Here is a 54,757-nt window from a genome sequence, read left to right as displayed (position 1 = left end):
CAGTGCCGCTCAAGCCGACGAGGTGCAGGTAGCCGTCGCTGCCAACTTCACTGCGCCGATACAGGCCATCGCCGCCGATTTCGAAAAAGACACCGGCCACAAACTGATAGCCGCCTATGGCGCGACCGGGCAGTTTTATACGCAGATCCAGAATGGTGCGCCCTTCGAAGTCTTCCTCGCCGCCGACGACACCACCCCGGCCAGGCTCGAAAGCGAAGGCGCTACCGTCAAGGGCTCGCGCTTCACCTACGCCATCGGCACGTTGGCGCTGTGGTCGGCCAAGGACAACTACGTCGACAACCGGGGCCAGGTCCTGCGCGACAATGCATTCACGCACCTGTCCATCGCCAACCCCAAAACCGCGCCGTATGGCCTGGCCGCGACCCAGGTCCTGGAAAAACTCGGGCTGTCCGCGCCGGTGAAGAACAAGCTCGTCGAAGGCCAGAACATCACCCAGGCCTATCAGTTCGTTTCCACCGGCAACGCCGAACTGGGCTTCGTCGCCCTGTCCCAGGTGTACAAGGACGGCAAGCTGGCAAGCGGTTCGGCATGGATCGTCCCGGCCGAGCTGCATGATCCGATCAAACAGGACGCGGTGATTCTCGCTAAAGGCCGGGACAACCCTGCCGCCCTGGCCTTGATGGAATACCTCAAGGGCCCGCAAGCCGCCGCCATCATCCAGTCCTTCGGTTATCAACGCTGATGCCGCTGACCGGCGCCGATTACGCGGCCATCTGGTTGACGCTGAAACTGGCGTCGCTGACCACGGTGATCCTGCTGCTCATCGGCACACCCATCGCCCTGTGGCTGTCGCGCACCCGATCCTGGCTGCGCGGGCCGGTGGGCGCGGTGGTGGCCCTGCCGCTGGTGTTGCCGCCCACCGTGATTGGCTTTTATCTGTTGCTGGCATTGGGTCCGAACGGCTGGATCGGCCAGTTCACCCAGGCTCTCGGCCTGGGCACCCTCACCTTCAGCTTTACCGGGTTGGTGATCGGCTCGGTAATCTATTCCATGCCGTTTGTTGTCCAGCCCTTGCAGAACGCGTTTTCCGGCATCGGCAATCGTCCATTGGAAGTCGCCGCCACGCTGCGAGCAGGCCCGTGGGACACTTTTTTCCACGTTATCCTACCCTTGGCCCGACCCGGTTTTATCACCGCGGCGATTCTCGGTTTCGCCCACACGGTCGGTGAATTCGGCGTGGTGCTGATGATCGGCGGCAACATCCCGGAAAAGACCCGGGTGGTGTCGGTGCAGATCTACGACCATGTCGAAGCCCTCGAATATGCCCAGGCCCATTGGCTGGCGGCGGCGATGCTGGGGTTTTCCTTCCTGGTGCTGCTGGCGCTGTACTCCAGCCGCCGAACCCGTGCCGGCTGGAGCTGAGCGATGATCCAGGCAAGATTTCAACTCGACCACGGCGACTTTTTCCTCGACCTGGACGTGCAATTGCCTGGCCGTGGGGTGACGGCGCTGTACGGCGAATCCGGCTCTGGCAAGACCACCTGCCTGCGCTGCATCGCCGGCCTGGAGCGACCCTCACAGGGCTTCATCGAGGTCAATGGTGAGGTCTGGCAAGACAGTGAGCGCGGCGTATTCGTGCCACCTCATCAGCGCGCGCTGGGCTATGTTTTCCAGGAGGCGAGCCTGTTTGACCACCTGTCGGTACGCGACAATCTGGCGTTCGGCCTCAAACGCGTAGCACCGGCGCAACGGCGCGTGGACATGAACCACGCGACGGAACTGCTCGGCATCGGTCACCTTCTCGACAGGCAACCCCATAACCTCTCCGGCGGCGAACGCCAGCGCGTCGGCATCGCCCGCGCCTTGCTGACCAGCCCGCGACTGCTGTTGATGGACGAGCCACTGGCGGCCCTCGATACGCGGCGCAAAAACGAAATCCTGCCTTACCTGCAACGACTCCACGATGAACTGGACATCCCGGTGCTGTACGTCAGCCATTCCCAGGACGAAGTCGCGCGCCTGGCTGATCACATCGTGCTGCTCGATGCCGGGCGCGCCCTGGCCAGCGGGCCGATCGCCGAGACCCTGGCGCGACTCGACCTGCCATTGGCCCAGGGCGATGACGCGGGCGTGGTGATCCAGGGCAAAGTCAGCGCCCATGACCCGCAATACCAGCTACTCACCCTGACCCTGCCCGACAGCCAGCTGCAAGTGCGTGTCGCCCATCAGCCGATGGCTGTCGGCCGGCCGTTGCGGTTCAAGGTACAGGCGCGGGATGTCAGCCTGAGCCTGGCGAACGATGCACAGACCAGCATTCTCAATCGCCTGCCGGTGACGGTCGTCAGCGAACTGGCGGGCGACAACGCGGCTCATGTACTGATCCGGCTGGAGGCCGCTGGCACGCCGTTGCTGGCGCGGATTACCCGGTATTCCCGGGATCAGTTGAAGCTGCATCCGGGGCAGATGCTGTGGGCGCAGATCAAGGCGGTGGCGGTGTTGGCGTAGGTATCGACACAGCCCCTGTGGGAGCGAGCTTGCTCGCGATGGGGCCGGTACATCCAACATCCCCGTGTCAGACAAACCGCTATCGCGAGCAAGCTCGCTCCCACAGGGGACTGGACTGTGCCGACGTGAGAATCTCGGCACGACCGCAACGGGCGGCGGTCAATCAATTCAGAGGCCATTCGAATTCATCGCCAAGGATCAAACATGCCCGACACCCTGCCGCCCGATGCACTCCCGGCTGATCTGCACTACGTCGACGACACCGCCCCGGGCATCACCCGCCGCAAACTGCGGGGCAAGTTCTGTTACTTCGACCCGTCGGGCCAGCGCATTACCGATCCCGCCGAAATCCAGCGGATCAACGCCCTGGCCGTTCCGCCGGCCTACACCGATGTGTGGATCTGTACCGACCCGCGCGGCCACCTCCAGGCCACCGGACGCGACGCCCGAGGACGCAAGCAGTACCGCTACCATTCGCGCTGGCGCGAAGTGCGCGATGCGGACAAGTACTCACGCATGCTCGAATTCGGCCGCACCCTGCCGCGACTGCGCAAACGCCTCGAGGAAATCCTCGCCACGCCCGGTTTCAGCCGCGATAAAGTCCTCGCAACGGTCATCACGCTGCTCGACGTCACGCTGATCCGCGTCGGCAATAGCCAATACGCCCGGGACAACCGTTCCTACGGCCTGACCACGCTGCGCAACAAGCATGTCGCGGTCAACGGCAGCGCCATCGCTTTCCAGTTCCGTGGCAAGAGCGGCGTTGAACACCAGATCACCGTGAAGGACCGACGCCTGGCACGGATCATCAAGCGCTGCCAGGAAATTCCCGGGCAGAACCTGTTCCAGTACCTGGACGAACACAGCGAGCGCCACGCCGTCACCTCTTCGGACATCAACGCCTACCTCAAGACACTCACCGGCGCCGATTTCACCGCCAAGGACTATCGCACCTGGGCAGGCAGCGCGGCGGCGCTGGACGGGCTGCGCACATTGCAGTGGGAAACCGAGACCGAAGCCAAGCGACACGCTGCCGAAATGGTCAGGCAGGTCGCCCGGCAGTTGGGCAATACGCCTGCCGTCTGTCGCAAATGCTACATCCACCCCGCCGTGCTGGAAGGCTTCATGGGCGGTGTGCTGAGCGACCTGCCCAAACCTCGCGAACGCAAGGGACTCAGTGCGCAAGAAGCCGCATTGACAATGTTCCTGCAGCGTATGGCCCAAGCCGTCGAAGCCTGTTGAGCGAAGCGGCGGCTGATTGCCGGACCTGAACAAGCGCATGACGGAAGTGGAACATCCGACAGCCGGTGGACTCCCAACTGTACAGAGCCGCTGATCCGCAGACTCGTCAACGCGTGAAGTCGAGAGGAGTTTCAGATGTCCGAACACATCGTCCATTTCCATTGCCAGATCGACCAGGGGACCACCGAGCGCTTCCGGGACAATTGCCTGGAAGCCATTGAAAAAGGCGCCGACTCGCTGATGCTCAACCTCTCTACCGTCGGTGGCAGCACCAATTTCGGTTTCACCCTCTATACCTTTATCAAATCCCTTCCGGTGCCCGTGCGCGCGGTGAATGCCGGCAATATCGAGTCGATGGGCATCGTCATGTACCTGGCCGCCAGCGACCGCACCACCACCCCGCATTCACGCTTCCTGATACACCCGATGAATTGGTATTTCGGCCAGAAATCAGTGGATCACTCGCGCTTGCGTGAATACCTCTCGAGCCTGGACAACGACGTGGCGCGGTACGTGGAAATCTACGTCAAGGAAACCGCCGGCGCCGCCACGCAACTGGATATCTTCAAATGCCTGTGCGCCGAGGAGCGAGTGATACCGGCGGAAAATTCGTTGGCTTTCGGCATTGCACACCGGGTGGAACAAGTGGTGTTTGCGCCCGAGGCGAAACATTGGAAAGTCAGCGGCGGCGAGGACTGAATCACACCTTCGATGATGAATAAATACAATTTGCCGCCGCTTGCCTTATTAATTAAATCGATGCTGTACAAGTTCAAGCGAGACGGCTGTATAAGTTACCAGGCGTTAATTCTTTAGTTGATACCGTTCGTCGCCAGCGAAACGTTTTTTTTAAACTTCCATCCGCAGATTTCTTTCACAGTACTGCGAGGCACGTTTTACTCGCTTAACCAAAATGAGGATTCTCGAAATGGCTAATAGCGGAAACAAAAACCCAGGTAACTTCGCAAACGACCGAGAGAAAGCATCCGAAGCCGGCAAGAAAGGCGGACATGCTTCCGGCGGAAACTTTGCCAACGACCGGGAAAAAGCCTCTGAAGCCGGTAAGAAAGGTGGCGAACGCAGCCATGGCGGCGGCAGAAAATCGTAACCCGGAAAAACCGTTGGGGCGTAGCGTTGCTGCGCCCTGGCGCTTAAACCTGTCGAGGTCACGAATGAGCCAGGACCGATTCATTGTGAGTTTCATTGCCGACGGCCAGCCCGATAACCGGGTGCTGGCGGCTGACACCGAGACCCTGAGCACCGAAGAAGCCGAGGCACTCTTGAGAGTGACCTTCACCGAATTGAAAAGCGTCGGAATAAGCGACGTCCAAGTTCAGAAAAGAACCAAACCAAACGAAACGGAACATGATGTTCCAGGGCACTTCAAACAGCCGTAATTAATTTATCCCTGCCCCCCGTGGCGAGGGAGCTTGCTCCCGCTGGGCTGCACAGCAGCCCCTGATAATTATCCAATTAAACACAGTATCCGAGTTGATTGCCTTGGGCTGCTACGCAACCCAGCGGGAGCAAGCTCCCTCGCCACAAAAGCATATTCGGCAAATTCGCGTTTAATGAGCATGCCCCGTCGGGTCCTTGATCTGCCACACCTGCCCCTTCTGCCAAGCATCCGCACCGGGATCGATTGTCAGCGCTTCGATTGCCGCGCGGGCGCGTTTTTTCTCTTCGCTGGAGACGCCCATCCGGCTGTCGCGCTCACGCACCAACTGCGGGTCGATCTGGCCGTCGGCGGTAAAGCCCATCATCAGTTGCGGAACACCGTAAGGCAGCGCGTTGCCCTGTTCGGTGTGCCAGGTGTGCCAGGTCTTGCCGTAGGTGCTGACGAGGTTTTTCATCAAGCGGGTTTCCGCCACCTCGGGGATCCCTGGCGCGACCAGTTGCCCGGACTTCACCTCATGCACATGGCTGTGCCACAACTGTTTCTCGCCGGCCGGCAAGCCTTCGAACAAGCGCTTGCTGATGATGTACTCCACGCCCATGAGCTTGGCGTTCGCGGTGTTGGCATCAAAGATGGCGCACTGGAACACTTCTTCGTTCAGTGCCGTGCAGTAGTGATGCGCTTCCATTTGCCCGGACATCCGCCCGTTATAGAAATGGAAGCCATCCAGGTAGGTGTCCAGCGCTTGCAACGGGGGTTTGTTCTGCATGAGCCCCGCCCCGGCTTCCAGCGTCGCGGTGGTCGGGCTCTTCGCGGCTCCTGGCGCGTCCACCGGTGAATGGCTGTCGCCGCCCGCGCAGCCTGCCAACCCCACCGTTGCCACGCAAAGCATGGCCCAGGTTCCTTGAGTGATTTTTCCAGGCATCTCGACTCTCCTTTTCATGACTGTTCATGAGAAAGGCGCCCGTTCACCCGGGTTTGATTTTTTCACCTGAGCAACCGACGAGCGGCCGCTAATCGCGGGCTTTATAGGCCTGTTTCACGGTATCGATCCAGGCCGGGTCAAGGCGCGACTGCTCGGGGTCAAGACCGCGCGCCTGCATGTTCTGCAGATGTTCATCGGCCTCGCGACTCAACGAGGCCTGGTCGCTGGAGTTGGCATCCAGCAGGTGCATCTGGGCCAGGCCCAAGTGATAGAAGCGCAGCAGCTTCATCGCCGCCGGATCCTGGGCCTGCACCCCAGCCTTCACCTGGTGCATCACGTTGGTAACGCTCATCAGGCTGCGCTTGAGCTGCCAGCCGTACACCGCCGCGGTCATCCACGGCTGTTGCCAGAAATACCCGCGCATGAGCGCGGCCATCAGCAGCACGGCGGCGAAAACCCCGCCCACGTTGAAGCGAAAATTATCGCCCCCGGGTGTGCCGAACAGCATCACCGCCAGGCTCGATAGCAGCATCGCCAAGGCCAGGAATACCACGGCGAGGATGAGCGTGCTGCGGCGGGTCTGCTGCCGGTAGGTCACGGCGTCCCACGGTTTGATCTCGAACATCGCGTCGCATTTTCCTTGTGTGGCGTGAAAAGACTCGCGCATTATCGCCTCCCCGGTCGATTTGGCTATGCTGGGGCTCATTTGTGTTGCACCGACCCGAAGGACCCGGATCAAAGTCCATGGCGATACCGCAAGGATCGTGCGATCTTCCTGCGTGGACGTTTTTTCAAAGATGCCGCCGTCGTGCGCGCGGCATCGTTTTCAAGGAAAGCTGAATGACTCAAAGACATGTAATCAACGCCTCGGTAAGCCCCAAGGGCAGCCTGGAGACCTTGTCCCAGCGCGAAGTCCAGCAACTGAGCGAAGCCGGTTCCGGCAGCATCTACGATCTTTTCCGCCAGTGCGCCCTGGCTATCCTCAACACCGGCGCCCATGTCGACAATGCCAAGACCATCCTCGAAGCCTACAAGGATTTCGAGATCCGCATTCACCAGCAGGACCGGGGCGTGCGCCTGGAGCTGCTGAACGCGCCGGCCGATGCGTTCGTCGACGGCGAGATGATCGCCAGCACCCGGGAAATGCTCTTCAGCGCCCTGCGCGACATCGTCTACACCGAGAACGAACTGGACAGCCAGCGCATCGACCTGAGTTCGTCCCAGGGCATCAGTGACTACGTCTTCCACCTGCTGCGCAACGCCCGCACCCTGCGTCCCGGCGTGGAACCGAAAATCGTCGTGTGCTGGGGCGGTCATTCGATCAACACCGAAGAATACAAATACACCAAGAAAGTCGGCCATGAACTCGGCTTGCGCAGCCTGGACATCTGCACCGGCTGCGGCCCCGGCGTGATGAAAGGCCCGATGAAAGGCGCGACCATTGCCCACGCCAAGCAGCGTATCCATGGCGGGCGTTACCTGGGCCTGACGGAGCCGGGCATCATCGCCGCCGAGGCGCCGAACCCGATCGTCAACGAGCTGGTAATCCTGCCGGACATCGAGAAGCGCCTGGAAGCCTTCGTGCGCGTCGGCCACGGCATCATCATCTTCCCGGGCGGCGCCGGTACGGCGGAAGAGTTCCTCTACCTGCTGGGGATCCTCATGCACCCGGCCAACCAGGACCTACCCTTCCCGGTCGTGCTCACCGGACCGAAAAGCGCCGCGCCGTACCTGGACCAGTTGCACGCGTTTGTCGGCGCGACCCTGGGCGAAGCCGCGCAGAAGCACTACCAGATCATCATCGACGATCCGGCCGAAGTGGCGCGGCAGATGACCCAAGGCCTGAAAGAAGTGAAGCAGTTCCGCCGCGAGCGCAACGACGCGTTCCACTTCAACTGGCTGCTGAAGATCGACGAAGGTTTCCAGCGCCCGTTCGACCCGACCCACGCCAACATGGCCAGCCTCGGCCTGAGCCGCGACCTGCCGCCCCACGAACTGGCCGCCAACCTGCGCCGGGCGTTTTCGGGAATCGTCGCCGGTAACGTCAAGGACAAGGGCATCCGTCTGATCGAGGAGCACGGCCCGTACGAGATCCACGGCGACTCCGCCATCATGGAACCGCTTGATCGGCTGCTGCAGGCCTTCGTCGCCCAGCACCGGATGAAACTGCCGGGCGGCGCGGCGTATGTGCCGTGCTATCGCGTGGTGACCTGACCTGATCGAATCACCGCAGATCCAATGTGGGAGCGAGCTTGCTCGCGATGGCGGTGGTCCATCCAGCATCAGTGCTGGCTGAACGAACGCTATCGTCGGATCGCCGCCCGGAGCAAGCTCGCTCCCACAGGGGTTTAGCGGTGGTTTGGAAGGTGTATTAATCCGCCCTCCACCGTGGCGCTCAGCCCACGGTAATCCTCGATCTGCGAGTGCAACGTCACCACCGGATGCGTGTGCGTGGCCGTCACCACCATCACGTCCGCGCCCGCCGCCTCGCCGGCCTTGATCCCGGCTTCGGCATCCTCGAACACCAGGCATTCCTGCGGTTTCACCTGCAAGCGCTGCGCCGCGAGTAGATAGCAATCGGGGTTTGGCTTGCCGGCGCTCACGTCTTCAGCAGTCACCATCACCGCCGGACGCACAATCCCGGCTGCTTCCATGCGGCGCAAAGCCAAGGCCATGGGCGCCGAGGTGACGATTGCCCATTGCGTCGGCGGCAGGCTTTTGAGAAAGGCCAGCGCACCGGGCACCTCGACCACTCCCTCCACGTCCTCGATTTCTTCGACGGTGAGCTGCGCGGCCTCGGCCTGGGCATCCACGCCCGGCAGGTTCTGGCGGGCGACGGTGTCGACAGCGCGCACGCCATGGATGGTCGGCAGGAATTTCGCCACGTCCAGGCCATGGCGCATGGCCCAGCGTGTCCAGATCCGCTCGGTGGCGGCGACAGAGTTGAGCAGCGTGCCGTCCATGTCGAAGAGGAAGGCGCGGTAGGCGACGGAGCTGGGGAGACTGACAGGCATCGGATCCTCAATGATGAAGGGTGGATAACGGCCACTGTAACATCGTCGTGCCCCGAACCTGTGGGAGCGAGCTTGCTCGCGATGGCGGTGGATCAGCCTGCATCGATGCTGAATGTGCCGACGCTATCGCGAGCAAGCTCGCTCCCACAGGGGCTTAGTGGCGGGCGATTACACCAACCGCTCGATCCGCTGATGCTGCCAGACCCGTTTGTAATACACCGCCTGCAAGATCAGCATGCTCAGGTAAGCCACCGGAAACGCCATCCACACCCCTTGCAGGCCGAAGTGCGCGTCCAGCAGGTAGGCCGCCGGCACTTGCACGCCGATGATGCAGAAGATCGAGATGGCCACCGGCACCAGCACCGTGCCGCTGGCGCGCATGATGCCGCCGATGATGGCCTGGAAGCCGAACACCAGCAGGCTCCAGAGCATGATGTGCAGCAGGTGCTCGGCCTGGACCCGCGCCGCCGGGTCGGTGATGAACAGCCCCAGCAGCCAGTGGGACAACAGATACCCCAGCAGCACCAGGCCACCGGTCAGCCAGACGTTGATCAACAGCCCCGTGCGCAGGATCGGCCCGAGACGTTCCAGGTGTCCGGCGCCGATGGCCTGGGCGCCGAGGATCGAGGCGGTGATGGCGATCGACAGCGCCGGAAATTGCACGTAATTGACGATCTGCGTCACCGCCCCGTAGGCGGCCGTGGCCTGGGAGCCGTGGTGATTGACCAACGCCAGGACGACCAGCTCCGACAACGAAATCACCACCATCTGCAACCCTGTCGGCAAGCCGATGCGCAGCACCTTGGCGAGAATATCCCGGTCCAGGCGCATCGCGGCGAACAGCGCGCGGTCCGGCGCCAAGGCATGCGCCCGCCGGTTGAGGCGCCACGCCAGCATGGCCATGGCCGATGCGGTGCCCACCAATCCCGCCCACGCCGCGCTCTGGATACCCATCTGTGGCAATCCCAGCCAGCCGCGGATCAGCACCGGCGTCAGCAGCATCCCGACGCTGGTGGATACCAGCAACGCCAGCAGCGGCGAGACGGTATCACTCACACCGCGCAGCAGCTGGGTGAAGAGCACGAACACCAGTAGCATCGGCAGGATCCACATCATCACCCGCGCGTAAGAAATGGCATCTTCGAGCACATCGTCGGGCGTGCCGAGCCCTTGCAGGGCCTCGCGAGCAAAGACGCTGCCCAACACCGCGGCCACCAACCCGATGATCGCCCCCAACAGCAACGTCGAGCCGGCGATCGCCTTCACCGTTCCGGTCTCGCCGGCGCCATAGGCCTGCCCGATCAACACGCCCGCCCCCGCGCCCAGTCCAATCACCAGGGCGATGAAGAAAAACACGATGGGGAACATTCCCGACACCGCCGCCAAAGCCTGGGTGCCGAGCATCTGGCCGATGTAGATGCTGTTGAGCGTACCGGACATCGACTGGAGGAAATTGGACAGGACCATGGGGGCCAGGAACAGCAGGTAGGTTTTCCAGAGCGGCTGGGCAGGCATGGGGGCTCGATGGCAGGTTCGAAATCAATGCCGGGTAATTTAGCTCAATCCTCTCGTTCTGTTGCAGAGATGTCGCCTTTGTGGCGAGGGAGCTTGCTCCCGCTGGACTGCGCAGCAGGCCCAAAATCCATAAGGCTGATTACTTCTGGCTAAACCCGATTAAAACGGGGCCGTTGCTCGGCCCAGCGGGAGCAAGCTCCCTCGCCACGGGTTATCCGCAGGGCAGGCCTCCTCGACAATTCATGGATTTCGTCTATCCTTAGATAGCAATGTGCCATTATTTTTGTCGAAACCGGACGACTGGTCCTCAAGACCGCGTCGGCTTTGCAGATAACCAGTCATCAGCAAATATCCTGTCAGCAACACTGTTCAAGGACCGAACCATGACGTCGTATTCCCACGACCACTCCCCCGCCAAAACCCAACCACGCATTCTCTGGCACGCCTTGATCGTGGCCATCGCCGCAAGCGTTGGCGTGCTGGCACTTAACGGTGCGAGCACACAGAACATCGGTTTGAGCATCGTGCTGGTGGTTCTTGGCGTGGCCGTCGGCATCTGGGGCGCGCGTTCACAACGTCTTCAACTCGACGAGGCGACGGCCGCGGCCATCACCCGCCACGAGTTGCAAGCCGCCGGTCATGTTTCCCATAAAGCCACCGCGCAGCTCAACGAAGTGATCCTCGGCGCGATGCCGATCTGGGCCAAGCAAGTTGAAAGTTCACGCCAGCAGACTGAAACCGCAATCGTCTCGCTGACCAGCCGCTTCACCGGCATCTCTTCGCGCCTCGAAGAGACCGTGCAAGCCTCGCAACAGGCCGCCGGCGAGTTGGCCGGCAGCGGCGGTGGCGGTGCCGTCCAGGTACTGGCGCAGAGCGAAGGTGAACTGGTCAAGGTCATCGACTCGCTGAAAACCACCCAGGCCAGCCGTGATGAAACCCTGACCCAGGTCCGCAACCTGACCGCCTACACCGGCGAACTGCGGACCATGGCCGCCGATGTCGCGGCGATTGCCGCCCAGACCAACCTGCTGGCCCTGAACGCCGCCATCGAGGCCGCCCGGGCGGGCGAAGCCGGGCGCGGTTTTGCGGTGGTGGCCGATGCGGTGCGCGCACTGTCGAGCAAATCCAGCGAGACCGGCCAACAGATGTCGGCCAAGGTCGACGTCATCAATACCGCCATCACCCAACTGGTCCAGGCCGCCTCCAGCGGCGCCGACCAGGACAGCCAGTCCGTGGCCGTGTCCGAAGGCAGCATTCAGCGCGTGCTGGAACGCTTCAAAAGCGTCACTGAGCGTCTCGCCGATTCGGCCGACATGCTGCAACGGGAAAGCTTCGGCATTCGCGACGAGCTCACCGAAGTGCTGGTCAATCTCCAATTCCAGGATCGGGTCAGCCAGATCCTCAGCCACGTGCGCGACAACATCGAGGACCTGCATGTGCATATGCAGCAGGCCAGCCAGTCGCCGGACCACGCTGCCTCCATCGACGCCCGCCAATGGCTGGCGCGCATGGAAACCACCTACGCCACCGACGAGCAACGCCGCAATCATCATGGCGACTCGGCCGCGCAACAGACTTCACAGGAAATAACCTTCTTTTAGGAGAGCCGTTCATGGCTAAAAGTGTATTGGTTGTCGACGACTCCGCGAGCGTTCGGCAGGTAGTCGGCATCGCGTTGAAAAGTGCCGGCTACGACGTGATCGAAGCCAGCGATGGCAAGGACGCATTGGGCAAGCTCACCGGGCAGAAAGTGCACCTGATCATCAGCGACGTGAACATGCCGAACATGGACGGCATCACCTTCGTCAAGGAGGTCAAGAAGCTCGCCAGCTACAAGTTCACGCCGATCATCATGCTCACCACCGAATCCCAGGAATCGAAGAAGCAGGAAGGCCAGGCCGCAGGCGCCAAGGCCTGGGTGGTCAAGCCGTTCCAACCGGCGCAGATGCTGGCGGCGGTATCCAAGCTGATTCTTCCTTGATGGCCGGAGGCTTCGATGCCGTTGCTGTACGAAACAGAAGATGACACCGCGCAGGTGCAGATCGACGGCGAGCTGACGATCTACACCGCCGCCGACCTGGCCGCACAATTGCTGCCACGGCTGGGGGCCACGCCGAACATGGCACTGGACCTGTCGCAGATCACCGAGATGGACGGCGCCGGCCTGCAACTGCTGCTGATGATTCAGCGCGAAGCACCCAAGGCCGGGACCCAACTGACGGTGACCGGCCAGAGCAAAGCCGTTACGGAGACACTCGCCCTGTGCAACCTCGTTGCCTAGAGGCCCTGCGACACGTCGGACACGACAAAGGATATGAGCGTGAGCATCAATCTCGATCAGGCACAACAAACGTTTATCGTCGAGGCACGAGAGCAGCTGCAGGCGATGGAAGAATCGCTGCTGCAGCTGGAAAACGACCCCGCCGACGATGACGCCATTGGCGCAATTTTCCGCGCGGCCCACACCATCAAGGGCTCGGCCGGGCTGTTCGGCCTGGAGCCGATCGTCAGCTTCACCCACATCGTCGAAGACGTGCTCGACCGCTTGCGTGAAGGCAGCGTCGCGGTGGACCCGGGCCTGATCGCGGTGCTGCTCAAGTCCGGCGATCACATGCTCGAACTGATCGACGTGGTCGCCAACCAGGGCTCGACGTTGCAGCCCCCTGCCCTGGCTCGGGAAATGGAGTTGTGCCAGATCCTCCAGGAATACCAGGCGCCCCCGACCGCGCCCGAAACCACTACCGCAGAGGCAACTGAAACGAGCGAGTCAACCGACGCGCGCCTCTGGCACATCAGCCTGCGCTTTGGCCAGGAAGTGTTCCGCAATGGCATGGACCCGCTGTCGTTCCTGCGCTATCTGCAGACCCTCGGTGAGATCGTCGAGATCACCACGCTGACCGAAGCGATGCCGGCTATCGAAGCCTGGGATGCCGAATCCTGCTACCTGGGTTTTGATATCGGGTTTCGCTCCGCCGCCGGTCATGCCGCGATCAACGAAGTCTTCGATTTTGTTCGCGAAGATTGCGTGATCGAGATCGTTGCCGCGCCAGAGGCAGAGTCCCAGGCGAGCACCGATTTGGTCACCACCGCCCAGACAGCCAGCGAAGAAAGCACCGCCATGGTCACCACCGGCGAGCTGTTGCCAGACCAGCGCAAGACCCCGCGCATGCCGGCCCAGGTCGCGCCCGACAAACAGGCCGTGGCCAGCGACGGCAAAAGCAGGGACGGCACGTACGTCCGGGTCAACGCCGACAAACTCGACGAACTGATCAACCTGGTCGGCGAGCTGGTGATCGCCAGTGCCGGCGCCAGCCTGCTGGCCCGCACGTGCCAGAACGACCCGTTGCAGGAAGCCACCTCATCGGTGTCCGGGCTGGTGGAAGAGATTCTCGACGGCGCCCTGCGCCTGCGGATGATCCCCATCGGCGAAACCTTCAACCGCTTTCGCCGGGTGGTGCGCGACGTCAGCCAGGAACTGGGCAAGGACATCGACCTGATCATCAGCGGCGCGGAAACCGAGCTGGACAAGACCGTCGTGGAAAAGATCGGCGACCCGCTCATGCACCTGCTGCGCAACGCCATGGACCACGGCATCGAAACCGCCGAGGCGCGGATGGCCGCCGGCAAACCGGCCAAGGGTCACCTGCACCTCAACGCCTACCACGACTCGGGCAGCATCGTGCTGGAAATCGCCGACGATGGCGCCGGCCTGAACCGCGACCGCATCCTGGAAAAAGCCCACGAGCGCGGCCTGATCGCCGCCGGCGCGAACCTGAGCGACCAGGAAATCTACAACCTGATTTTCGAACCCGGCTTCTCCACCGCCCAGGCCGTCACCAACCTGTCCGGGCGCGGTGTGGGCATGGACGTGGTCAAGCGCAACATCACACTGCTGCGCGGCACCGTCGACCTCGACAGCCAACCGGGCAAGGGCACCGTGGTGCGCATCCGCCTGCCGCTGACGCTGGCGATCATCAATGGCTTCCTCGTCGGCATCGGCCAGTCCACCTATGTGATTCCGTTGGACATGGTCCAGGAATGCATCGAACTGAGTGAAGACGATGGCGTCGCCAGTCGCGAACAGGGCTACCTCGACCTGCGCGGCGAAGTGCTGCCGCTGGTGTACCTGCGCGATCACTTCCATCACGAAGGCCCGGCCTCGCGCCGGCAGAACGTGGTGGTGGTGCGCTACGCCGAACTCAAGGCCGGGCTGGTGGTGGATGACCTGCTGGGTGAATTCCAGACCGTGATCAAACCCTTGGGCAAGCTGTTCGGCGCACTGCGCGGCATCAGCGGCTCGACCATTCTGGGCAGCGGTGCGGTGGCGTTGATTCTCGACGTACCTGCCCTGCTCACCCAGATCGCACAAACAGAAAACCGCTACAACCCGACCCCATTACAACAAGCCAACGCTCGCTGACGCTTCAACACTCCATGGAGAGGTATTCCCCAATGAAATGGTTCTACGACCTTAGAATCGCCACCAAACTGATCACCTCGTTCCTCGTGGTGTTGGCGCTGACCGCCGTCATGGGCGTGTTTTCGATCCACCAGCTGGGCCAGGTGAACGGCACCACCACCGAGATCCGCGAGAACTGGATGCCGTCCATGCGCGCCGCCTCGGGCATGCGCTTCTACGCAGCGAGCTTTCGCCTCAAGGAAAACCGTCATATTTCCGCCGACTCCGAGCAAGAACGCGTAACGCTGGAGCAGGAAGCCGACGAAGCGAAAAAGGCCTTCGAAACCCGTCTCGGCACCTATGAAAAACTGCTCTCCACCGCCGAAGACCGTCAACTGTTCGAAACCACCCGCAACGACTGGGCCGCTTACCTGGTGGTCAGCAAGGACCTGTTCGCGCTGTCCCGGCAGAACCAGACCGAGCAAGCCATGGCGCTGCTCAAAGGCGAGTCCAAACGCCAGTTCGACCTGGTGACAAGCGACCTGCAAAAACTCGTGGAACTGAACGACGTCGGTGCCGGCGCCGCCAGCGAACACGGCACCCAGCTGTACGAGAATGCACGCCTGTCGATCATCGCCGTGCTGGCTGCCGCCCTGCTGGTGGGCCTGGGTCTGGCGCTGTTCATTTCGCGGATCATTTCCCGTCCGCTGAAGCAGGCCGCCGCCGTCGCCGAACAACTGGCCGAAGGTAACCTGAACGCGAAAATCGAAGCCGGCTCCAAGGACGAAACCGGCATGGTGCTCAATGCCATGCAGAATATGGTTGGCAAGCTCTCGCACATCATCGGTGAAGTGCGCAACGCGGCGGACAACCTCGCCAGCGCCTCCGAAGAAGTCAGCGCCACCGCGCAATCGATGAGCCAGGCCACCAGCGAACAGGCGGCCAGCGTCGAGGAAACCAGCGCCTCCATCGAGCAGATGAGCGCCAGCATCAACCAGAACACCGAGAACGCCAAGGTTACCGACGGCATGGCCAGCAAGGCCGCCAAGGAAGCCACCGACGGCGGCGAATCGGTGCAGCAGACCGTGGTGGCGATGAAAAAAATCGCCCAGCGCATCAGCATCATCGACGACATCGCCTACCAGACCAACCTGCTGGCGCTCAACGCCGCCATCGAAGCGGCCCGCGCCGGCGAACACGGCAAAGGCTTCGCGGTGGTCGCCGCCGAAGTGCGCAAACTGGCTGAGCGCAGCCAGGTTGCCGCCCAGGAAATCGGCGAACTGTCGTCCAGCAGCGTCGACATGGCGGAGAAGGCCGGGAACCTGCTCAACGAAATGGTCCCGTCCATCAACAAGACTTCGGATCTGGTGCAGGAAATCAGTGCTGCCTCCGAAGAACAGGCCGCCGGCGTGGCGCAGATCAACACCGCCATGACCCAGCTCAACCAGGTGACCCAGCAGAACGCCTCCAGCAGCGAAGAACTGGCCGCCACCGCCGAAGAGATGAGCAGCCAGGCCGAACAGCTGCAACAGGCCATGAGCTTCTTCACCCTGGACACGCCAGCCAAGTCCGCCATGCAGAGCGCCAGGGTCGATAACACCCCGGGGCCGTCCAGCCGCAAACCGGCACGGGCACCGGCACCGGTGATGCCCAAGGCATTTGCCTACAACATGGCCAGCGCGCCGGACGAATCGGAATTCACCCGGTTCTGATGGCCCGGTTCCACAGGCTTGCCTAAAGGAGAAAAAGCTATGGGCGCCATCGCGACCACACGTCAGACCGTCAGCGCGGTCGAGGAAGAAGCGCAGTACCTGACGTTCATGCTCGGCACGGAGATGTTCGCCATCGGCATCCTGTGCATCAAGGAAATCATCGAGTACGGCAACCTGACCGTCGTGCCGATGATGCCGGCCTTCGTGCGCGGGGTGATCAACCTGCGGGGTGCGGTCGTGCCGGTGGTGGACCTGTCGGCCCGTTTCGGCCGGCCAAATTCCGCCATCAGCCGGCGCAGCTGCGTGGTCATCATCGAGGCCGCCAGCGCTGATGGTCAGGCCCAGGATATCGGCCTGCTGGTGGACACGGTGTCGGCGGTGCTGGAGATCCCGGCCTCGCAGATCGAACCACCGCCGAGTTTCGGCGCGAAGATCCGCGCCGACTTCATCAGCGGCATGGCCAAGGTCGATGGCAAGTTTGTCATCGTGCTGGAGGTCGACCGGGTGCTGTCCATCGACGAGATGTCCGAGCTCGCCCAGGCCAGCCCCGCTGCGTTGGAAGCGCCAGCCTCATGAGCACAGACACTTGCAAGGAACGCACAGTGAATTCAATGGCCCTCAGCGACCGGGAGTTCAGCCAGTTTCAAACCTGGCTGTACCAGGCCGCCGGCATCAACCTGTCGCCAGCCAAGAAAGCCCTGGTGGCCGGGCGGCTGTTCAAGCGCCTCAAGCACTATGAGCTGGACAGTTATGGCGAATATTTCAAACTGATCATGAGCGGCCAGCGCAGCGACGAATTGCAGGTGGCGCTGGACCTGCTCACGACCAACGAAACCTATTTTTTCCGCGAGCCCAAGCACTTCGACTTTCTTCGCGACCATGTGCTGCCCCACGCGACGCCGGGCAAGACCTTCCGCCTGTGGAGCGCGGCCAGTTCCTCCGGCGAGGAGCCCTATAGCCTCGCCATGACCCTGGCCGAAAGCCTGGGCACCACGCCATGGGAAGTCATCGGTTCGGACATCAGCACCCAGGTGCTGGCCAAGGCCCGTTCCGGGCATTACCCGATGGAGCGCGCGCGCAACCTGCCCCATCCGTTGCTGGTGAAATATTGCCTCAAGGGCACAGGCAGCCAGCAAGGCACGATGCTCATCGATCGGGCACTGCGCAACCGCGTCAACTTCATCCAGGTCAACCTCAACGACACCCTGCCGGAGCTGGGGGAGTTCGACGTAATCTTTCTGCGCAACGTGATGATCTATTTCGACCAGCCCACCAAAAGCAAAGTGGTTGCGCGGCTGATCCCTCGGCTCAAATCCGGCGGCTATTTCATCGTCAGCCATTCGGAGAGCCTCAATGGCGTGTCCGATGCGCTGAAGTTGGTCGCCCCTTCGATTTATCGCAAGCCATGAGCGCCGCGATGAAGCAGGTAGCGGAGGTCTACCTCGGGCCGGGAGAGTTTCGCTTTGCGACCTGCCCGACCCGGCTGCGGACGATCCTCGGCTCCTGCGTGGCAATCACGCTCTGGCACCCGCAACGCAAGATCGGCGGCATGTGTCACTTCATGTTGCCCAGCCGGGTGCGTTGCTCCACCGCGCTGAACGGGATGTACGCCGATGAAGCCATCGAGCTGTTCGTCCGACAGGCCCGGGCCCATCGCACCGAGCCTGAGGAATACCAGCTCAAGCTGTTCGGCGGCGGCGAGATGTTTCCCGAACTGCAACGCCATGTGGCATTCGGCGACGTGGCGCGGTCCAACGTCAACGCGGCGCTGGAGATGGCCGCGCTCTATCGCCTGGACCTGATCGCCCAGGACATGGGCAGCACCGGCCACCGCAGCATCATTTTCGACCTTTGCACGGGCGACGTCTGGGTCAGGCACCAACCGATAAGGACCCTGCACTAACCATGTCAGGCAAAAAAATAAACGTATTGCTGGTGGATGATTCCGCCGTGGTCCGCCAGGTATTGTTGGCGATCCTGAGTGACACGCCGGACATCAACGTCATCGGTGCGGCTTCCGACCCGATCTTCGCCATGGACAAACTGGCGAAGGAATGGCCCGACGTGATCGTGATGGACGTGGAAATGCCACGCATGGACGGCATCACTTTCCTGAAAAAAATCATGAGCGAACGGCCTACCCCGGTGGTGATCTGCTCGTCGCTGACGCCCAAGGGCGCGGAAACCACCTTGCAAGCCATGGCCGCCGGTGCGGTGGAAATCATCACCAAACCCACCAGCGGCTTGAAGAACTTCCTTTTGGAATCGGCCCCGGAACTGGTGTCCGCCATCCGCGCCGCCGCCCAGGTCAACGTCCGCAACCTGGGCAAGCGCCCGGCTCCGGCGGCGCCGCTGACGCCGGCGACCAAACTCACCGCCGACGCCATGCTGCCCGCCGCCAACGGCCACGCCATGGCCCAGACCACCGAACGCATCGTCGCCATGGGCACCTCCACCGGCGGCACCCAGGCGCTGGAAGCAGTGCTTACCGCCCTGCCACGGGTATGTCCGGGCATCGTCATCGTCCAGCACATGCCGGAAAAATTCACTGCATCGTTCGCCGCGCGGCTCAACAGCCTCTGCCAGATCGAAGTGCGCGAAGCGAAAAACAACGACCGCATCCACCCGGGCCTGGCCCTCATCGCCCCCGGCGGCAAGCACATGATGGTGACCCGCAGCGGCGCGTTCTATCAAGTGCAGGTAGTGGACGGCCCGCTGGTCAATCGCCATCGCCCTTCGGTGGATGTGCTGTTCCGCTCGGTGGCGAAGTTCGCCGGCCGTAACGCCACGGGCATCATCATGACCGGCATGGGCGACGACGGCGCCCGCGGCCTCAAGGAAATGCTCGACGCCGGCAGCGCCACGGTGGCCCAGGACGAGGCTAGCTGCGTGGTGTTCGGCATGCCCAAGGAAGCCATCAAACTCAACGCCGCGCAGCGGGTGATGCCGTTGCAGGAGATTGCGCAGGTGATATTGCATCGCTGATCGACGCTCGGCCCGTGGCGAGGGAGCTTGCTCCCGCTGGGCTGCGCAGCGGCCCCAAACACTCGGAGGCGCCGTTGCAGATCGAGTTGCCAGGGTTCAGGGCCGCTGCGCGCCCCAGCGGGAGCAAGCTCCCTCGCCACAGGGAAAACGCTTCAAACAGGCGAGATCGTCGCCAGCACACCAATCAGCAGCGTCAACGCCAGAAAAATCGCCATCTTCGCCATGAGCATTCTCCCAATAGAGTCATTGCGGCACGGCCGAATTGTGGAGTGGTAACTGATACCGTTACAGACGCACCTGCAACCAAAAAATGCGGATCAGCGCATAAAGCCAGAAACCCGCCAAGCCAGAACTGCAGAAGTACGCCATGATCCCGGCTATCATGCCGCACGCTCATTTGCCCGGCGTGCTGCTAGCCACCCTAAAGGATTCAGGTATGCCCCTTCTGCCGTCACGCGCCACCCTCTTAGTCTCAGGTCTTCTGATCAGCTCTCTGTGCCTGGCCGAGGGCGAGCCGGCGGAAAGCGTCATCAAGGACTCGACCAAATCCGCGGTCTCGTCGTTCATCACCGCAGGCAAGAACCTGTTGGGCGGTGTGAGCGAAGGCGTGCTCGACGGGCGCGAGTCGGTCCAGGGCACCGATGGCGCCGCGATCATCTCCTCCGGCGAGCAAATGAAAGACCGCATCACCATCGAAGTGCTGAAGCTTGAGCCAAGCGAAGAAAACGTCACCATCACCCTCGGCTTCAAGAACAGCACCGATACCCAGCTGCGCCTGATCAACCTCGGACAAACCGGCACCCTGCTGGCCATCGACCAGGCCGGCTACGCCAACCGCCTCACCGGTCTGGACAACCCCGACGAAGTCACCGTCCCACCGAAGATCGCCGTGCGGCAGAAATTCGTTTTCGAAGGCATGAACGAAGCGGTCAGTGCCGTTCGGGTCTGGGGGGCGGATTATTCGGTCAAGAAGTAAAGACATGCGCGATCAAGCAACCCAACAATCATCGCGTATCCAGGCAAGGGATTCATTGATAAACCCCTTGCTCGATACGGCGCAGGTAATCCTTTACCGTTTGAAAGCCCAGCGGCTTGTCGATCAACTCCAAGGGCACATGACCGTCCAGGTACCTGCAGGGTTTCTTCAACCAGTCTTGAGCCAACGACTGGCTGCCGAACCCCTCAGTCGCATGATCCAAAGTGCGGGCATACTGAAGCTTGACATCCTGACTTCCCAGCATCGATTTATCCTCACGATATGAAGTTCTTCACACAGCGTTGTGCTAGCCCATGCTAGGCGCGGCACTTCCGAAAGCCAACCCTAAAAAGTCGTCAGAGATTTCGTTCATTCACCCCATAAGCGACCATTTTCTGTAAGAAACACACCAAACCCGTGGCGAGGGAGCTTGCTCCCGCTGGGCTGCGCAGCAGCCCCCTCTTTCTGAACTACCCCCCAGCTCATCTGTCGACTCCAAACCCCTCGAACCAGGAGCACGACGATGCCTGACAAACCCAATACACCCCCCCACAGCCTGCTAAACGGCTCATGGCTGAACGAACCCAAAATCCACAGCACCGCCACAACGAATTCCCTGCGCCTGGAAACCGACACCAACACTGACTTCTGGCGCGAAACCCACTACGGCTTCACCCACGACAGCGGCCATTTCCTCGGCGTCGAAGCCCCACCCAGCTTCACCTGCCAGCTACGCATCCGCGGCACCTTCGAAGCCCTGTACGACCAGGCCGGTCTCATGGTCCGCATCAACGAACGCCAATGGGTCAAGGCCGGGATTGAACTGAGCGACGGCCAGGCGATGCTCGGCAGCGTACTCACCGACGGACAATCCGACTGGGCGACCAGCCCGTACGCCGCCGATCCCAACGACTTCTGGATGCGCGCCACGGTCGCCAATGGCGTACTGCGCTTGCAGGTTTCCGCCGATGGACTTCGTTGGCCGCTGGTGCGCTTATGCCCGTTTCCCATCGCACCGACCTACCGCGTCGGCCCGATGGCGTGCAGCCCCAAGCGCGGCGGCTTGAAAGTCGCTTTTTCCGACTGGACGCTCGGGCCTGCGCTGGGCAAGGACTTGCATGATCTGACCTGAGCGCGGCCCCCTGCAGCGCTCTGTATCCGCGACACACAGCAATACAAACACACCGCCGCACGACACATCCCAGATACACGACAAGCGCCAAATGGCCCCGTCCGAACAGGCCAGTCGCGCCTTGCTTCGACCCGACGTGCCCAGCACCGGGCAAGCAACGTGACGCCGCCACGGCACACGCCCCGCGCAACGTTGCCAGGGGCCACACTGCTCTTATCTGGAGAAATCTCATGACCCGTACAAAAAACTCGAACACCGCTCGCCTCGCCCTTGCCGCCCTCGCCCTGTCCGGCGGCTTGAGCCTCGCCCAGTCGGCTTTCGCGGTCGACGCCCTGCCCCAGGGTTATCAACTGGCCTCGGCGGAAAAAACCTCCGAAGGCAAGTGCGGCGAAGGCAAATGCGGCGCCGCCGAATCGGGTAAAAAAATCACCCAGGCCGAAGGCAAATGCGGCGAAGGCAAATGTGGCGACGCATCCTTCTCCCGCACTGACACCGACAAAGATGATCGCGTGTCGCTGAAGGAATTCCTCAGCGTGGCGCCGACCGAAAAAGCCGAGTTCGAAAAGATGGACAGCAACCACGACGGTTACCTGTCCGAAGCGGAAACCTACAAATACCGCACCGGCCAATACACCGCCAATGGCAAGAAAGTCCCCACCGAGCTGTTCACCCGCATGAGCCAAGCCAAGGAATAAAGCCCTTCGCCCGCGCCCTCCCGGCGGTTCACACCGGGAGGGTCTGGCCATCCCTGGAGAATTGCGATGAGCACCTTCACTTCACCCAACGGCGCCGGGCTCGGCCTGCGTCGCGCCATGCTTGGCGACTTGCTGAAAATGCCCTCGGGCGCCGCGGATTTCCTCGAATGCGCGCCGGATAACTGGATCGGCGTCGGTGGTGTCTACGCCGAACAACTCGATCAACTGGCCGCAAGGCACCCCATCACCTGCCACGGCCTGTCCCTGTCCCTCGGCGGCCCACAACCTCTCGACCTCGACCTGCTGCGGGGCACACGCCGCTTTCTCGATCGCTACGGCGTGGCGATCTACAGCGAGCACCTGAGCTATTGCTCCGCCAGCGGCCACCTCTACGACCTCTTGCCAATCCCGTTCACCGAAGAAGCCGTGCACCACGTCGCCGCGCGCATACGCCAGACCCAGGACCTACTGGGCCAGCGCATTGCCGTGGAAAACATCTCCTACTACGCCGCGCCCTTCCAGGCCATGAGCGAAATCGACTTCATCACCGCAGTCCTCGAAGAAGCCGACTGCGACCTGCTGCTGGACGTCAACAACCTCTACGTCAACGCCATCAACCACCGCTACGACGCCCAGAAATTCCTCGCCGCCCTGCCCGCGCAACGCGTCAGCTACCTGCACGTCGCCGGCCATTACGACGAAGCCGACGACCTGAAAATCGACACCCACGGCGCGGCCGTCAAGCAAGACGTCTGGACGCTTCTGTACCAGACCTACCAACGATTCGGACCGGTGCCGACATTGCTGGAACGCGACTTCAACTTCCCGCCGTTGACCGAACTGCTCGCCGAAGTCGGGCAGATCAAACAGCTTCAACAACTCGCCTACCCGGCAACCCCGGAGGCCCGCCATGCCTGAACAACTGCTCGACCAACTCAACTGCATGGCCAACTTCGTCCGCAACCCCGACCACCCGCCCCCACCCGGGCTGGAAGCCCGACGCCTGGCCATCTACCGCCAACTGTTCATCGGCAACATCGAATCACTGCTCGCCGCCAGCTTCCCGGTCACCCACCAAACCCTGCCGCGCGCCGACTGGCAACGACTGGTCCACGACTTCTACGCCAACTGCCGCTGCCAGACGCCGCTGTTCACACAGCTGGCCGGCGAATTTGTCGCCTACCTGGAGCAACACGAGGGTCTGCACGATTTCCCACCATGGCTACCCGAACTCGCCCAGCACGAATGGAGCGAAAGCGCCCTGCTGCTGAGCGATGCGGCGGCGCCGTCACACAATCCCCACGGCGATCTGATGGAAGGCGCCCCCGTGATCTCCCGACTCGCGCAGGCACATGCCTATGAATGGCCGGTGTGCGACATCGGGCCGGATTATCAGCCCACCGAAAAGCCTGCGGCCCCGACCTTGGTGCTGCTGCAGCGGCGCGAATGGCAAGTGACGTTTTCGCGGATGGCGCCGATGGCGTATGCGCTGTTGGTTTCGCTGATGGAGAATCGGCGCAGTGGGCGCGAGCATTTGGTGGCGTTAGCTGAGGTGACTGGGGTGTCGGTGCGAGAGATGATGCCGATGGGAGTGGCTGCGCTTGAGGGGTTCAAGGCGCAGGGGATTGTGTTGGGGACGCGTTGGGGGTGAGTTGTGATAATTCCTACGCGACTCTCGGAAATGGTCACCTGTTCCTGACGGGTACTTGAACTTATAGTCGGTTGCGTCGCTTGGAAGGGCGACCAGGTTTGGCGACCTGCGATCGGATCAGCCCATTAATCTGATCGGAGCAATCCCATGGAAAGATACATCCCCATCACCGGCATCGACTGCACCCCGGCTTCGCTGCTGATTGATAGTCAGGCACCACTTGACGTCCTTCATGCTACGGCTGATTACCGTATTCGGGTCGTGACACAGGTTCTGGAAAATATTGCGTTTCGTGCCGAGATTGGTAGCGATACGGTAGTGCTTTCGGATTTCGCGCAGTTGCTGGCGATTCCGCTAAGGGATGGGTGTGATTTGTTGGAGGTGATTGGGCGGCGGCTTCAGGAGGGGGTTGAGGGGTGAAAGAGAACGGGCGCTGGAAGCGCCCGTTTTTCTGCCTCAGATGAACGAATGGGGTACTAGAAAGTTTTGCGTTTGGCGCCGTGGCGCATTTTGAAGAGTACTGAACGGCAGCAATCGGCCAGGAGCGGACATTGATTCTCCTGTAGTTAGAGAGGCCCCCGTTGCCCAAACGCCTCACGTGCGAATTCCAAGAAACTGCGCAGCTTTGGGGTCATTCTTCGGTCAGGGGCGTAAAGCAAATGCATTGAGGTGGTCGGCACTGGGTACTGCGGGAGCAGACGCACCAACGTCCCATCACGCAACGCATCGCTAACCAGCTCTATCGGCTGTAGAACTACACCCAGACCCGCTAAAGCTGCTGCGAGCAGAGGATCACCCTGATTAATCGTCAATTTGCTTGTAATTGGAACATCGATACTCCCCTCTTGGCTATCGAAGCTCCAGTGCGAACGACCGTCAGAATAGGTAAAACCCAGACACTCCTGTTGCTGTAGATCCCATGGATTCGTGATGGGAGGGCGACGTGCAAGGTAGGACGGTGCAGCGCACAAAACCATTTGATAGGGCTCTAGCGGCATCGCCTTCAACCCACTGCTCACCAGCTCGCCGATGCGAAAGACCACGTCGTAACCATGATCGACGATATCGACCAGCTCGTTCGATAGAGTTAGGTCGATAGACACCTGTGGATATCGAACCATGTATTCCAGCAGGCGTGGCGAAAGCGCGCGAATTCCGAACGTGACCGGTGCGTTGATACGAAGGCGACCGATTGGTGTGCCACGAGTAAGGGCAGCCAGGCTTTCGGCAGACTGCATGTCTGCAAGGATTAGTTTCGCGCGCTGGTAGAACGTCCTGCCGAAGTCAGTAAGGCTTTGCCTGCGCGTAGTCCGTAGCAGTAGGGAGACACCGAGATGTTGTTCGAGCATTTTCACCTGTTTCCCTACTAACTGAGGGGACAAGTTCAGATCGTCCGCAGCGGCGCTGAATGAACCCAGCTCAACCGTTTTGACGAACGTAGCCATCTGCGTTAGGCGATCCATTATAAACACCATGTTTCTAGTAATGAGCCATCGTAGGCCTTTATCCCTTCCTTACCAATGTCTAAATTCTCGTCACCGTTGAGTGGCCGGAGTACATTCCGGATTTACATCGAGACCCATTAATAAACGAGGTATCCAACATGGCACGCATTGTCAGAATCCACGAATACGGTGATGCCAGCGTTCTGAAGCTGGAAGATATGGAAGTTCCGGCACCGGCACCGAACGAGGTGCAGATTGGCGTTAAAGCTATTGGCTTGAACCGGGCCGAAGTGATGTTTCGCAATCACGCCTATCTACAGGACGCCGAGTTCCCCAGCCGCTTAGGCTACGAGGCCGCAGGCATCGTGGTTTCAGTTGGTAGCGACGTAACGGAAATCAAGATTGGTGATAAGGTCGCTGTAATCCCGCCTTTGGATATCGCTCGATGGGGCACTTACGGCGAGCTGGCCAATGTACCGGCTCACCTGGTGGTAAAGAGTCCTGAGAACTTATCCTTTGAAGAGGCTGCTGCGTCTTGGATGCAGTACGTCACCGCTTGGGGCGCATTGATCGAACAAGCGAAGCTGCGGCAGGACGACTTTATCATCGTCACCGCTGCATCAAGCAGTGTTGGCCTGGCTGCCTTCCAACTTGCTCGTATGGTCGGAGCCACATCGATTGCGATCACTCGAACCAGCGCGAAGAGGCAGGCCCTAATTGATGCTGGCGCTGCGCACGTCATCGTCAGTGATGAAGAGGACATCGTCGAGCGTGTTATGGCGATAACTGTTGGTCAAGGCGCCCGTGTTGTGTTCGATCCTGTAGGCGGGCCGTCCTTTGAACCCCTCACGCAGAGCATGGCGCGAGGCGGAATCCTGCTGGAATACGGTGCACTTAGCTCTGAGCCGACGCCATTTCCACTGTTCACCGTGCTGGGCAAAAGCTTGACCTTGAAGGGCTATCTCTACGCAGAAATTGTGGCCGACCTTGAAGCCTTGGAAAGAGCGAAGGCTTTTATTCTACAAGGGCTGGAGTCTGGTGCGTTGCGCCCGATCATCGCCAAGACATTCGCGCTTAACGACATCCAGAATGCCCACCGTTTCCTTGAAGCCAATCAACAAATCGGCAAAATCGTAGTAACTGTCTGACCGGCATTTATGGGGCTGAGAGCGTAATTCTCGGCCCCGCTTCAACCCGATCCAGATGACCGCTTCTGGCGTCGGTCTAAGGTTTCGCCAAATGACTGCTCTGGGTCGATAGCTGCCGGTCGCGAACGACCGCTATCGACCCAAAGCGGCCGTAACGCAGCTCCAAGTCAGGGCTTGAACGGATCAATCCAGCCAGGCCGAAGTCCTGCCTCGTATTCTTTGCGTACGTAGGCGAGCGACTCTGCGCATCCCATTTTCGCCTCGATAGCGCCTATGCATCCCCAGCAATCTCCGCCGCAATTGCCTGATAGCGGATCTGCTGGGTTGTCGAATAAGCGTCTGCAGATCGTGCAGTATTCCGGCTTATTGCTGTTCGTCATAATCCCACTTTCCAAACGTCCGATCTTGGCCGATTGCTGCCCACCAGAAATGGGTGGTGTCCCCCAAAGACCAACTCTGTCTCCCGCGCCGCCCCCGGACGCGCCCTCCAATACCATCAACCCTTCCGCCCCACCCCAAGACAAAACATCTTCCGATAATCAGAAGGCGACGTCCCCAGATGCGCCCCAAAATGCTGCCTCAACGACAGCGACGTCCCAAACCCCACCTCCCCCGCGATGCATTCAATAGGCAACTCAGTCGTTTCCAGCAAGGCCTGCGCTCTAGCCACTCGTTCAGCGGTCAGAAAAGGGGACTGATTTATTTTCTGAGAAATAAATCAGTCCCCTTTTTGAGGTTTGATCATGCATAGCGACGGTCGAAGTCAGGCCGTCGCTAACGGGCCAAAAGCTGCCAGCCATAAAAGGCTGCTTTCGACCCAATGTGATACTGCAGAAATGAAATCACGTTCGCTTAAAAGCAACCTTAATCGCCGCACCAGCTTGACCAGCCAGCAAAGCTATCTCGGAGTGGATGACAACCTCGCTCCAAGACAATTTGGTTGCGACGCACACTATTAAATACAGCTCACAATAGCGCCCCCCGAGTTTGGTTTTGACCCAAGCAAGGGTGTCCCCTAAGGTAGCCATCGTGACTACAATGGGATCTCAGCTTCTGTTATTCACACCTACAAGCCGCATAGAATTTCGCGTCTCATCTGGAGAGCAATTGCTGCGAAGCCCTTTCCAGTGCCACGCTTGCGGGGCGAGTAGTCTTGATTAGCAGAAACATCCTCCCATTGAATCACCGATTCCACGTACCTATGAGTGCTATCGGTTTCAATTTCAAACTCTATGAACCGCTCTGCGTGAGTGAGCAAAAGACCATAAAGGCTTGGCATTCCGGGAAAGTCGACTTCAAGGTCGAGTACGACGGTTTCTGACCATCTAATGCCTTTTGACTCGCCATAGTTTTTTAAGGCGAGGGGAATACCTCTGGCCAACCAAGCTTTGGCGGTTAGCATGAGCCTGTGGGCCACAAGAGCATTTTGCTCTTGCACGTTCAGTTGCCGTTTTTTTAACAGACGGTCAATGTCCACTTCAATCTCCCCTAAAATGGTCGCTTCCAGAATGGCGATGACCCGCCAAACGCGCAACGACTCAGGCAATTCCCATCTCCACGCTGCTACCCGGTCCGCGCGCGGCGTAGCGAGGTCCCAATGTCGGTACCGAAAGACGCCTTTCGACCCAAAGCTTTCATCAAATTGAGGTAACGAAGCGCGTTTCGAGGCCCACATTTACTGGTGGTAGCGCATTAATCAACACGACGGCATCGTCGCCCTGGTTAAGGTAAATCAAGAAGTCACCAGTCTCGAACGTAACTCTGAATCCGGCCAGCCAAGGCCCGTGTCCGCTGAAAGAGTCAAGAATTCCCTCGACTGCGCAAATTTTTGTGTTCCCAAGGTGCGTTGCTGATAAACCTGCGAGCAGGTTTTGCCTTTTCCAAGAGCAGGTCGCGTTCGGCTCTATCTCGAAAGCCGTCGGCGTATCGGACGGCAACAAGTCCGCGCCTACTCTCTCGCCGTCACTCAAGAGATACATTGATAAAACTTCTCGCTCGCCAAAATGCCACTCTAGAGAACCTATGTCTCCCAGTTCTTTCTCGTCGTTGAAATAATACTGGTAGTGCAGCAGCTCGCTCAGGCGCTTTCCCAAAAGCGAGCGTGCGTTTTGAAGGTCTTGTACAGCCCTTGCTGGGGACGGGGAGTAGCGGCCAGACATCGGGTATCTCATACAGGTGGGAAGAGTGGCAGATACTACACAAACGCCATTACGTCTGCTTTTGGCCGATAGCAGCCAGTCACGCTGGCCCGTTGTTGTTGACGGAAATGAGCATTAACGTAGAATCGCCGCCCCAAAAAACAGCATGCACTGCAAGAGGTCGCTTCGATGCAACGGGTGATGATTGTTGGTCAACCTGGATCTGGGAAAAGTACTTTGGCGCGTAACCTGGGCCAACGCACGGGCTTACCGGTCGTTCATATCGACACTATTCACTGGCAGCCAGGGTGGGTCGAACGAAGCTGGGACGAGAAGACGCATCTCTGTCGTTGAGGTCGAGTCCCTTGATCGCTGGATTTTCGAAGGTGGCCATTCAGCCACGTGAGACCATCGGATGGCTCGCGCTGATCTTTTGATATGGATTGATCGATCTGCGACGCTCCGATTTTGGCGTGTACTCCTCAGAACGCTGCTCCACCGAGGTCAGCGCCGGCCGGACTTGCCGGACAACTGCCCCGAATTGCTGGCGAATCTGCCAGAGTTTTTTAAGTTCATGTGGCGGACGAGAAAATTAGCCTGGGCGAAGATGAACCAACTCGTGGCGACTGCCCCCCCAACTTGCCGCGTGGTCTGTCTGCGGTCTAACCGGGATACAAGAATTTTTCTGGCGAGCGTTTGGAAATTCGACTGGCCAGGCTCTGCGGGATTGATCGAAGACTGACTCCTTCAGCGCGAGGGCTTCCGGTATGAGTGGCGCCTTCCCAATTCCCTCAAATCTTCCGCCCCACCCCAAGACAGAACATCTTCCGATAATCAGAAGGCGACGTCCCTAGATGCGCGCCAAAATGCTGCCTCAACGACAGCGACGTCCCAAACCCCACCTCCCCCGCAATACACTCAATAGACAACTCAGTCGTTTCCAGCAACGCCTGCGCTCTAGCCACCCGTTCAGCGGTCAACCATTTGGATACGGTTGTGCCGGTGGCTTCCTTGAACCGGCGGGTAAAAGTTCTTCTGCTCATTTTTGCCATGTCTGCCAGAACGTCGAGGGACAGGTCGCTGGACAGGTTCATTCGGGCCCACGTCAGGACGTCGGACAGGTGGGTCTCGCCAGATAATTGCGGCACCGGGCGTTCAACATACTGCGCTTGGCCTCCTGGCCTGTGGGGTGGCGTCACGAGCATTTTTGCGGTGCGATTCGCCACGTCTGCGCCGAGTCGCTCGCGTATCAGGTGCAAGCAACAATCAATTGCCGCTACCGTTCCGGCGGACGTCACGATGTTATCGGCGCTGACATAGAGCACTTCGGGCTTGAATCGAACCTTGGGAAAACGTTGCGCAAACTGGTCACGGGCGGCCCAGTGGGTGGTTGCTTCCTTTCCATCGAGCAGCCCGGCATCGCCGAGGACGAACGCTCCCAAACACAATCCCACGATGAGCTTGCCTTGCGTATTGGCGCGCTGCAGCGCTTCTACGAGTTGGGGCGATGCAACAAGGGATTGATCGCCCCAAGCGGGGATGATGATGACGTCGCAGGTTTCCATCAGCTCCAGGCCGAGGCTTACCGACAGGCCAACGTCCTGGTCGGTACTGATCACTCCGGGCACTTCTGCGCAATAATTGATTTCGTACCGAGGCCCATCGGGCGCAGGTTGCGCGGTTCCCAATACCATTCCCGGCACGGAAAGATGGAAAAGGCTGACGCCTTCGAAAGCTAGAACAGCAACGCGTATGGGGAGCATGAGGAGGCCTCGATTCGCCCTGTGGGGCCCAAGCCGAACCACGGCGAGCAGTTGGCCCGATTATAGCGAAATATGTCATCCGGGCCACTGTTGGCTCGCGAGACATTCGGCAAGAATGGATGCCTCGATGTAAACAACAGGATCAATTCTTATGAAACTCACAACTTTACCGCTTGCCGTCAGCATGGCTTGTGCCGTAGCCGCTGCCCCCGCGTTCGCCAGTTCGAATGCTCCCAAAGCGCCGGACGCCTCTCACAAGTTGGATTTGCAGCAGGTTCGTAACGCCACGGTGAAAATCACCTACGGTGACACCACTTTCCTGGTTGATCCGATGCTGGCAAAAAAAGGCGCTTATCCGGGTTTTGAAAACACCTATCGAAGCAACCTGCGCAACCCCTTGGTTGATCTGACGGAATCACCGGAGAAAGTTATCGCCGGAGTCGATGCCGTCATCGTCACCCATACGCACCTGGATCACTGGGACGATGCCGCGCAGAAAGCGCTGCCTAAAGACATTCCGCTGTTCGCCCAACATGAAGAAGATGCTCAACTGATTCGTTCCCAGGGTTTCAAGAACGTACGCGTGCTGACGGATGAAGCCGAATTCGGCGGCGTGAAGATCACCAAGACCGGCGGCCAGCATGGCACTGACGAAATGTATGCCGTGCCAGCGCTCGCAAAACCGCTAGGCGAAGCCATGGGCGTGGTTTTCCAAGCACCGGGTTACAAGACGCTCTACCTTGCGGGTGACACGATCTGGCGTAAAGAGGTCGACCAAGCCATCAGCCAGTACCGCCCGGAAGTTATCGTGCTCAACGCCGGGAAGGCAAAAATGGCGGGATTCGACGGCTCGATCATCATGGGTGAGGAAGATGTGCTTCTCGCCTCAAAAGCCGCGAAAAACGCACAGATTGTCGCGGTGCACATGGACGCGATCAACCATATGTCCCTGACCCGTGAAGAACTGCGCGCTTACGTCAAGAAGCAAGGGATTGAGGGGCGTGTGGACATTCCGGAAGATGGGGCTTCTCTGGAGTTCTAAATGGAAAGGGACAGGTTTATTTGGCAAATAAATCTGTCCCTTTTTCGCTCCAATTTTGCAGGAACATCCGTTTCTGGGCGATTACGGTGGAAACGTGGAACGCAGTCATATAGAAAAAAGATTCGTAACGCTAAGGCCGCGACCGACGGCCCCATCAACTCCCCCCTACCGTGCATGATGAAGTCTGTTGTCGTTCACACCACCTGCTCGCAGCTTATTTGGTCAGCACATCGCCGCGCCGAAACTTCACTATTTGTCCCTGCGGGTCATAGGCGAACCGACTAAACAGCGGGCTGTCCGTGTATTGATGTAAAGGGATGGAAACAATCGCAAGGTTTTCGTCAATCTTCCAGGCTTTTTTCAGGGCGAAATAAGCATTCAAGCTCTTGATAAACTTGTAAAGCGGCGACCCTTGGTCAAGATTGGCTATCTCCTCTTCCTCCTCCTTGAATAACTCTATCTTTTTATTTTTTGCTTTTATATCATATTTACCTGCCACCACTTTTGGCCTAAAAACCTTTGCTGTTCCCTTTCCGTACACAGCCTGCGCCGTTATATTTTCAGGATAGTTCTTCGGATGATTCGAAAAATATTCGTGATTCGGCGTGTAACGTTTGATGATCACGCAATATCCGGCAATTCGGCAGCCAATTACCCGGGCTTTTCGAGTTTGCAGGGTAAGCTCTGTCTCTTCATCAGCCTCGTCCACCGAGACAATTTCCGCGATAGCCCTACCGACCTGCTTGGCCAAAGAATCCTCGTGCGGCATTGAAGTTTCAGCGCCGGCTGAATAACACGCATCAACACAGACTTTAGAAATGATGAATTTGTAACGTGTAGCCAAATAGCCAATCGCGTTACCCATCGTTTTGGCCGGAACTTCCGGATTTAACGACGCCACATCACAGTGTGTACCGACGTATATACCCAGACGCCGACCTTCTACGCCTTCTCCAATAACGCTGTACATCAAATACGCAAGAGTAAGCGCATCATTTACGTCAATATCGTTTACTTCGCATAAAAAAAATTTTGCTTTGCCGTTCCCCTGATATTTCTCTCTCATGGACAAATCGCTGGCAATCATCTCGCTGTCGGTGTGGTTCTTTTTAAATGTCACAACCAAGATAACGTCGTAGTTACCACCCACGAGCACTCTACTTTCCATGTCATTTGCCTCCAGAGCAAAACGATTGCCACCCGAAGATGTGTTACACGAAGGTCAACGATAGACGGCTTTTACTGTTCCGGCCCAAACGTTCGCGGCACGCCCTTATAGATCTCCAGAGCGACAGTGTTAAGCCCTGCTATGAGCGTACCGGGCAGCTCTGATCTGAACTGCCTGAGCAGCCTCAGAATTTGTATAAATCTGTCCCTTTTTCGTCAATGCCATTAACACTCAAACCCGCACCGAAAACCGCTCCGCCGCCCGCCTCTCGAACATCGCCTGTTCCGTCTCCCGCGTCGCCCGCTCGCCCTTGTACGCCAACTGATTGAAAAACAACCCGTCGGAATATTCCTGTATGGACACCGACCCACGGTCTTTCAGCAGCGGGGCCAGATCGATTGTTTTGGCGAAGTTTTCCTTGGTCAGGCTGTAGAGGCCCAGGTAGCTGCCGGACCATGGCGAGTCGGCGTCGACCAGGTCGATGGAGGCGTCGCGGACTGCGACGGCGGCGGCTTTCAGGTCCTTGGAGTCGTTGAGCAGATCGGTCAGCCGTTGGATATCGGAGCTGCTGAGCTTGCCGGCGGTATTGAGCACTTTCAGGCTGCCGTCGGCTTCGACAGTGAAGCCGTATTTCTTGCCGGCCAAGTCCGGGTGGGTCGTCGAGAGGGTGGATTGGAAATCCTCGAACGAGGACTTCAGCGTACTGGTTGCCCCTTTGAGGATCTCTACGTATCGAGGAAAGTCCGGTGATTGCGAGCGCCCGATCCAGGTCTCGATCGCCATAGGCATCGGCATCGTTGCCTGGGCTTCTTCGCTGGGATGGAAGATGGCCGCTGGGCTGGCGTTGGACAGCGCTAGTTTTGCAGCGTCTGTCGGCGCCTGGGTCACGAGCACTTGTTCGGAGCGCGTGAGGTTGGTATTGGCCGGCGGGATGTAAGCGGAACTGACGGTGAGTACCATTTTTCATCTGTCCATGATGGGCGGGTTCGTACAGGTTATCGACGGTGCTGGATCCAACTTTAGAAATCGCTCCACATAGCCAGCTTCGCAGCTTCTTGATGGGGTGCGGTCCGCGGGCCAGGCTGATTATCCAATCCGCGGAAAGAATGACCACAGCTGATTGTTACCAGAGTATTTCATAGGCATTTCATCAACTTTTCTGAACGGCAGTCGATGGACTTGCAGATCCCAGGGAGCAGTTCAGAAATGAGAAACAATCAACCGGTCACGCAACGTGAGATTTCACTCGCATCTCAGCAGAAGCTGATTTCCACCACGGATACGCGAGGCGTCATCACGTATTGCAATGACGCCTTCGTCGAGATCAGCGGATTCGACAAGGTGGACCTGATCGGCGCACCACAGAATATCGTTCGTCATCCGGATGTGCCGCCCGCCGTGTTTGCGCATATGTGGGCAGCGCTCAAGCAAGGCAAGCCGTGGATGGGGATCGTCAAGAACCGCTCGAAAAACGGCGACCATTATTGGGTCAATGCCTACGTCACGCCTGTTTACGAAGGGAGCCAGGTCGTCGGTTACGAATCGGTCCGAGTCAAGCCGACGGTCAGCCAGATCCGCCGCGCCGAAGCGCTCTACAAACGCATCAGGCTCGGCAAGGCAGCTGTCCCGGGTCTTGATCGGTGGTACCTCTTCCTGCTCAGTTGGGTACCGGTTCTGTTGATGGGTTTATTGGGCACAGTGGGCGGCGCCTTCCTCAATACCGCCATGGCGATGCTGCTGGCTGTCGGAATATCGATTCCGGTCGGGTTGATCATCTCGCGCCAGCAGAACAAAGGCACGCTGCGTCTGTTGGAAATGGCCGAGGCATCCACCTCGGATGCGTTGCTGGCGAAAATGTACAGCGACGAGCGCGGCCTGCAGGCTCGCCTCGAAACAGCTTTCGAGAGCCAGGCATCCCGGCTCAAAACGTGCCTCACTCGCCTGCAGGACACCGCCGAGCAACTGACCGGTTTGGCCGGCAGGTCCGACGGCCTGGCCGCCGACAGTTCACGCGGGCTTGAACGGCAACGCGTCGAGACTGAGCAAGTGTCGGCGGCGGTGAATCAGATGTCGGCGACCACCCAAGAGGTCGCCAGTCATGTCCAGCGCACGGCTGACGCTACCCAGGAAGCCAACGTGCTGACCGGGCGTGGACGCGACGTAGCCCGAGACACTCGCCAGGCGATTCAGCGTCTCTCCGAGGTCGTGGGCGAAACAGGGCTGACGGTTGCGCAGCTGGCCAAGGACAGCAACGAAATCGGGACGGTGGTCGATGTCATCAAAGGCATTGCCGACCAGACCAACCTGCTGGCGTTGAACGCCGCCATCGAAGCCGCGCGCGCCGGAGACATGGGCAGAGGGTTCGCGGTGGTTGCCGATGAGGTGCGCCAACTGGCGCAGCGCACGACTGAGTCCACCACTCAGATCCATAGCCTGATTTCCAAGTTGCAGGTCTCCTCCAACAACGCCGTGAAAACCATGGAAAGCGGCCACCGACAAGCTGAGGAAGGCGTCGCCTGGGTGCTTGAGGCAGACAAAGCACTGATCGGTATCAGCGAAGCCGTGGCACACATCACCGACATGACGACCCAGATTGCCGCTGCGACAGAAGAGCAAACTGCGGTGGCCGACGAAATCAGCCGCAATATCACCACTATCGCGAACCTGGCAGACCAGACCTCCGAACAGGCCAGGCACTCCGCGGAGTTGAGCAAGGAACTGACGCAAACAGCCATGACCCAGTACTCGTTGGTGGAGCGATTTAATCGCTAGTCAATCAACCGAATTGAATTCGCTTTGCCGAAGCTGGTGTTGCGCCATTACTGATTTAATGGCCGGGTACCGGGGCAACCAGACCTGGGTCTGCAGGTGAATGCCAACAATTTTGGCAGCCGTTATCATTCGACTATTGCCAACTCGGCGAGTTTGGAGGGGACGCATATGGTATTTCGCAAGTAAAGTTTCTAAAGAAACCCGTCTAGTCCTGGAACAGGTTTCCGCCTGTTCCAGAACGAGGCTAATTGGTTATGCTACCAAGCGATTCGATAACGAAATGAGATTTGGTAATCAAACTCTTCGGGGACGATCAGGTGACTGAAGAAGGGTTGAAGAATCGGAATCCATTCTTCCAACACATCAAAGCCACCGTCATAGATGTTTGGTTCGTTCTCCAGACCCAGTGCGGCGATCGGTGACATATCCTCCCGTAAGTCTTCCGAATACTCTTTACCTTCACCCAGCTCGGTTTTCGGATGATACCAATCCATCCTTAACTTTAAACCCATTGGACCATCGCCATATTTGGAAGCTACCTTCTAGCGCAAGGATGATTACCAGCTGTCTCGATAATCGAAGGCTACTTGATAGTCATAACGATCCCAATCAATTGAATGTTGAAAATAGGGCCGAAGAATTTCTACCCATTCCAAGGGAACATTGAATCCACCGTTATTTATATTATTCTCGAAAGGAATGCCCAAAGCGTCGATGACAGCACCGTCATCACCGAGGTCGCCTGAGTACTCCTCCCCCTCGAAAGATTCGATTTGTTTGCCATACCACTCGAGTCTCAGTTTGAGTCCCATTTGACCTCCAAACAAATTTCATCCTGGTAGCGAACTCGCTCGGCTATCGCTTTCAGCGCATCTGTCTCGGGCCATTAGCTGCTAGCGGTAAGAAAAAACGTTAAGTTTTTTGGCAACTTTATCGAGCAAGCCTCTTCCAATTCCTGGAGTTGAAGCGCAGTCAATGCGTAATCGTATACATACTGCTCCTTTCTTACCCAGTTCATTATTTTCGCTAAATCTTCGCTTTCAATACAGAGCACTACTTCATAAGAAGCAAAATCATCCCCGTCAATCACACCCATTATCTTATGCTTCATGGTTCAATCCACCTTTCTGGGTTGGCTGGTTTCTTTTGGGCGCCCGTAACATGATCAAACTCGCCCAAGTGTTTCCCCCGCTTATTATATTTCTCCACTGCGCCGTGTTGGAAATCCCATTCATAAATAAACTTGTCTTTGTCCCTCCATCGCGGACGCAACCCTCCGCCTTTCATACGCGTCTTAGGTGGGGCCCATTTTGCACTTGGGAATGCCGGAAGGAGGTCCGGTTTTGTGACGTAGTCATGATGTGCGGTGCTTAAAACCACATAAACCGGCCGAACCCCCGAATCCACCGGAAACACCAGAATGAAATCCTTGTACTCCGGCGGATAGATCGGGTTGACGAGAATGCTGTCCGCCACGGGCGTCGGCGGATAAATCCAGATGTGTGGCGTCTGAGGGGCGGCTTCCAAGGCGGGAATGCCGAGGGTGTCGGACGGGTCGATGGCCGGGGTCCAGATCAGTTCGATGCCGTCGCCAAGGTCGGCGACGTATTGGTCGGCACGCGGCGTGAGCTGGATGACATCGACCATTTCCCAGGCGCGGTTCTGGCCGGTGTAGAAGCCATAGCCCTTGAGGCTGCCATCGGCCTGCTGCTCGATGCTCAGGCGCATGCGGCTGCGGGCCTGTTTGAGATTGCGCAGTTGGTCTTCGCTGTAGAGTGCGCTGTCGCCGAGGCTGGAGGGCCAGAGCAAGGCGACGATGCCGGTCAACAGCGCCGCACCGACCGTGCCGCCAACAGCTCCGGCGCTTGATACTGCGGACCCGCCCAGCGCGAGTCTGCCCATTGCGGCGGGTATCGCGCTTGAGCCGATCTGCTTCAGGGGAAGGGTTCCCGACGCGTCGGGGCTCCTGGCGCCAAGCCACATCAGATCGCCGTACTGCTTGATCAGGTCCGGCGGAACAAAGCCGTTGGGGTTGTTGTAGTCAATGATTCCGTTGGGCAGCGCGCAGCTTTTGGCGAACACCGACCCGGTGATGACGAGAGGCGTCCTTTCAACCTTGGCCCAACGTTGTTTTTCGTAAGCAGCCTGTCGGGCAAGCATGGCTTTGTGGCCACGCTGGAGTGCTTCGTACTCCGCCACCTCGCTGGAGGTCATGTCTCTATAGGAGATGCGGTGCCCTTCTCCAGAAGGTGGATTGCGAATTTTGGGCAGGTCTTTGGGGCGTGTGGTCACGAGTCGCGAATCTCATCCTGAAAATCCAGGACGGACGCTAACGCAAGGGGTAAGCGCGGCGATGTAGGACGCGTCTTGAATTGGCTACTCCGTTTTCCTCAGACGCCAGAGGGCCGGGGCCGAAATAATTAGCGGAACCGCACAAAGCTGCTTATGAGTCTTTCCCAACAGTTTGCGAGTTCACTATCCTACGCATCCAACCCAAACGGACTTTGCCTAGATGCATCTGCGTTCAAGCTTGTTGTGCCTGTGCCTTTTCAGCAGCCTTGGCCAGGCCGCTGTCGACTGTTCTGCCCTGGCGGAAAAGCTCTCGGGAACGGTCCCTGAATTTCATCCGTCAGTGCAAGGCAAGGTCATTGGCACCGGGCGCCTGCATTTTCACGAAGCGCCGGACGGGGCCTGCGCCAACAAGAAGATTTTCGTGATACCCGGCGACTCCCTCACCGTTTACGCCAGCCTTGAAGACGAGTCCTGGCTGGAAGTGAACTACATCGCCAAGGATGGCGAGGACTATACCGGTTGGGTGAAGGCAGACCGGGTGGAGATTGGCGAACCTTATGGAGCTCCACCGGATACCGATGTTGCGCCAGAGGCTGATGCCCAATAATCGGTCAGGTTGCTGTCGACAAATCATTCAGCCGATTGGCTCCACTCGGCGGTTGTTCCACCTCGTTCAAATCCACCGCTGCTTTGGGCTGGCGGCTTTCAGGAGATGTGCATTTGATTGGATATCGGTTCGAGCGCACCGCGCAGGGTGACTTGCACATCCACTCGCTCAACCGGGTGCAGAGCGTATTCGTGTTGTTTACCAGTGCGCTGGCCTTGATCTTTCCCGTGGGAGCCGTGCTGGCGATTGCCACTGCAGACTCGTCGCTGGTGGGCCTGGACCCACTGACCTTGCTGCTGATGGTGCTCGGGCTGCTGTTGATTCCTGCCCTGGGCCTGGCGCTGCTGGTCTACACCGGCACCCGCGAAACCCTGCTGCTGTCGCGCGTCGACGCTGAAGGCAAGCGTCGCACCCGAAACTTTTTTGGACGCCGTGAGCGGGTGCGATCGGTGTTCAGGATCGACGCCATCAAATACCTCGAACTTCGCCGCCACCCGGAGGCCGAGCCAGCCCGCACCCAGCTATGGCTGGTGCTGCGCGATGGCACCGAACACCGCCTGACGAGCGACAACGTTCCGGTAGTGCCTGGAAGCAAACGCACTGACCTGTGGCTGCGTGAGCTGGCCGACTACCTGCAAGTGCCAGTGCCCAGCGAGGTCATGATCGGTTCGACGGCCGTTGCGAAGGCAGCCTACCGGCCTGCTCCAACCCCGGCGAAGATCGCCAGGCAGCGCAAAGCAAAGGCGCCGACACCTGCGGCTGAGACGACCGAGCAACTGGGCACTCCCGTCCGCGCCCTGCTCGCCCTGTTTGGCGCGTTCCTGACTGTCTATGAGCTGACCCGCATCATCACCTGGGTGCCTTCGCTGTTTACCGGACGGCTGCGCATTGGCATCAGTCGCCCGACGACCTTCTACTGGGCCGAGGAGCCGATGACCTTTTCCTTTCACATGCTTATCGGCGTCGCCGAGCTGCTGATCATTGGCGTCATCGCCTGGGGTTGTTTGCGCGTGGCGATCGAGGGGCGGATGAAGTCCGATCGTTGAGGGCGGTTGATTCCACTCGGTTGCGTAGCGGCAGCAAAAAGCTTGGGGCCGCTACGCGACCCAGCGGGAGCAAGCTCCCTCGCCACGGGGGCTGAGGTGGATTGATTATTTCTGAGCACCAGAAAAACCTGTGGGAGCGAGCCTGCTCGCGAAAGCGGTCCTACACTGCTGACCACCGCCGTCGCGAGCAGGGTTAACGGTCCGCGCTATTCATCAACAAGCAGAAAACCGAATTCCCGCCGTAACACCGCCACGACCTGCTCAACAGATGGCCCCTGTATCGGCGGAGGATCAGGACGCTCGCAAAATTCCCGCCAGACAAAGAGCGTCAATTCCGCACCATCGGTCTGAGGCAAACTGCTGTCGATCGAGCCGAAAGTCTGCAGCAGCCGGTACCTGTCGTCGTTCCAGAACAGCGCTTCGACCCAGTGATAAACCGGAATGAAATGGAAGTGGATGGAGTAACCAGCGTCATGACCAAAACGGCCGATGTACAGTCGTCTTGGTTGCAGGCAGGTTTCGATGGCGTGCTGGATTCGCGCTTGCAATACACCCAACTCCGCCAGCGCTTCAGCCGACAGCGATGCCAAGGCATTCGTCATCTGTTTCGCGCTGAGCATCAGGTAGCCGGGCAGTGCACTGTCCACGCGGTGATTGATGAGCCAATGCTCTGATTCATGAACGACAAAGCGAGGCGATATTTCCATCGGATGACCTTGATAAAATTGGCGGCGGCGGATCAAGGCAACTTACAACCCGCCTCCACTGGACGCAGGCGCTCCCGCCAGGAAATCCGCTATCAACGATACGACCTCCTGTTGAATCACCCCGCGATCACGCCCGTTTTCGCCGTCCCGGCAAATGATGCCATCGCCTGGCACTTCTTCTTCGAGCATTGCCTGCGCGCCAGGTTTGCAAATCGACATGAAACTGAAATGGCTGGCGTCGCTGAATTCCACATAACGGCTGGACACCGGCGGCAGGCGCCTGGCGAGGTCGGCGGACTCCAACTCGGCGGGAAGTTCGCGCGAGGGCACGCCGGCAGCAATCATCAGGGCGGGCACCGGCAGCGCGGAGAGGCTTTCATCGGTCAGGCCTCGCGACAGGCCCAGATCCAGAGTGATCACGGCCGTGACGCGTTTGTCGCGCCAGTCGGCGGCCAGCGCGGCTTTCGAGTCCGGACTACTCGCCGGATTCATCTGTCCATAGACGGTGCAGCTGGCTAGCTGCGGATGGGTTTTGCAATCGTCGGCGAAGCGGTCCGGGTCAAAACGGGCACCGGCAATTTCCAGGGCGGTCCAGCCGCCGAGTGAATGGCCCACGACTGCGACGCGATGATTGGCGACCTGGCCAAATTTTTCCGGTTGGGTCGTGACCTCATCGATGGTTCGGCGCAGATCAACGGACCGCTGCCATAACTGCGCCGCTGCTTGCGGACTGCGGTCATGGGTGGTGGTGCCAGGATGATTGACGGCCGCGACGATGTACCCCTTACGGGCCAAGGCACTGGCAAGCCAGACCTGATTGCTCCAGTTGCCCCTGTATCCATGAGAAAGCACCACCAGGGGATGATTACCGGCAGACGGCGGCGCGTCACGAACGGCAGATGCGCCGACAAATACCGCGTTATCGGCGATCAATTGCGGGGTTGCGGCAGTTGCGCCGGGGTACCAGACGACCATTTCCAACGGCCGGTCATCCTGCGGATTCGACACTGTCGAAGAGCGAAAGCCGACAGGGTTTTCGTCAGCGAATACGGAGGCGGCCAGGCAAGCCAGAAACAGAGCCGCAAGAGCATTGTTCAATGTCGTCTTCCTTGATCGGACAAACAGTTGAGTTGCGCGGGGCATTAAAGCCTAATTCCGTATCGCCGTGCCTGATTTTCACTTTCAAAGAAACTCAGCCCACCACTCAGCCTCTCCACGGCGCAATAACGCCCTCGACCAAGGCAAAAGCCCGGCTCACAAAACCATTGAAGCGCGCCGCATCACGTCGTATCCCGGCCTGTTGCCCGCCGATCAGGCACAGATGGGCCATCTGCCCGATGACCTCCGCCTGGCCGGGCGCCGGGGCCAAGCGGCGACACGCCTGTATCGCAAAGGCCAATCGTCTTGCGTCGACACGCTGCTGGAACTCGGCAACCAACGGATCATGCAGCGACCAGGCGCGGATGGACACTTCCCGCCCAGGTTGTTTCTGCGCGGCGATTTCCAGGTAGCGCTGCAACGTCTCTCGCGCGCTCCGACCCTGGCCCGCATAAGCAAGCATGCGCCCCGTGTAGTCCTCTTCCCAGGCAGCCAGCAAAGCGCGGACAAAGTCTTCGCGATTGCGAAAATGGTGATAGAACGAGCCACGGGTCACATTCAATCGACGCGCCAGGCTTTCGGCCGAGACGCCTGCCTGGCCTGCCTGGTCGAGGGCCTCGAAGCCTGCCGCGATCCAACGGTGACGAGTCAGTTTTTCCATGGTTACTTCGCTCCCTCTCAATGCACCGTACAGACTGTGTAGGGTGCCAAACCGATCGATACGCTGCGAACACCTGCATAGAAGGCCGTTGCGTTTTGCACGCCAGCATTTTCATGGAGTTCGCCTTGAAGCAAATCGCCCTGATCGCTTTCGACCAGTTCACCGACATCGACATGTTCCTGATGTGGGACATCTTAGGCCGCAATACGCAAGACTGGCACGTAAGAATTCTGGCCTCCAGCCCTGTCGTGACATCGGCGCACGGCTTGGCGGTTTCGGTGCACGGTCCTCTGTGCGAGGCCAATGGCGCGGACGCGGTATTGTTCGTCAGTGGCAAACAAGGCATACCTGCCGCGCTTGCAGCTGCGGACTTCCTACCGTCGTTTGAACTCGATGCCCGACGCCAGCGAATCGGCTCGATCTGCGCCGGGGCCTTTATTCTCCAGCGGCTTGGGCTGCTGCCCGACGGCCGGGCAACCACCCACCCGGAGGCTCGATCAGGCCTGCTGGCCGTGGGAATCGAGCCCGTGGATCAGCCGCTGGTCTGCCACGGGAATGTCGCCACGGCAGGCGGATGCCTTGCCGCGCTTTACCTGGTGGGATGGCTGGTTGAATCCTGGTTCGATGTCGAGAAGCGCCGCGCAACCCTGCTCCCCGTCCTGCCGGCCGGGCAGCAAGCACTCTTCGATATCCTGATCGGGTTCAGCATCCGACAAGGTCAGATCCAGAGAATTGGGTCCAGGCCAGGCGCTTAAACAGCAATCTCAACCGGCCTTGTTCCACTCACCAACCATCGCCTCATAAACCTCCTGGCAAGCGAACTCCGCAGAAACCTGCGCGTCGGCAACCACCTGTTCGCCAGTCGTGGTCAGACAGGCGTAGCCCACGCGCGCATCTCGAGGATCGCTTTGTCGGGAAACCAAGCCTATTTTTTCAAGCGACAGCAGGGACTTGGTCACCGCCGACGCAGTCAGGCCCATGCAATCGGCCAGGTCAGCGCGTCGAAGCCGGGAGTTGTGGGCATGCTTGAGGTGGTAAAGAATCATGAAGTCGCTGAAGCTCAGGCCATGCACGGCGGAAAGCTTGGCATCGACCCGCCGCGCGGCTGAGGTGTAGGCGCGTGACAAGCGGATACAGCGATCAAGCATCGATCCGTTCGCGGTCGGTTCAGTAGGTGGATTTACAGACATTGCAAAACGCTCCAGCGCTAAGGGGAAAGACATCGGATCGACCCGGCTTGCAGTTACCAGGTGAACGTGGATTTGCCTGCACCCAGAGGACCGAACGGCAACCCGTACCAATTCAGAGCAACCCTACCTTCCAGATACTTGACCGCTACAGCATCTAGAAACCAGATCCAAGCGTCAAGCGTCTTTTTCCGCACGCTCCCGACATGCGTCCCCGAACGCCCGGAAAATCGTCCGATAATCCACGTTATCCATAACCTCCCACTCCGGATGCCATTGCACCCCCAACGCAAACGCCCGGCTGCCCTCCACCGAAAGGCCCTCCACCAACCCATCCTCGGCCACGGCCTCGACGCGCAAGCCCTGCCCAACCCGCGCGATGCCCTGGCCGTGGACTGAGTTGACCTCGATCACGTCCTTGAGGCCCAGCCGCGCCAGTACGCCACCGGGCCGCACCGTCAAGGCGTGGTTGCGGGCGTACTGTTCCTGGACCGGTTCATTGCTCGGCGGTTCGTGTTCGGCGCCCGGGCCGTCGAGTTGTTGATGGAGCGAGCCGCCAAAGGCGACGTTCATTTCCTGGAAGCCGCGGCAGATGCCGAGCACCGGCAGGCCGGCTTCGACGGCGGCGCGCCAGAGCGGCAGCGCCAGGTTGTCGCGGGCCGGGTCGTGCTCGGTGCCCGGCGGGCTCGGGGGGCCGTCGTAGTGATGGGGTTCGATATTGGACGGCGATCCGGTGAAGAGCAGGCCGTCAAGGCCGGCGATGATGTGGGCCGGATCGAGCAGCGCCGGAAACACCGGCAGGATCACCGGCAACGCGTCGGCGGCGGTGGCCACGGCCTGGGCATATTTGTCATTGCTGAGCTGGACGGTGTGTGGGCCGACTTTGCCTGAGCAGGCGATGATTCCGATCATGGGTGGACGAGACATGGGATCCCTCTTTTCGAGTCTCAGACGTTTAAGAATCCGATTGCCGCGCGGGTCCGGTTGTTCCATTTCGATGACGACCGCCACGGATCGAATCCCAGGGCTGAACGAAGCTCGCGACACAACGGTCGGAACAGCAATCCCCGACCAAGAAAACTCACCCCATGCCCATACGATCCGCCGCCCTCGTAACGCTGTTCGCCCTGTCTGCCAGCACCCTTGCAGTGGCGCAGGAACCGCTACGCCTGGAAGGCCTGAAACGCTGCGGCGACTTGCTGGATAACCAGCGCCAGGAATGGTGCCTGACCGCGCGCGGGCTGGGTGATGCAACACCGCAACTGAAACTGGGCGAGAAAATGATTCCCGCCGGCAGCGTTCAGCGTGACGGAAACAACCTGCGCCTGCGCTTGAACAACGCCGACTACCAAAGCGGCCCGCTCTGGCTGGAGGATGGTACGCGGGCCAGCAACGCCGCCTGGCTGACGTTACGCACCAGCCACGTGGTGGCCGCTGGACCGAACGAAGTGGCGAAGAACATGGACGGCCTGACCACGTATGTGGATCTGGTGAGCGTGCTCATCGAGGAAAGTCACGACGGTCGCCAGGAGGCTGAACGTCTCGCCGCCAAATACGGGGCGAAAGTGGTCGGCAGCATCGCCCCGCTGAACGTTTATCAGCTGCGCCTGCCGGCCAAGGACCTGGTCGAGCGCGATGCGCTGGTGCTGCGCCTGGGCGGCGAGACCAGTGTCGATGCGGTGGTGATAGAGGAGTCCGCCGCCGAAGAGACCGAGCAAGCGCCCGCCCAGCCAGAAGAGCCGAAGAAGCCGGCCAAGGACTCCGATGAATGGGCGGCGAATCGCTTCCTCGATGCGGTGCACTATTACCAGCGGCGCATCCCTGGGCAGCAGGCGCCGATCCGACCGCAACCGGTGCGCATCGGCCTGATCGAGCGCGACGTGGATTTCGACACGGCGGATTTCGCCGATTACCTCGGCGCCTGCTCAATGCCGCGAACCTGCGTCTATGCCCGCGATGCGGACAAGCCGGACGACCACGGCACGACGGTCGCCGGCATCCTCGCCGCGCGCTGGAACGATGGCGGCAACAGCGGGTTCCTAAGGGGCCTGGACAAGGCCAGCGGCGGCTTCGAGGTGATTGTCGAGCGCAATTCCGACGCCGGGATCACCGCCAACATCGCCGCTTCGGTGAACCTCGTCGAGGACGGCGTGCGGGTGCTCAACTGGAGCTGGGGCATTCATCGCGTCGGCGCGAAAAACGTCAAGGGTGACGAGGTCGATTCGTTGCTGCGCTCGGGCATTGCCATGAGCGGCTACGAGGAGTTGCTGGAGGAGTTTTTCCTGTGGCTGCGCAAGGAACATCCCGACGTGGTGGTGGTGAATTCCGCCGGCAACGGCTCGTCATACTCGGGCACTGATGAATACCGCCTGCCCTCCTCGTTCATCACCGAACAATTACTGGTGGTCGGCGGGCATCAGCGCAGCGAACGCGCCGGGGTTGCGGTCGATGATCCGGCCTACGCAGTCAAGCGCGACTCCTCGAATGTCGACATGCGCGTCGACATCACCGCCGCCGCGTGCACCCACGCCTCGACGGTCAATGCCGGCGAAGACGGCGCGGTACATTGCGGCACGTCCTACGCCACGCCAATGGTTACCGGCCTGCTGGCGGCGATGCTGTCGATCAATCCGCAGCTTCATCCCGAGCAACTGCGCATGCTTCTGCGCCGTAGCGCCATGACCATCGGCGATAATCACGACTTCGAACAAATGGATGGCGAAGACCTCACCGCGCCTATCCTGCCATCGGAGCGCAACTACCAGCTCAACGACAAGGACGTCGGTCGCTCGGCGCGGCTGGACATGCAAAAGGCCCTGGATCTGTCGGTACAGAGTCGCGATCGGGTGCGTTGATTCGTAGGGTCATAGGCCGCTGAAGCGCAGGCAGTTATGGCTGGCCAGGTCCTGCGGCGTCCGGGGCGTGCCAGGTTTTTCGAGATAGGCCGGTGAGACGCAGAGGATGCGCCGGCGATCGCCCAGTTTCTTGGGGATCAACCGGTTGTCATCCAGTTCGCCAATGCGGATCGCCGTGTCAAAAAAGACAGGCGGATTGCAGATCATTGCTGCACAACATGCAGCAATGACTCTTTGCTCCGGCTGCCTATTCTCCGGCAACCGCCTCACGAACAAACGCCTCATAGCTGCGCAGCGGACGGCCGAGGATGGCCTGCAACCGGTCGACGGCGCCTTCGCTGGTCATGCCGAGCTGCTGGATGCCGGCCATCATCAGGCGCATGTCATAAGCCAACCAGGCGGGACCGAACGAAGCCATCTGCGCTTCGAAGGCCGCCACATCGTCACCGCCGTAGGCAATCTCGCGCCCCAGCGCGGCGCTCCAGATCTTCGCCACCGACGCCCCGGTCAGCGCTTGCGGGCCGACCAGATCCAGGGTGATCCGCTCCAGCGGTGCCGAAGCCCTGTCACGGCGCAGCAACTCGGCCACGGCGACATCGGCGATATCGCGCGCATCGACCATCGAGACGCCCGCCGAGCCGATCGGCATCGGGTACACCGAGTAGTCCTGAATCGTTTGCTGGACCATGCGTTCGTTTTGCATGAAGTAGGCCGGGCGCAGGATCGTCGCGGCGATGCCGTGGCTTTCGATCATGCGTTCAACCGTGTGCTTGCCGGTGAAATGCGGGACGTTGGTGAACCGGTCGGCGTGGATCACCGAGAGGTAGACGACGCGCTCGATGCCTGCCTCTTGGGCGAGGTTCAGGGTGATCAGGGCTTGGGTGACCTCATCGGGCGTCACGGCGTTGAGCAGGAACAGCGTACGTACCGACGACAGCGCAGCGCGCAGCGACGGGACATCGGTCAGGTCCGCGACAACTTCCGTGACACCGGCCGCAAAGGCGCGTTTACCCGTTTGGCGCACCAGGGCTTTCACCTCGGCGCCCGCGTCGGCGAGGCCTTGCGTGACGAGTGAACCGATGGTGCCGGTGGCGCCGATGACGAGAATGCTCATGTGAATCTCCAGAAGTGGATGCAAGTGGATGAATCGAACCGCGTTGGAAAAAAGATAAGCCGTTGCATCCGCAAAACGAAGACCACAATATGTAGACGCCATGTCTCAAATATGGAACAGCGATGAACCTCAATGCACTGATCGATTTCACACTCGTCGCCAGCAGCGAGGGACTGGGAAAGGCAAGCAGAGCAAGCGGCCGGTCCAAGGCGACCTTGTCGCGGCGCATCTCCGAGCTCGAAGAGCAATTGGGTGTGAGGCTGATCGAGCGCAGCGCGCGAGGCCTGAAGCTGACTGAAGCCGGCGAAACACTGCTGGCCCGGGCCGAGGGGCCGCTGGCCGAGGTGGCGGAGGCGTTGACGGCCGCGCGTGACGGAGGGTCGACGCCACGAGGACGCCTGCGTATCGCCTCCCCGGTGCTGTTCTCGCAGTTGGCGATGGGTCGGATCGGTGCCGAGTTTTGTGCGGCCTACCCGCAAGTCACCCTCGAAGTGGTGGCGGAAGATCGGCTGGTGGACCTCGTCGAGGATCAATTCGACGTCGCCATCCGGATCAATCCGAGCCCGGACAGCAGCCTGGTCGGGCGCTGCTTCGCCAAGGACCGGCTGGTGGTCGTGGCCGCCCCAGGCATACCCAGGCCAGAACCCGGCGCGATCCGCCCGGTTCCCGCCATCGTGATGCCGAGCTTCCAGCCCACCCACTGGACGCTCGATGGAGGGGAACTGGTGCTGGAGCCCATCCCCAACCTGCGGTTTTCCTCATTCCTGATGATCCGCGACGCCGCCATCGCCGGCGGTGGTGCTGCGCTCATTCCCCAATCGATCGCGTGGGACCAACTGGCCCGCGGTGAGTTGGTCCAGTGGGGCACCGTGACCGGCGTCGAACCGCAACTCTGGGTCCTGCACACATCCAGGCGCCTGGCGGCGCCGAAGGTCCGCGCCTTCGTCGATTTCCTCTGCGCCAGGTACCCGGACATGTCGTTGGTGCTCAAGGGATAGGCGCAGCCGTTCACAAAAGACGACGCGGGAACCCGAACCCTAGCCACCGCCCCCTTTCGCACTTACGATACGTCACCGCAGCCGCTTCCCAATCGGACAAGCCGAGTAGAAAACATGAATCGCCGTAAAAAGATCAACCAGCTACTCAAGGCCAATGCAAAAAAGGCCAGTGCCAAGCTGGCGCCGAAGAGCAAGGACCGATACATCAGCAAAGCCGACCGACTCAAGGCGGCTGAAGCCGATCCAGAGACGACCGTTTCCCCTGAAAGTTGATCCCTGCCTGTGACAGGCATCAGCACCCCGTCACGCCTCCCTCGAATGGACTTCCCGGAGACACCTGTGCAACGTCTTATCCTTGGCATCGCCTGCATCGCACTGGCCGCTTGTGCCAGCCAGCAGTCCCGGACAAAACCGCTCAACGCGCCGGTCTTCACGTTCCGCAGCGTACCGTTGGCGGCCGATGGCCTTCCGGTCATCAACCCGGACGTGCTGAAAAGTATCGAACAACTGAACATGCCCGCGCCGGTCAAGACGCTGAGCTACGTGGAACTGGCCGGCACTGTCAACTACCCCAAGGAAAGCCGGCCGGAGCGTACCGAATATTTTCTGTCGAGCGACCCTGCCACCCGCCAACTGCGCATTACACACAAAAGCGAAAATCTCGACGGCCGCATGATCAGCTGGCGTGGCCTGCTCACGTTGTCAGGCCTGGAGCAGGCCAAGGCGTCTCGGAACACCGCAGTGATCGACAGCCTGACTTTTCGGGGTGATTGGCAACACATGCCGGTGGGCGGTCAATTGGGTTTCACTCGGCAAGGCAGTCTCACCAGCAACATCATCGGCACGTTGGGCACGGAGCCGAAAGTCGTCGACTGTCGCATCGACCGCGAATTGCCGGCCAAACAACTGAACCCGGCGCTGAGCGGCCAGGCCAAGGCCATGAGCTGCCAGGAACAGCGCCCGAGCCCCGGCCCCGTCCCCTTCGATCACTATTACTATCTGGTCGACTACGGCTTCTTTTTCCATGCCAGTACCGACAAAAGCGACTCCACTTCCATCGACATGCACATCAAGAGTGTGAAGTAGATGACCACCAACCCCATCGATCCACTGGCGCTTCAGCGCATCACCGCCGCCCACGGCACCCTTGAGGGTGCGTCGTACTTCGACGCGGAAGAAAGCCTGGTCCATGACCTGTTTCCCGATCGCATCGTTTTCCAGACCAACTACCTGGACCACAGCAGTTATGCAGTGGATGTCGTCGAAGGCGCGGTCCGGGTGCGCAAGACGCGGCTGGACAATTACCACCGGGGCCACAAGGCCCAAGTGATCGATGACGACATGGACGATGACGATTGGGCCGAACTTGGCAGTCTCTGGCAGCGTTTGAGCCTCGACCTCGACACCCAAGGCAACGGGCCACCCGTGGATCTGGCCGATACGCTGGCCGACCTGTTCGATGGACTTTTCGACGAGGCGCAGGCGCAAGCGCTGATCGACAACATGCCGGCCCCTACCGGCGAGTGGGATTGGGCCTGGACGCAAGTGCAATCGGCGCTTTCCGAGGCCGGGCAGCTGGCTGAATTCGAATGGAAGGAGTGGTCGTCCTCAGGCGTCTACGCCATCAATGCCCTCGCCCCGTTAAAGCAACTGAGCATCGAAATCCCTGCCCCGGACAGCAAGACCGTTGACGCCGTGAACCGCGCCGACGATTGGGAGCGCGCATTGCTGCAGTACTTCAACGCGCAGCTGGAACCCCACGATTTGAAGCTGCTGGCCATCGGCACCCACTTCGATGAATACCAGGCATTTGCCTGCCTGCCCATGAACGGCCTGGGCCTGGTCAATGCGTTGGAAATCCTCGGCAGGCTGGGCATCGTCTATAAATACTAAGCCTCTGGTGCGGCGATATTTCGTCGTCGCACAAACGTCCTCGAGCCTCGGATATACCATGAAAAATTGTGTTTACTGCGGAGCCCTTATTCTCGCTGATAACGGTGAGTGCAAACGCTGCTCCGAGTCGATGAGGCAGGCGGCGGCCGAAACGCTCCCGCCGAGTTCCGGGACGCCGAGGTGGGTGAAAGTCGTCAAGTGGCTGTTTATCGGGCTGCTGGCAGCGGTGCTGATTGCCGCAGCGGTGATCGCCTGGGTGATCAAATCGTTGGGGCCGATGCCTTCGTTTGGGTGATCACACCTGCAATTTTTACTGCTTCTGTGGCGAGGGAGCTTGCTCCCGCTCGGCGGCGCAGCCGTCGTAATACCGAATCACCCGGTATACCTGCAAAACCGCATCCAGCCCATTGGGGACTGCTACGCAGTCCAGCGGGAGCAAGCTCCCTCGCCACGGTGATCTTGCAGGTATCTGGAGCCCTGAGGTCTCCTGAGATTCCGCAGGTATCCGAAATCCCCATAGTTGCTATCAACGCCAGCGCCGTTCTCGTTGCGCTGCGCTCTCTCTAATCTGCCCACCAACACGATCGATGACGATCCCGGCAGATCAAACACCCCTTATGGAGAGAGAAACGATGAACACCTTCAACCGCACCCTGGCTGTCGCAACCCTGGCCCTGGCCGCCCTCGGCGCCGAGGCGGCGACGCCCGTACAAGCCGGTGCCCCGGCCTCGGCCGTCGGCAGCGTGGTGCAGTCGTCCAGCTACATCACCACCAAGGATGGCGTGCAGCTCTATTACAAGGATTGGGGCCCGCGCGATGGCCAGGTCGTCACCTTCAGCCACGGCTGGCCGCTGGACTCCGACAGCTGGGAAGGCCAGATGATGTTCCTCGCCTCCAAGGGCTACCGCGTGATTGCCCACGACCGTCGCGGTCATGGTCGCTCCAGCCAGCCGTGGGAAGGCAACGACATGGACCACTACGCCGACGACCTGGCGGCAGTCATCGAAGCGCTGGACCTGAAGGACGTGACCCTGGTCGGCTTCTCGACGGGGGGCGGCGAAGTGGCGCGTTACATCGGTCGCCACGGCACCGGTCGAGTCAAGAAAGCCGTGCTGGTGTCCTCGGTGCCGCCGCTGATGCTCAGGACCGACACCAACCCCGGCGGCTTGCCACTCGAAGTCTTCGACGGCCTGCGCAAAGCGTCCCTGGAGAACCGTTCGCAGCTGTACCTGGACATCGCTTCCGGCCCGTTCTATGGCTACAACCGCAAGGGTGCCAAGCCATCCCAAGGCTTGATCCAGTCGTTCTGGGCGCAGGGCATGCAAGGCGGCAGCAAGAACACCTATGACTCGATCGCGGCGTTCTCGGCGACCGACTTTCGCGGCGACTTGAAAAAATTCGACGTGCCGACGCTGGTGATCCACGGTGACGACGACCAGATCGTGCCCATCGATGCCTCAGGCCGGGCTTCGGCGGCGCTGATCAAGGGCGCTCGATTGATCGTCTACCCAGGCGCGCCGCACGGCTTGACCGAGACGCACAAGGATCGCCTGAACCAGGACCTGCTGACTTTCCTCAAGGAATAAATCCAAATAGCTGTGTGAAACACACCCCTGTGGGAGCGAGCTTGCTCGCGATGGCGGTGGACCAGTCTACCCATGTGTTAGCTGACACACCGTCATCGCGAGCAAGCTCGCTCCCACACTGTTTGATGCTCAAAGCCCTTCTCCGGAAGGGCTTTCGCGTTGGAGCGCCGCTTCCACTGCCGCCTTGTCGATGACCGACCACACGCGAACGATTTTTCCGCCATCGAAGGCGTAGAACACATTCTCGGAAAAGCGAATCCGCCGGCCATCGGTCTCAAGCCCGAGAAACCGGCCGCGCGGCGAGCAATCGAACAGCAGCCGGGCCGCGACAATCGGCGGTTCGACCACCAGCAGGTCGATAATAAAACGCAAGTCCGCAATGGTCCTCACGTCGTTTTCCAGCATCGCCCGATAGCCCGCCAAACCCACCGGTTCGCCGTTATATTGCACGCTATTGTCGACAAAATTGCCCAGTTCCTGCCAGCGACGGTCATTCAGGCAGTCGATGTAATTGCGGTATTGCTCGGCCAGGTCCATTTCCCCGTTCCTCGGTTCCCAAGGCGTATATGGGCTGACCACAGAGGATGGGCAAGGTTCTGGGCCGCCATCGCGAGCAGGCTCGCTCCCACACTGGATTCGGGGCGGCCTTCGATCCTATGTCCACCGCCAAACCCCTGTGGGAGCGAGCCTGCTCGCGATGGCGTAGCACCGGTAAGCAAACAAGCCCCGTTCAGCCTTCGCGTTGCACTACGGCTACCTGACCCAGTCATTGAGCGAAATCAAATGACACTGAATTCCTCGATGTAGGCCTTGGATTGTCCCATCCGGCCCCAGAGAATGATCGCCCAAATTCGGCAGGGCTCAACAATGCGGCAAATCAGCATCAACGGAAAACCACTCAGGGGCCTCCACCGTCGCCTTCGCTCGATCGAGCGCTGGGCATCGGGCTTTGAAGGCAATTTTTATCCGAGGCCGGAAGACAGGCGCTATGCAAACTGGAAGATTCCGGTCCACGAACTCCTGGTCGAAGGCGATCGAGCCAGGATCGAAGCCCAGGCCTTTTGTATCCAGCAACTGCTTGAAGCTGCAACGCATCTGTCCAGTGCCGCCGACCGTTCACAGGGCTACTACCGAGTCGCGTGCCTGCTGACATGGCCATGGGTGTTTGAAAGCGAAGTCACGATTTTCTACGACCAGGACTACTACCTACGTTTTCTGGGCGAAGCCAACGCGCTCGAACCGCAACGGCTCAGCGACAAGCTCGCCCTGCACGTTCCAACGCACTTCATCGAGCATGGACATGAGGTCACTCGACCTTACGACGAAAACAAAGTCCAACAGTGGTGCATAGGGGAGCCAGCCTGAGGCTCTGCCTGGCCAGGAGCACCCTACCCCTCAAACCGCCCCGTGCCCTCGCGATCATGTTCATAGCGCCGTGAGAGTGGAAACGCCGGCAACCAGGATTCGCGGCGCACGGTCCAGCTTTCGTAGGTGGGCATCAGTTGGTCGGGCGCATCCAGCGTGCCCAGGTTGACTTCGACCTCGTCGCCGCTGCGGGCGAAGACGGACGAGCCGCAGTGGGGGCAGAAAAAACGTCCGGCGTAATCCCGGGTTTCACCGCTGACGGTCACCGCGTCCCGGGGGAACACGGCGGCGGCGAAAAACAGTGCGCCATGGTGCTTGCGGCAATCCAGGCAGTGGCACAGGCCAACCCGGTATGGGCGCCCTGAAGCTTCAATGCGCACGTTGCCGCACAGGCAACCGCCAGTGAATCGGTCCATCGTCGATCTCCTCTGCATTCGAGAAATTTTCATGACACAGGCCGATCAATAATAGGCGCATGTTGCGCCATCAGCTCCACCACCCAGTCAATGAATACCCGCAGCTTGGCGCTGATGTGCCGGTTCGGCGGGTAAGCCACGTAAAGCGGCATCGACTCCAGGCGCCAGCCTTCGAACAGCGGCACCAGCGCGCCTTGCGCTTCGTGTGGGCGGGACATGTACTGGGGCAGCCATAACACGCCCAGCCCCGCCAGGCCGGCTGCGAGATAAGCGTTGCCATCGTCGACGGCGAGCGCATGGCGGCCCTTGATATGAAGGTGTTCGTCATCCTTGTGCATGGCATAAGGCAGCGCCTTGCCGGTGCGCGCCCAGAGGAAACCGACGATGCGGTGCGCGGAATCTTCCAGCTCCCGGGGATGCAGGGGGATGCCCTCGCGCGCCAGGTAACTCGGCGCCGCAAACACGCCCAGGGCCAGGTCGCCGACGCGCCGGGCGATCAGTGACTGGTCTTTCAGTTCACCGCCGCGCACCACGCAATCGACATTTTCGTCGAGCATGTCGATGATGCGATCGCTGACGCCCAAGTCGATCTGGATGTCCGGGTAGCGCTGATAGAAACCCGGCAATGCCGGCACCAGGATCATCGCGGCCAGCGGACTCGGCACGTCCACCCGCAGCCGGCCACGGGGCAGCGACTGGGCAGTGGACAAGCTGGTTTCGGCGTCGTCCAGGTCGGCCAGCAGGCGAATCGCCCGCTCGTAGAAAACCGCGCCGTCCGCGGTGACATTGACCTTGCGGGTGGTGCGGTTGAGCAGCCTGACGCGCAGCCGCGCCTCCAGTTGCTGCACCAGTTGGGTCACGGTGGTCTTGCTCATGTGCAGGGTCTCGGCGGCCTTGGTGAAACTGCCCGCCTCCACGACACGTACGAACGCCTGCATCGCATCGAAACGATCCATGGGTGCCTCGGATTGTTTGGGTTCTACAAACAGTGATCGCCAAGGTTGCTCGTTTATCGCCCGGACACAAGCCCCTAGAGTGACTTCATCGTTGATTTCCCGCCGCTTGCGGCTCATTTGATGGAGACACCCATGACACAGCGCGACGTTGTTTTCCCTCCCGGCCGCCAGGCGCTCTACGAGCGCAACCGTTACTCGCCGGCGATTCGTTCCAATGGTTTCCTATTCGTCTCCGGGCAGGTCGGCAGCACCGAGGACGGTTCACCGGAGCCGCTCCTGGAGGATCAGGTCCGGCGTGCGTTCAACAATCTGGAGGCGATCCTGGCGGCTGCCGATTGCAGCTTTGACGATGTGGTTGACGTGACGGTCTTCATGGTCGATCCGCAGGCAAT

The 54,757-nt window shown here is 60.0% G+C and carries 62 protein-coding genes and 3 pseudogenes (2 of these 65 only partly in view); 39 read left to right on the top strand and 26 right to left on the bottom strand.

The genetic code is table 11. The annotated features are described in order from the left end of the window. The 7 genes from modA to J3P97_RS10540 form a co-directional block, all read left to right on the top strand. Positions 1–703, top strand: the 3' portion of a protein-coding gene (gene modA / locus J3P97_RS10570) for a molybdate ABC transporter substrate-binding protein (RefSeq protein ID WP_434674097.1). 50 nt of this gene lie to the left of the window's left edge; the window shows 703 of its 753 coding nt (coding positions 51–753); its start codon lies beyond the left edge, outside the window; the stop codon is at positions 701–703. Then, a complete protein-coding gene (modB, locus tag J3P97_RS10565; protein ID WP_434674096.1) occupies positions 703–1,383 on the top strand; it encodes a molybdate ABC transporter permease subunit in 681 nt (226 codons plus the stop codon). Before modA ends, modB begins: the two co-directional genes overlap by 1 nt. A gap of 3 nt (positions 1,384–1,386) precedes the next feature. Beyond that, entirely contained in the window at positions 1,387–2,466 is a 1,080-nt protein-coding gene (gene modC, locus J3P97_RS10560) for a molybdenum ABC transporter ATP-binding protein (protein ID WP_434568911.1), read from the top strand. Between the two features lie 204 nt (positions 2,467–2,670). Further along, positions 2,671–3,708: a DNA topoisomerase IB gene (locus tag J3P97_RS10555; protein ID WP_434674095.1), complete on the top strand. Its 1,038-nt coding sequence runs from the start codon at positions 2,671–2,673 to the stop codon at positions 3,706–3,708. Between the two features lie 135 nt (positions 3,709–3,843). Continuing rightward, positions 3,844–4,407, top strand: coding sequence for an ATP-dependent Clp protease proteolytic subunit (locus tag J3P97_RS10550; protein ID WP_039592957.1), 564 nt, complete (start codon positions 3,844–3,846; stop codon positions 4,405–4,407). Positions 4,408–4,636: 229 nt separating this feature from the next. Then, positions 4,637–4,816 (top strand): general stress protein, encoded by a 180-nt coding sequence (locus J3P97_RS10545; RefSeq protein ID WP_186614672.1) that lies wholly within the window; start codon positions 4,637–4,639, stop codon positions 4,814–4,816. After that, positions 4,794–5,105, top strand: coding sequence for a hypothetical protein (locus tag J3P97_RS10540; protein ID WP_434568913.1), 312 nt, complete (start codon positions 4,794–4,796; stop codon positions 5,103–5,105). Before J3P97_RS10545 ends, J3P97_RS10540 begins: the two co-directional genes overlap by 23 nt. A 171-nt stretch (positions 5,106–5,276) precedes the next feature. On the opposite strand, the gene J3P97_RS10535 is transcribed toward J3P97_RS10540, so the two are convergent. Next, entirely contained in the window at positions 5,277–6,029 is a 753-nt protein-coding gene (locus J3P97_RS10535; protein ID WP_434674094.1) for an OBAP family protein, read from the bottom strand. A gap of 88 nt (positions 6,030–6,117) precedes the next feature. Then, on the bottom strand, positions 6,118–6,654 hold the full coding sequence (locus tag J3P97_RS10530; RefSeq protein WP_434674093.1) for a DUF3087 family protein: 537 nt from the start codon (positions 6,652–6,654) through the stop codon (positions 6,118–6,120). A gap of 215 nt (positions 6,655–6,869) precedes the next feature. Between J3P97_RS10530 and ppnN the strand changes: the two genes are divergently transcribed. Continuing rightward, positions 6,870–8,243: a nucleotide 5'-monophosphate nucleosidase PpnN gene (ppnN, locus tag J3P97_RS10525; RefSeq protein WP_305495382.1), complete on the top strand. Its 1,374-nt coding sequence runs from the start codon at positions 6,870–6,872 to the stop codon at positions 8,241–8,243. Positions 8,244–8,377: 134 nt separating this feature from the next. Here the strand turns inward: ppnN and J3P97_RS10520 are convergent, their stop codons facing one another. Together J3P97_RS10520 and J3P97_RS10515 are read right to left on the bottom strand one after the other, a co-directional pair. Next, positions 8,378–9,043, bottom strand: a complete 666-nt coding sequence (locus J3P97_RS10520; protein ID WP_434674092.1) for an HAD family hydrolase — start codon at positions 9,041–9,043, stop codon at positions 8,378–8,380. 168 nt (positions 9,044–9,211) lie between these two features. After that, positions 9,212–10,558 carry an MATE family efflux transporter gene (locus J3P97_RS10515; RefSeq protein WP_434568917.1) on the bottom strand — a complete coding sequence of 449 codons (1,347 nt, stop codon included), beginning with the start codon at positions 10,556–10,558 and terminating at the stop codon, positions 9,212–9,214. Positions 10,559–10,827: 269 nt separating this feature from the next. Here J3P97_RS10515 and J3P97_RS10510 point away from each other — a divergent pair, with 269 nt between their 5' ends. The 10 genes from J3P97_RS10510 (at position 10,828) to J3P97_RS10465 (ending at position 20,630) form a co-directional block, all read left to right on the top strand. Continuing rightward, positions 10,828–12,159 carry a methyl-accepting chemotaxis protein gene (locus J3P97_RS10510; RefSeq protein ID WP_434674091.1) on the top strand — a complete coding sequence of 444 codons (1,332 nt, stop codon included), beginning with the start codon at positions 10,828–10,830 and terminating at the stop codon, positions 12,157–12,159. 11 nt (positions 12,160–12,170) lie between these two features. Continuing rightward, complete coding sequence (locus tag J3P97_RS10505) at positions 12,171–12,539, top strand: response regulator (protein WP_042730627.1); 369 nt, start codon at positions 12,171–12,173, stop codon at positions 12,537–12,539. Positions 12,540–12,554: 15 nt separating this feature from the next. Then, positions 12,555–12,839 carry an STAS domain-containing protein gene (locus tag J3P97_RS10500; RefSeq protein ID WP_305495393.1) on the top strand — a complete coding sequence of 95 codons (285 nt, stop codon included), beginning with the start codon at positions 12,555–12,557 and terminating at the stop codon, positions 12,837–12,839. A 39-nt stretch (positions 12,840–12,878) separates the two neighbouring features. Then, positions 12,879–14,978, top strand: a complete 2,100-nt coding sequence (locus J3P97_RS10495) for a chemotaxis protein CheA (protein WP_434603914.1) — start codon at positions 12,879–12,881, stop codon at positions 14,976–14,978. A 32-nt stretch (positions 14,979–15,010) separates the two neighbouring features. Then, positions 15,011–16,669 carry a methyl-accepting chemotaxis protein gene (locus tag J3P97_RS10490; RefSeq protein ID WP_434568919.1) on the top strand — a complete coding sequence of 553 codons (1,659 nt, stop codon included), beginning with the start codon at positions 15,011–15,013 and terminating at the stop codon, positions 16,667–16,669. A gap of 39 nt (positions 16,670–16,708) precedes the next feature. Next, positions 16,709–17,245: a chemotaxis protein CheW gene (locus J3P97_RS10485; protein WP_305495396.1), complete on the top strand. Its 537-nt coding sequence runs from the start codon at positions 16,709–16,711 to the stop codon at positions 17,243–17,245. Next, positions 17,242–18,078 carry a CheR family methyltransferase gene (locus J3P97_RS10480; protein ID WP_434652663.1) on the top strand — a complete coding sequence of 279 codons (837 nt, stop codon included), beginning with the start codon at positions 17,242–17,244 and terminating at the stop codon, positions 18,076–18,078. The genes J3P97_RS10485 and J3P97_RS10480 overlap by 4 nt, the downstream gene beginning before the upstream one ends. Continuing rightward, positions 18,075–18,572 carry a chemoreceptor glutamine deamidase CheD gene (gene cheD / locus J3P97_RS10475; protein ID WP_434674090.1) on the top strand — a complete coding sequence of 166 codons (498 nt, stop codon included), beginning with the start codon at positions 18,075–18,077 and terminating at the stop codon, positions 18,570–18,572. Before J3P97_RS10480 ends, cheD begins: the two co-directional genes overlap by 4 nt. Before the next feature lie 2 nt (positions 18,573–18,574). Next, positions 18,575–19,654 carry a protein-glutamate methylesterase/protein-glutamine glutaminase gene (locus tag J3P97_RS10470; protein WP_434674089.1) on the top strand — a complete coding sequence of 360 codons (1,080 nt, stop codon included), beginning with the start codon at positions 18,575–18,577 and terminating at the stop codon, positions 19,652–19,654. A 436-nt stretch (positions 19,655–20,090) separates the two neighbouring features. Beyond that, on the top strand, positions 20,091–20,630 hold the full coding sequence (locus tag J3P97_RS10465; RefSeq protein WP_434624515.1) for a hypothetical protein: 540 nt from the start codon (positions 20,091–20,093) through the stop codon (positions 20,628–20,630). 52 nt (positions 20,631–20,682) lie between these two features. Here the strand turns inward: J3P97_RS10465 and J3P97_RS10460 are convergent, their stop codons facing one another. Further along, positions 20,683–20,895, bottom strand: a complete 213-nt coding sequence (locus tag J3P97_RS10460; protein ID WP_434674088.1) for an antitoxin Xre/MbcA/ParS toxin-binding domain-containing protein — start codon at positions 20,893–20,895, stop codon at positions 20,683–20,685. Positions 20,896–21,153: 258 nt separating this feature from the next. Here J3P97_RS10460 and J3P97_RS10455 point away from each other — a divergent pair, with 258 nt between their 5' ends. The 5 genes from J3P97_RS10455 to J3P97_RS10435 all read left to right on the top strand — a co-directional run bounded on the left by J3P97_RS10455 (position 21,154) and on the right by J3P97_RS10435 (position 24,528). Further along, a complete protein-coding gene (locus J3P97_RS10455; protein ID WP_434674087.1) occupies positions 21,154–21,762 on the top strand; it encodes a DUF1349 domain-containing protein in 609 nt (202 codons plus the stop codon). Between the two features lie 230 nt (positions 21,763–21,992). Beyond that, entirely contained in the window at positions 21,993–22,457 is a 465-nt protein-coding gene (locus J3P97_RS10450; protein ID WP_434674086.1) for an HvfA family oxazolone/thioamide-modified RiPP metallophore, read from the top strand. A gap of 66 nt (positions 22,458–22,523) precedes the next feature. After that, positions 22,524–23,375 (top strand): HvfB family MNIO-type RiPP peptide maturase, encoded by an 852-nt coding sequence (locus J3P97_RS10445; protein ID WP_434674085.1) that lies wholly within the window; start codon positions 22,524–22,526, stop codon positions 23,373–23,375. Next, positions 23,368–24,108 carry an HvfC family RiPP maturation protein gene (locus J3P97_RS10440; protein WP_434674084.1) on the top strand — a complete coding sequence of 247 codons (741 nt, stop codon included), beginning with the start codon at positions 23,368–23,370 and terminating at the stop codon, positions 24,106–24,108. The genes J3P97_RS10445 and J3P97_RS10440 overlap by 8 nt, the downstream gene beginning before the upstream one ends. Before the next feature lie 147 nt (positions 24,109–24,255). After that, the gene (locus J3P97_RS10435) at positions 24,256–24,528 is read left to right on the top strand and encodes a hypothetical protein (RefSeq protein ID WP_434674083.1); all 273 of its coding nucleotides are present in this window, start codon (positions 24,256–24,258) and stop codon (positions 24,526–24,528) included. A gap of 146 nt (positions 24,529–24,674) precedes the next feature. On the opposite strand, the gene J3P97_RS10430 is transcribed toward J3P97_RS10435, so the two are convergent. Continuing rightward, the gene (locus tag J3P97_RS10430) at positions 24,675–25,571 is read right to left on the bottom strand and encodes a LysR family transcriptional regulator (RefSeq protein ID WP_434674082.1); all 897 of its coding nucleotides are present in this window, start codon (positions 25,569–25,571) and stop codon (positions 24,675–24,677) included. Positions 25,572–25,711: 140 nt separating this feature from the next. Here J3P97_RS10430 and J3P97_RS10425 point away from each other — a divergent pair, with 140 nt between their 5' ends. After that, complete coding sequence (locus J3P97_RS10425) at positions 25,712–26,701, top strand: zinc-dependent alcohol dehydrogenase family protein (RefSeq protein ID WP_434674081.1); 990 nt, start codon at positions 25,712–25,714, stop codon at positions 26,699–26,701. 496 nt (positions 26,702–27,197) lie between these two features. On the opposite strand, the pseudogene J3P97_RS10420 reads toward J3P97_RS10425, so the two are convergent. From J3P97_RS10420 to J3P97_RS10410, 3 genes and pseudogenes are all read right to left on the bottom strand, one after another. Next, positions 27,198–27,395: pseudogene (locus tag J3P97_RS10420) on the bottom strand (helix-turn-helix domain-containing protein); the annotation flags it as partial. Between the two features lie 372 nt (positions 27,396–27,767). Continuing rightward, positions 27,768–28,247 (bottom strand): hypothetical protein, encoded by a 480-nt coding sequence (locus tag J3P97_RS10415; protein ID WP_434674080.1) that lies wholly within the window; start codon positions 28,245–28,247, stop codon positions 27,768–27,770. A gap of 91 nt (positions 28,248–28,338) precedes the next feature. Then, positions 28,339–28,860, bottom strand: coding sequence for a hypothetical protein (locus tag J3P97_RS10410; protein WP_434674079.1), 522 nt, complete (start codon positions 28,858–28,860; stop codon positions 28,339–28,341). Positions 28,861–29,028: 168 nt separating this feature from the next. Between J3P97_RS10410 and J3P97_RS10405 the strand changes: the two are divergent. Further along, a pseudogene (locus J3P97_RS10405) lies at positions 29,029–29,570 on the top strand (AAA family ATPase). A 60-nt stretch (positions 29,571–29,630) separates the two neighbouring features. On the opposite strand, the gene J3P97_RS10400 reads toward J3P97_RS10405, so the two are convergent. After that, positions 29,631–30,602 (bottom strand): GlxA family transcriptional regulator, encoded by a 972-nt coding sequence (locus J3P97_RS10400; protein WP_434674078.1) that lies wholly within the window; start codon positions 30,600–30,602, stop codon positions 29,631–29,633. A 151-nt stretch (positions 30,603–30,753) separates the two neighbouring features. Here J3P97_RS10400 and J3P97_RS10395 point away from each other — a divergent pair, with 151 nt between their 5' ends. Then, complete coding sequence (locus J3P97_RS10395) at positions 30,754–31,644, top strand: MBL fold metallo-hydrolase (RefSeq protein WP_434674077.1); 891 nt, start codon at positions 30,754–30,756, stop codon at positions 31,642–31,644. 214 nt (positions 31,645–31,858) lie between these two features. On the opposite strand, the gene J3P97_RS10390 is transcribed toward J3P97_RS10395, so the two are convergent. Beyond that, complete coding sequence (locus J3P97_RS10390; protein WP_434674076.1) at positions 31,859–32,812, bottom strand: hypothetical protein; 954 nt, start codon at positions 32,810–32,812, stop codon at positions 31,859–31,861. A 231-nt stretch (positions 32,813–33,043) separates the two neighbouring features. Then, on the bottom strand, positions 33,044–33,772 hold the full coding sequence (locus J3P97_RS10385; protein WP_434603885.1) for a hypothetical protein: 729 nt from the start codon (positions 33,770–33,772) through the stop codon (positions 33,044–33,046). A gap of 213 nt (positions 33,773–33,985) precedes the next feature. On the opposite strand from J3P97_RS10385, the pseudogene J3P97_RS10380 reads away from it, so the two are divergent. Both J3P97_RS10380 and J3P97_RS10375 read left to right on the top strand, forming a co-directional pair. Further along, positions 33,986–34,297, top strand: a pseudogene (locus J3P97_RS10380) (PAS domain-containing protein); the annotation flags it as partial. Between the two features lie 195 nt (positions 34,298–34,492). Continuing rightward, positions 34,493–35,584, top strand: a complete 1,092-nt coding sequence (locus J3P97_RS10375; protein WP_434674533.1) for a methyl-accepting chemotaxis protein — start codon at positions 34,493–34,495, stop codon at positions 35,582–35,584. Positions 35,585–35,841: 257 nt separating this feature from the next. Here the strand turns inward: J3P97_RS10375 and J3P97_RS10370 are convergent, their stop codons facing one another. From J3P97_RS10370 to J3P97_RS10355, 4 genes are all read right to left on the bottom strand, one after another. Next, positions 35,842–36,096 (bottom strand): colicin E3-like toxin immunity protein, encoded by a 255-nt coding sequence (locus tag J3P97_RS10370; protein ID WP_434674075.1) that lies wholly within the window; start codon positions 36,094–36,096, stop codon positions 35,842–35,844. 45 nt (positions 36,097–36,141) lie between these two features. Beyond that, positions 36,142–36,396 (bottom strand): colicin E3-like toxin immunity protein, encoded by a 255-nt coding sequence (locus J3P97_RS10365; protein ID WP_434674074.1) that lies wholly within the window; start codon positions 36,394–36,396, stop codon positions 36,142–36,144. Positions 36,397–36,470: 74 nt separating this feature from the next. Beyond that, complete coding sequence (locus J3P97_RS10360) at positions 36,471–36,695, bottom strand: DUF7683 domain-containing protein (protein WP_434568939.1); 225 nt, start codon at positions 36,693–36,695, stop codon at positions 36,471–36,473. After that, positions 36,692–37,876, bottom strand: coding sequence for an S-type pyocin domain-containing protein (locus tag J3P97_RS10355; RefSeq protein WP_434674073.1), 1,185 nt, complete (start codon positions 37,874–37,876; stop codon positions 36,692–36,694). The genes J3P97_RS10360 and J3P97_RS10355 overlap by 4 nt, the downstream gene beginning before the upstream one ends. 220 nt (positions 37,877–38,096) lie before the next feature. Here J3P97_RS10355 and J3P97_RS10350 point away from each other — a divergent pair, with 220 nt between their 5' ends. After that, complete coding sequence (locus J3P97_RS10350) at positions 38,097–38,483, top strand: hypothetical protein (RefSeq protein WP_434674072.1); 387 nt, start codon at positions 38,097–38,099, stop codon at positions 38,481–38,483. Between the two features lie 113 nt (positions 38,484–38,596). After that, a complete protein-coding gene (locus J3P97_RS10345; protein WP_434674071.1) occupies positions 38,597–39,529 on the top strand; it encodes a hypothetical protein in 933 nt (310 codons plus the stop codon). Positions 39,530–39,735: 206 nt separating this feature from the next. Here the strand turns inward: J3P97_RS10345 and J3P97_RS10340 are convergent, their stop codons facing one another. The 3 genes from J3P97_RS10340 to J3P97_RS10330 form a co-directional block, all read right to left on the bottom strand. Next, positions 39,736–40,236 carry an HIT family protein gene (locus tag J3P97_RS10340; protein ID WP_434674070.1) on the bottom strand — a complete coding sequence of 167 codons (501 nt, stop codon included), beginning with the start codon at positions 40,234–40,236 and terminating at the stop codon, positions 39,736–39,738. Between the two features lie 42 nt (positions 40,237–40,278). Further along, a complete protein-coding gene (locus tag J3P97_RS10335; protein ID WP_434674069.1) occupies positions 40,279–41,379 on the bottom strand; it encodes an alpha/beta hydrolase family protein in 1,101 nt (366 codons plus the stop codon). 61 nt (positions 41,380–41,440) lie between these two features. Next, positions 41,441–41,995, bottom strand: a complete 555-nt coding sequence (locus J3P97_RS10330; protein ID WP_434674068.1) for a TetR/AcrR family transcriptional regulator — start codon at positions 41,993–41,995, stop codon at positions 41,441–41,443. Positions 41,996–42,120: 125 nt separating this feature from the next. Here J3P97_RS10330 and J3P97_RS10325 point away from each other — a divergent pair, with 125 nt between their 5' ends. After that, positions 42,121–42,750 (top strand): DJ-1/PfpI family protein, encoded by a 630-nt coding sequence (locus tag J3P97_RS10325; protein WP_434674067.1) that lies wholly within the window; start codon positions 42,121–42,123, stop codon positions 42,748–42,750. 9 nt (positions 42,751–42,759) lie between these two features. Here the strand turns inward: J3P97_RS10325 and J3P97_RS10320 are convergent, their stop codons facing one another. Together J3P97_RS10320 and J3P97_RS10315 are read right to left on the bottom strand one after the other, a co-directional pair. After that, positions 42,760–43,143, bottom strand: a complete 384-nt coding sequence (locus J3P97_RS10320) for a MarR family winged helix-turn-helix transcriptional regulator (protein WP_434674066.1) — start codon at positions 43,141–43,143, stop codon at positions 42,760–42,762. Positions 43,144–43,359: 216 nt separating this feature from the next. After that, a complete protein-coding gene (locus J3P97_RS10315) occupies positions 43,360–44,109 on the bottom strand; it encodes a gamma-glutamyl-gamma-aminobutyrate hydrolase family protein (RefSeq protein ID WP_434674065.1) in 750 nt (249 codons plus the stop codon). Positions 44,110–44,270: 161 nt separating this feature from the next. Between J3P97_RS10315 and J3P97_RS10310 the strand changes: the two genes are divergently transcribed. After that, complete coding sequence (locus J3P97_RS10310) at positions 44,271–46,037, top strand: S8/S53 family peptidase (RefSeq protein ID WP_434674064.1); 1,767 nt, start codon at positions 44,271–44,273, stop codon at positions 46,035–46,037. Between the two features lie 9 nt (positions 46,038–46,046). Here the strand turns inward: J3P97_RS10310 and J3P97_RS10305 are convergent, their stop codons facing one another. Together J3P97_RS10305 and J3P97_RS10300 are read right to left on the bottom strand one after the other, a co-directional pair. Then, a complete protein-coding gene (locus J3P97_RS10305) occupies positions 46,047–46,244 on the bottom strand; it encodes a LysR substrate-binding domain-containing protein (protein ID WP_434674063.1) in 198 nt (65 codons plus the stop codon). Between the two features lie 40 nt (positions 46,245–46,284). Next, positions 46,285–47,151 (bottom strand): NmrA family NAD(P)-binding protein, encoded by an 867-nt coding sequence (locus tag J3P97_RS10300; protein WP_434674062.1) that lies wholly within the window; start codon positions 47,149–47,151, stop codon positions 46,285–46,287. Between the two features lie 122 nt (positions 47,152–47,273). Between J3P97_RS10300 and J3P97_RS10295 the strand changes: the two genes are divergently transcribed. The 5 genes from J3P97_RS10295 to J3P97_RS10275 all read left to right on the top strand — a co-directional run bounded on the left by J3P97_RS10295 (position 47,274) and on the right by J3P97_RS10275 (position 51,628). After that, on the top strand, positions 47,274–48,149 hold the full coding sequence (locus tag J3P97_RS10295) for a LysR family transcriptional regulator (protein ID WP_434674061.1): 876 nt from the start codon (positions 47,274–47,276) through the stop codon (positions 48,147–48,149). Positions 48,150–48,263: 114 nt separating this feature from the next. Further along, complete coding sequence (locus tag J3P97_RS10290) at positions 48,264–48,422, top strand: DUF2986 domain-containing protein (RefSeq protein ID WP_434674060.1); 159 nt, start codon at positions 48,264–48,266, stop codon at positions 48,420–48,422. Positions 48,423–48,488: 66 nt separating this feature from the next. Next, positions 48,489–49,235, top strand: a complete 747-nt coding sequence (locus J3P97_RS10285) for a hypothetical protein (RefSeq protein ID WP_434603848.1) — start codon at positions 48,489–48,491, stop codon at positions 49,233–49,235. Further along, positions 49,236–50,042 carry a DUF6630 family protein gene (locus J3P97_RS10280; RefSeq protein WP_434674059.1) on the top strand — a complete coding sequence of 269 codons (807 nt, stop codon included), beginning with the start codon at positions 49,236–49,238 and terminating at the stop codon, positions 50,040–50,042. Positions 50,043–50,674: 632 nt separating this feature from the next. Then, complete coding sequence (locus J3P97_RS10275) at positions 50,675–51,628, top strand: alpha/beta fold hydrolase (protein WP_434674058.1); 954 nt, start codon at positions 50,675–50,677, stop codon at positions 51,626–51,628. 129 nt (positions 51,629–51,757) lie between these two features. On the opposite strand, the gene J3P97_RS10270 is transcribed toward J3P97_RS10275, so the two are convergent. Further along, positions 51,758–52,165 carry an ester cyclase gene (locus J3P97_RS10270; protein WP_434674057.1) on the bottom strand — a complete coding sequence of 136 codons (408 nt, stop codon included), beginning with the start codon at positions 52,163–52,165 and terminating at the stop codon, positions 51,758–51,760. A 300-nt stretch (positions 52,166–52,465) separates the two neighbouring features. On the opposite strand from J3P97_RS10270, the gene J3P97_RS10265 reads away from it, so the two are divergent. Continuing rightward, positions 52,466–52,993, top strand: coding sequence for a DUF3916 domain-containing protein (locus J3P97_RS10265; RefSeq protein ID WP_434603842.1), 528 nt, complete (start codon positions 52,466–52,468; stop codon positions 52,991–52,993). Between the two features lie 23 nt (positions 52,994–53,016). Here the strand turns inward: J3P97_RS10265 and J3P97_RS10260 are convergent, their stop codons facing one another. Together J3P97_RS10260 and J3P97_RS10255 are read right to left on the bottom strand one after the other, a co-directional pair. Further along, positions 53,017–53,409, bottom strand: a complete 393-nt coding sequence (locus tag J3P97_RS10260; protein ID WP_434568958.1) for a GFA family protein — start codon at positions 53,407–53,409, stop codon at positions 53,017–53,019. 29 nt (positions 53,410–53,438) lie between these two features. Continuing rightward, positions 53,439–54,365 (bottom strand): LysR substrate-binding domain-containing protein, encoded by a 927-nt coding sequence (locus tag J3P97_RS10255; RefSeq protein ID WP_434674056.1) that lies wholly within the window; start codon positions 54,363–54,365, stop codon positions 53,439–53,441. 132 nt (positions 54,366–54,497) lie between these two features. Between J3P97_RS10255 and J3P97_RS10250 the strand changes: the two genes are divergently transcribed. Beyond that, positions 54,498–54,757, top strand: partial view of a RidA family protein gene (locus J3P97_RS10250; RefSeq protein ID WP_434674055.1) — the 5' portion only. The gene runs 145 nt beyond the window's last position; the window shows 260 of its 405 coding nt (coding positions 1–260); it begins with the start codon at positions 54,498–54,500; its stop codon lies off the right edge, out of view.

The sequence above is a fragment of the Pseudomonas sp. R1-15 genome, from assembly GCF_051132085.1.
Taxonomy (GTDB): domain Bacteria; phylum Pseudomonadota; class Gammaproteobacteria; order Pseudomonadales; family Pseudomonadaceae; genus Aquipseudomonas.
Note: the sequence above shows the minus strand (reverse complement) of the source record. Positions and strands in the feature narration are given on the sequence as shown.

Bases quoted from the DNA above. Each gene is read 5' to 3' on its own strand.
- modB (WP_434674096.1), top strand. From the start codon at position 703: ATGCCGCTGACCGGCGCCGATTACGCGGCCATCTGGTTGACGCTGAAA.
- modC (WP_434568911.1), top strand. From the start codon at position 1,387: ATGATCCAGGCAAGATTTCAACTCGACCACGGCGACTTTTTCCTCGAC.
- J3P97_RS10555 (WP_434674095.1), top strand. From the start codon at position 2,671: ATGCCCGACACCCTGCCGCCCGATGCACTCCCGGCTGATCTGCACTAC.
- J3P97_RS10550 (WP_039592957.1), top strand. From the start codon at position 3,844: ATGTCCGAACACATCGTCCATTTCCATTGCCAGATCGACCAGGGGACC.
- J3P97_RS10545 (WP_186614672.1), top strand. From the start codon at position 4,637: ATGGCTAATAGCGGAAACAAAAACCCAGGTAACTTCGCAAACGACCGA.
- J3P97_RS10540 (WP_434568913.1), top strand. From the start codon at position 4,794: ATGGCGGCGGCAGAAAATCGTAACCCGGAAAAACCGTTGGGGCGTAGC.
- J3P97_RS10535 (WP_434674094.1), bottom strand. From the start codon at position 6,029: ATGCCTGGAAAAATCACTCAAGGAACCTGGGCCATGCTTTGCGTGGCA.
- J3P97_RS10530 (WP_434674093.1), bottom strand. From the start codon at position 6,654: ATGTTCGAGATCAAACCGTGGGACGCCGTGACCTACCGGCAGCAGACC.
- ppnN (WP_305495382.1), top strand. From the start codon at position 6,870: ATGACTCAAAGACATGTAATCAACGCCTCGGTAAGCCCCAAGGGCAGC.
- J3P97_RS10520 (WP_434674092.1), bottom strand. From the start codon at position 9,043: ATGCCTGTCAGTCTCCCCAGCTCCGTCGCCTACCGCGCCTTCCTCTTC.
- J3P97_RS10515 (WP_434568917.1), bottom strand. From the start codon at position 10,558: ATGCCTGCCCAGCCGCTCTGGAAAACCTACCTGCTGTTCCTGGCCCCC.
- J3P97_RS10510 (WP_434674091.1), top strand. From the start codon at position 10,828: ATGTGCCATTATTTTTGTCGAAACCGGACGACTGGTCCTCAAGACCGC.
- J3P97_RS10505 (WP_042730627.1), top strand. From the start codon at position 12,171: ATGGCTAAAAGTGTATTGGTTGTCGACGACTCCGCGAGCGTTCGGCAG.
- J3P97_RS10500 (WP_305495393.1), top strand. From the start codon at position 12,555: ATGCCGTTGCTGTACGAAACAGAAGATGACACCGCGCAGGTGCAGATC.
- J3P97_RS10490 (WP_434568919.1), top strand. From the start codon at position 15,011: ATGAAATGGTTCTACGACCTTAGAATCGCCACCAAACTGATCACCTCG.
- J3P97_RS10485 (WP_305495396.1), top strand. From the start codon at position 16,709: ATGGGCGCCATCGCGACCACACGTCAGACCGTCAGCGCGGTCGAGGAA.
- J3P97_RS10480 (WP_434652663.1), top strand. From the start codon at position 17,242: ATGAGCACAGACACTTGCAAGGAACGCACAGTGAATTCAATGGCCCTC.
- cheD (WP_434674090.1), top strand. From the start codon at position 18,075: ATGAGCGCCGCGATGAAGCAGGTAGCGGAGGTCTACCTCGGGCCGGGA.
- J3P97_RS10470 (WP_434674089.1), top strand. From the start codon at position 18,575: ATGTCAGGCAAAAAAATAAACGTATTGCTGGTGGATGATTCCGCCGTG.
- J3P97_RS10465 (WP_434624515.1), top strand. From the start codon at position 20,091: ATGCCCCTTCTGCCGTCACGCGCCACCCTCTTAGTCTCAGGTCTTCTG.
- J3P97_RS10460 (WP_434674088.1), bottom strand. From the start codon at position 20,895: ATGCTGGGAAGTCAGGATGTCAAGCTTCAGTATGCCCGCACTTTGGAT.
- J3P97_RS10455 (WP_434674087.1), top strand. From the start codon at position 21,154: ATGCCTGACAAACCCAATACACCCCCCCACAGCCTGCTAAACGGCTCA.
- J3P97_RS10450 (WP_434674086.1), top strand. From the start codon at position 21,993: ATGACCCGTACAAAAAACTCGAACACCGCTCGCCTCGCCCTTGCCGCC.
- J3P97_RS10445 (WP_434674085.1), top strand. From the start codon at position 22,524: ATGAGCACCTTCACTTCACCCAACGGCGCCGGGCTCGGCCTGCGTCGC.
- J3P97_RS10440 (WP_434674084.1), top strand. From the start codon at position 23,368: ATGCCTGAACAACTGCTCGACCAACTCAACTGCATGGCCAACTTCGTC.
- J3P97_RS10435 (WP_434674083.1), top strand. From the start codon at position 24,256: ATGGAAAGATACATCCCCATCACCGGCATCGACTGCACCCCGGCTTCG.
- J3P97_RS10430 (WP_434674082.1), bottom strand. From the start codon at position 25,571: ATGGATCGCCTAACGCAGATGGCTACGTTCGTCAAAACGGTTGAGCTG.
- J3P97_RS10425 (WP_434674081.1), top strand. From the start codon at position 25,712: ATGGCACGCATTGTCAGAATCCACGAATACGGTGATGCCAGCGTTCTG.
- J3P97_RS10410 (WP_434674079.1), bottom strand. From the start codon at position 28,860: ATGTCTGGCCGCTACTCCCCGTCCCCAGCAAGGGCTGTACAAGACCTT.
- J3P97_RS10400 (WP_434674078.1), bottom strand. From the start codon at position 30,602: ATGCTCCCCATACGCGTTGCTGTTCTAGCTTTCGAAGGCGTCAGCCTT.
- J3P97_RS10395 (WP_434674077.1), top strand. From the start codon at position 30,754: ATGAAACTCACAACTTTACCGCTTGCCGTCAGCATGGCTTGTGCCGTA.
- J3P97_RS10390 (WP_434674076.1), bottom strand. From the start codon at position 32,812: ATGGAAAGTAGAGTGCTCGTGGGTGGTAACTACGACGTTATCTTGGTT.
- J3P97_RS10385 (WP_434603885.1), bottom strand. From the start codon at position 33,772: ATGGTACTCACCGTCAGTTCCGCTTACATCCCGCCGGCCAATACCAAC.
- J3P97_RS10375 (WP_434674533.1), top strand. From the start codon at position 34,493: ATGGGTTTATTGGGCACAGTGGGCGGCGCCTTCCTCAATACCGCCATG.
- J3P97_RS10370 (WP_434674075.1), bottom strand. From the start codon at position 36,096: ATGGGTTTAAAGTTAAGGATGGATTGGTATCATCCGAAAACCGAGCTG.
- J3P97_RS10365 (WP_434674074.1), bottom strand. From the start codon at position 36,396: ATGGGACTCAAACTGAGACTCGAGTGGTATGGCAAACAAATCGAATCT.
- J3P97_RS10360 (WP_434568939.1), bottom strand. From the start codon at position 36,695: ATGAAGCATAAGATAATGGGTGTGATTGACGGGGATGATTTTGCTTCT.
- J3P97_RS10350 (WP_434674072.1), top strand. From the start codon at position 38,097: ATGCATCTGCGTTCAAGCTTGTTGTGCCTGTGCCTTTTCAGCAGCCTT.
- J3P97_RS10340 (WP_434674070.1), bottom strand. From the start codon at position 40,236: ATGGAAATATCGCCTCGCTTTGTCGTTCATGAATCAGAGCATTGGCTC.
- J3P97_RS10335 (WP_434674069.1), bottom strand. From the start codon at position 41,379: ATGCCCCGCGCAACTCAACTGTTTGTCCGATCAAGGAAGACGACATTG.
- J3P97_RS10330 (WP_434674068.1), bottom strand. From the start codon at position 41,995: ATGGAAAAACTGACTCGTCACCGTTGGATCGCGGCAGGCTTCGAGGCC.
- J3P97_RS10320 (WP_434674066.1), bottom strand. From the start codon at position 43,143: ATGCTTGATCGCTGTATCCGCTTGTCACGCGCCTACACCTCAGCCGCG.
- J3P97_RS10315 (WP_434674065.1), bottom strand. From the start codon at position 44,109: ATGTCTCGTCCACCCATGATCGGAATCATCGCCTGCTCAGGCAAAGTC.
- J3P97_RS10310 (WP_434674064.1), top strand. From the start codon at position 44,271: ATGCCCATACGATCCGCCGCCCTCGTAACGCTGTTCGCCCTGTCTGCC.
- J3P97_RS10305 (WP_434674063.1), bottom strand. From the start codon at position 46,244: ATGATCTGCAATCCGCCTGTCTTTTTTGACACGGCGATCCGCATTGGC.
- J3P97_RS10300 (WP_434674062.1), bottom strand. From the start codon at position 47,151: ATGAGCATTCTCGTCATCGGCGCCACCGGCACCATCGGTTCACTCGTC.
- J3P97_RS10295 (WP_434674061.1), top strand. From the start codon at position 47,274: ATGAACCTCAATGCACTGATCGATTTCACACTCGTCGCCAGCAGCGAG.
- J3P97_RS10290 (WP_434674060.1), top strand. From the start codon at position 48,264: ATGAATCGCCGTAAAAAGATCAACCAGCTACTCAAGGCCAATGCAAAA.
- J3P97_RS10280 (WP_434674059.1), top strand. From the start codon at position 49,236: ATGACCACCAACCCCATCGATCCACTGGCGCTTCAGCGCATCACCGCC.
- J3P97_RS10275 (WP_434674058.1), top strand. From the start codon at position 50,675: ATGAACACCTTCAACCGCACCCTGGCTGTCGCAACCCTGGCCCTGGCC.
- J3P97_RS10270 (WP_434674057.1), bottom strand. From the start codon at position 52,165: ATGGACCTGGCCGAGCAATACCGCAATTACATCGACTGCCTGAATGAC.
- J3P97_RS10265 (WP_434603842.1), top strand. From the start codon at position 52,466: ATGATCGCCCAAATTCGGCAGGGCTCAACAATGCGGCAAATCAGCATC.
- J3P97_RS10260 (WP_434568958.1), bottom strand. From the start codon at position 53,409: ATGGACCGATTCACTGGCGGTTGCCTGTGCGGCAACGTGCGCATTGAA.
- J3P97_RS10255 (WP_434674056.1), bottom strand. From the start codon at position 54,365: ATGGATCGTTTCGATGCGATGCAGGCGTTCGTACGTGTCGTGGAGGCG.